The following is a 56,546-nucleotide window of genomic DNA, read 5'->3' on the forward strand; positions in this document are numbered from 1 at the left end:
CTTGTAGTCGATCGAGAAGTACGCCGACCACATGCTTTCGATGAAGCCGATCAACAGCCCACCCAACATGGCGCCGGGCAGCGAGCCGATGCCGCCGAGAACGGCTGCGGTGAACGCTTTGACGCCTGGCACGAAGCCGTCGGAGAAGGCGACGACGCCGTAGTACATCAGGAACAGCGTGCCGGCGACGGCGGCAAGGGCCGCGCCCATGATGAAGGTGATGGAGATCGTGCGGTCGACGTCGACGCCGAGCAGGGCGGCCATCTTGCGGTCCTGCTCACAGGCCCTTTGGGCCCGGCCGAGCGAGGTCTTGTTGACCAGGTACCAGAACAGCGCCAGCAGCGAGACGGTGACGATGACGATGATGATCTGCTTGAGCGAGATCGAGATGCCGCCGACATTGTAGACCGTCGAGACCATCGGCGGGATCGGCTTGTTGCGCGGACCTTGCGTCACCTGGACGAAGTTCGACAGCGCGATCGACATGCCGATTGCAGTGATCAGCGGCGCCAGCCGGAACGAACCACGCAGCGGCCGATAGGCGACCTTTTCGATGGTCCAGTTGTAGAGGCTGGTCATCAGCATCGCCACGACCATCATGACCAGCAAGGCGACGACCACGGGCACCGAATAGAACATGGCGGTGAGGGTCAGGAACACGATCAGGGCGACGAATGCCCCAAGCATGAAAATGTCGCCGTGGGCGAAATTGATCATCCCGATGATGCCGTAGACCATCGTGTAGCCGATAGCGATGAGGCCATAGATGGACCCCAGCGTCAGCCCGTTGACCATCTGCTGGACGAAGTACTGCATGTGAATGCGGCTCCCCTGGAATGTCGCGCTATGCACGCATTCCTTTTGATATTTCCCCTAGTCCTAAAGTTTCGAGCCTGGATTGCAACGTGATTCTTACACCCGTTGCCGCCTGCCGGACGGCACTTGAAGCCGCCTCTGTTTTTATGTTGTCCAGGCCCTGGACCATTGCGCAACCTATCATTGGCTCAACGCAATGTCTTTGCCGATTCCGGTGATTTTGCGCGCCAATTTCGAAGAATGTAGCGTCAAAATACACCCCGGCAATACTTCCTTGCGCCTTGCCGCCGATATCCTCCTTAAGATTGTCTAGACATATTTGCCGTTTCTGCCTCCCGCCATACGACTAAGTGACTACAAAGCCATGGGCGAACGGATCGCGGTCGTCGATGAAGATGGTGTTCAATCCGGTCATCCGCGCCCAACCACCGATCGAGGGGATGATAGCCGGTTTGCCGGCCACTTCGACCTCGCGCTCGACGCGTCCCTTGAACAGCGAACCGATGACCGATTCGTGCACGAAATCGTCACCGGCCTTGAGCCTGCCCTTGCCATGAAGCTGCGCCATGCGCGCCGACGTTCCGGTGCCGCAAGGCGAACGGTCGATCGCCTTGTCGCCGTAGAAGACGGCATTTCGGGCATGCGCCTCAGGGTGTTTTGCGACACCGGTCCACAACAAATGGGACAGCCTGTTGATGCCGGGATTCTCGGGATGGACGAACGAATACTTGTCGTTGAGACGCTGGCGCACGATCGGGCTCCAGGCGATGAAATCGCCGGCGCCGTAATCGGCCATGTCGCGATAGTTCTCTTGCGGTTCGACGATGGCGTAGAAATTGCCGCCATAGGCGACATCGACCTTGATCTCGCCGAGACCGGGGCACTCGACCGACAGCCCTGCTGCGTAGAGGAAGGACGGCACATTGGTGATGCGCACCTCCTCGACATAGTCGCCGACCTGCTTGTATTCGGCGATGACCAGGCCGGCCGGCGTGTCGAGACGAAGGATGCCCGGCGTCTTCGGTTTCACCAGCCCGTGCTCGATCGCCATGGTGACGGTGCCGATGGTGCCGTGTCCGCACATCGGCAGGCACCCCGACGTCTCAATGAACAGGATGGCGACGTCGCAATCCTCGCGTGTCGGCGGGTAGAGGATCGATCCGGACATGACGTCGTGGCCGCGCGGCTCGAACATCAGCCCGGTGCGGATCCAGTCAAATTCAGCGAGGAAATGCGCCCGCCGCTCCATCATCGTCGAGCCTTCGAGGCGTGGACCGCCGCCAGCCACCAACCGCACCGGATTGCCGCAGGTGTGGCCGTCGATACAGAAGAAGGAATGGCGCGCCATGATGGGAGATACCTTGCGTCAGAAACGTTGGGCCGAAAAGGGGGTGAGATCGAGCGCCGGCCTTTGGCCCAGCATATGGTCCCGCACCAGCCGGCCGGTGGCCGCCGCCTGGGTCAGGCCGAGGTGACCATGGCCGAAGGCGTAGTGCACGTTGGGGTGATTGCGGGAGCCGCCGATGACCGGCAGCGAGTCGGGCAGCGACGGACGGAACCCCATCCATTCGCGCCCGCCTGACGGATCCAGTCCCGGCAGGAACATTTTGGCCTTCTCCAGCATCGCTTTCGAGCGGGCATAGTTCGGCGCCCGCGAAAGGCCGCCGAGCTCGACCGCCCCGCCGACACGCAGGCCGGTGGCGAGCGGGGTGATGACGAAGCCGTGGCCTGGGAAGATGAGTTGCCGCTTCACGTCGAAGGCAGTGGTCGGAAGCGTGGTATTGTAGCCGCGCTCGGTTTCGAGCGGGATGACATCGCCAAGCTGGCGCGCGAGCAGATGCGACCAGGCCCCTGCAGCAATCAGCACCTTTTGCGCAAAAAGCGTGCGGCCCTGCTTGAGCTGGATCAGGACGCGGTCGCCGGCCGGACGAACCAGCCCGACATCGCCTTTGACGAAAATAGCACCATGGGCTTCGACATGACGCCACACCGCCTTGCCGAGATCCTTTGGATCGGAGACGGTCTTCCAGACTGGCACGAAAGTGCCGCGCGTGAAACGGTCGGCAAGGCCGGGCTGGTAGTCGGCGAGTTCGCCCCTGTCGAGATGGTGATGGGCGATGCCGAAACGGTCACGTGCTGCCCAGCTCGGTAGCGCCTCCTTGAACTCCGCCTCGCTCTCGTAAAGCTCGAGCGAGCCGTCTTCGCGCAGCAGCGAGCCGGTGCCGGAGCGCGCCATCAGCGACACCCATTCCTGCTCGGCGAGCTTCATCAACCCTGCTTGCGTCGCAAGGCTCGCCTCATAACCGGCCGGCGCGCCGGCACGCCAGAAGCGATAGAGCCAGGGCAGGAGCTTTGGCAGGTAGGAGGGCGGGATGCTGAGCGGGCCGAGCGGATCGGCCAGCCATTTCGGCACGTTGCGCATCATGCCCTTGTGGGCGAGCGGCAGCACGTCAGAGAAGGCGAAAGCCCCGGCATTGCCGGAGCTGGTTTCCTCGCAGATGCCGGTACGGTCGAACACCGTCACCTTGCGCCCGGCATTGACGAGATAGGCAGCTGCCGCGATGCCGACGATGCCGGCACCGATGATGGCGATGTCGATCTCCTCGACCGCTGCGTTCATGCTTTGCTCCTCCCCGGGGTCTCCCCTCCCCGATCAGAACGACGGCAGTTTGGGCCGGATCGCCAGCGCATCCTTGATGATCTTCTCGGCCGCGTTGCGACGCTCGCCGGAAAGCGGCTTGCGCGGCATGCGCACACGATCATTGGAGCCGATCGCCAGCACCTCCGCCAGCTTGATGTTCTGGACCAGATAGGTCGAGACGTCGAGATCGAGCAGCGGGCGGAACCAGCGGTAGATGGCGAGCGCCTCTTCGCGGCGGCCTTGCTTCATCAGCTGGTAGATGGCGACAGTCTCGCGCGGGAAGGCGACGACCAGGCCCGCGACCCAGCCGATGGCGCCGACCGACAGCGCTTCGAAGGCAAGATTGTCGACGCCGGTGAACAGGTCGTAGCGGTTGCCCAGGCGATTGATGATCTCGGTCGACCGGCGAATGTCGTCGGACGATTCCTTGACCGCGACGAAGCGCTTGTCAGACGCCAGCTCCTCCATCTGGTCGACGGTGACGTCGACCCGGTAGGCGAGACGATTGGAATAGATCATGACCGGCAGGTCGCCGGCCTCGGCCACGGCGCGAAGGGCCGCCACCGTCTCTTCCGGATTGGTGTGGTAGATCGGGCTCGGCACGACCATCAGGCCTGACGCGCCTTCCTTGGCGGCGCGCTTGGCGATCGCTGCAGCCTCTCGCGTGCCGGCCTCGTTGACGGTCAGCAGCACCGGCTTGCCGGCGGCGACCTTCTGGGCGGTCTTCAGCACTTCGATCTTTTCGTCATGCGACAGCATCGGGCCCTCGCCGAGCGAGCCGGCGACGATCAGGCCGTCGCATCCCGCCTCCATCTGCAGCGCAAAGCAGCGCTCCATCTCGGCGTGGTCGAGGCGGTCGTCCGCAGTGAACTTGGTGGTGACTGCTGGAATGACTCCGGCCCACATGGCGCTTCCTCCGTCTGATATATCAGTGATATATGACGAGAAAACCAGTGCTGTCAATCCGGATTCGGCTCTGATATATCAAAAATATATCATTGCGCTTTCAAACGATTCGATCATGCAAGTTGAGAAACTGGAACCGGCAGCGACACGCGCCTATCACGAGCTGGAACGGCTGATCGTGACGCTTGAACTCGCTCCCGGCAGCGTCGCCACCGAAGGCGGGCTGATCGACCGGCTCGGCCTTGGCCGCACGCCGGTGCGCGAGGCGATCCAACGACTGGCATGGGAAGGGCTTGTCGAGATCAGGCCGCGTGCCGGCCTGGCGATCGCCCCACTGCATCCCGGCGACTGGCTGCGCGTGCTCGACGCGCGGCGCGGCATCGAGGTGGTGCTGGCCCGATCGGCGGCGCGTTTCGTCACCCGCGACGCCGCCAACCAGTTCCATGCCGCAGCACTGGCCATGCAGAAGGCGGTGATATCAGCCGACGTGCTCGGCTTCCTTGAAGCCGACAAGGCGCTCGACGAGGCGCTGGCCCTCGCCGCCGACAATGATTTCGCGGCCCGGCTTGCGGCACCGTTGCAGACCCACAGCCGCCGCTTCTGGTTCCGCTACCAGCGCGACACCGGTCTTGCCGCATCGGCCGAGCACCATGTCGCATTGATCCGCTCGATCCTCGAGCATGACGAGGATGGCGCTGCCCAGGAAGCCGAGCGCCTGATGTCAATGCTGCGCGCCCACGCCGAGGCGGCGGCCACGCGCTAGATTGGTCAAAGATCACGCCTGCCCGCCATTGACGGCTACCGCGAGCGTGCTCTCCCAGCCGTCACCGGCAGCAACGATGCAGCTCCGGCCCCTGACGTCGGTCATCAGCATGGTCCAGGTACCGGTTGCCGAAACGAAAACCTCGATGACGGCCGAGTTTCCAACCACGCCATAGCCGATCTTCTTTTCTTGAAAGGCCTCGGCCAGCCGCAAGACCAGAGCATCGTGTGTGTCGCAGACGAACTGCGCCTGGGCAGGAACTGCCGTCAACGTCAATACCGCGCCAAGCGCGGCCACCTTGAACCATCGAAACAAACAATTGCGTGCCATGTGGCACCTCCTTTGCCATCGCATCCCGGCAAAGGGAGGCCATCGGTCGCCTCACGCCACCGGAACGATCCAGCCCGGCTCCGACGTCTTCATCGCGTCGCTCCTTTCTGTTTCCGGTCTGTCACAGGGGAGCATCATCGCGCTCCCTGGATTCGATATGGTGACCCTGGAAACAGACGGCAAGGCCCATACAAAACGGCCCGGAAGCGAGTTCCGGGCCGTCTCTCATTCTAACGTTTCAGCAGATCAGTTCATCGTCGGGATGACGAACTCCGCACCGTCCTTGACACCCGACGGCCAGCGCGACGTCACCGTCTTGGTCTTGGTGTAGAAGCGAAAGGCATCGGTGCCATGCTGGTTCAGGTCGCCGAAGGAAGACGCCTTCCAGCCGCCGAAGGTGTAGTAGGCAATCGGCACCGGGATCGGCACGTTGATACCGACCATGCCGACCTGGACGCGGGATGCGAAATCGCGCGCTGCGTCGCCGTCACGGGTGAAGATGGCAACGCCGTTGCCCATCTCGTGCTCGTTGGCGAGCTTGATCGCGTTCTCATAGGAGGGCGCGCGGACGACCGACAGCACCGGGCCGAAGATCTCTTCCTTGTAGATGCGCATGTCCGATGTGACATGGTCGAACAGGCAGCCGCCCATGTAGAAGCCGTTCTCGTAGCCCTGCATCTTGAAGCCGCGGCCGTCGACGACCAGCTTGGCGCCTTCGTTGACGCCGATGTCGACGTAACCCTTGATGCGCTCGAGCGCCTCGCGCGTCACCACCGGACCGAAATCGGCCGACGAGTCGGTCGAAGGCCCTACCTTCAGGCTTTCGACGCGCGGGACGAGCTTTTCCATCAGCCGCTCAGCCGTGTCGTGACCGACGGGCACGGCCACCGAGATCGCCATGCAGCGCTCGCCGGCCGAGCCGTAGCCGGCGCCGATCAGCGCGTCGACGGTCTGGTCCATGTCCGCATCGGGCATGATGATCATGTGGTTCTTGGCACCGCCGAAGCACTGCACGCGCTTGCCGTTGGCGCAGCCACGGCTGTAGATGTACTGCGCGATCGGCGTCGAGCCGACAAAGCCAACAGCCTTGATATCTGGATCGTCGAGGATGGCGTCGACAACCGTCTTGTCGCCGTTGACGACGTTGAGAATGCCGGCAGGAAGGCCTGCTTCGAGGAACAGTTCGGCGATGCGCATCGGCACGCCCGGATCGCGCTCGGAAGGCTTCAGGATGAAGGCGTTGCCGCAGGCGATCGCCGGGGCGATCTTCCACAGCGGGATCATCGCGGGGAAATTGAACGGGGTGATGCCAGCGACAACGCCAAGCGCCTGGCGCATCGAGTAGACGTCGATGCCGGGGCCCGCGCCATCGGTGAACTCGCCCTTCATCATGTGCGGGGCGCCGATGCAGACTTCGACCACTTCAAGGCCGCGCTGGATGTCGCCCTTGGCGTCGGCAATGGTCTTGCCATGCTCGCGAGCGAGCAGTTCGGCCAGCGAGTCGTATTCCTTGTTGACCAGTTCGAGGAAGCGCATCAGCACGCGCACGCGGCGCTGCGGATTGGTCGCCGCCCATGCCGGCTGCGCTGCCTTGGCGTTTTCGACAGCGGCGCGCAGTTCCTGCGCCGAGGCAAGTGCCACGGTGGCGCGCACCGAGCCGTCCATCGGCTGCAGCACGTCCTGCTTGCGTCCGCTGGTGCCGGCAACATGCTTGCCGCCGATGAAATGACCGTAGTCGACCATTGCTTCTCTCCCAATTCCTTGATGATGGCCCATTGTCCCGCTTAACACGCGCCTTTGCAACGCGAGGGCGAACGCAACCGTTGTGCATGGAATAAAGTACGCAGGGAGCTTGAATGCGATTTCACGCATAGTAGGGTGAACGGACTGCAGCCTTCCTCGCCTTCACCATGGGAACCGCCGATGAACTGGGACGACGTACGCATCTTCCTCGCTGTCGCCCGCTCCGGCCAGATCTTGGGTGCTGCGCGCCGCCTGGAGCTCAACCACGCAACGGTTTCGCGTCGCGTGGCGGCGCTCGAGGAGGCGTTGAAGACAAAGCTGTTCCGGCGGCTGACCACCGGCAGCGAACTGACGCCGGCGGGCGAACGCTTCCTCGAAGTCGCCGAGCGCATGGAAGCCGACATGCTGACCGCCCGCGCCGAGATTTCAGGCGAAGGCGACGAGGTGTCGGGCACCGTGCGTATCGGCGCCCCCGACGGCTTTGGCGTCGCCTTCCTGGCGCAGCGCCTGGGCGCGCTGACGGCCCAGCACGCCGACCTGCGCATCCAGCTGGTACCGGTTCCGAGGACCTTTTCGCTGTCGCGACGCGAAGCCGATATCGCCATCACCACCGAGCGGCCCAGCGAAGGCAGGCTGGTGGCAGCCAAACTCGTCGACTATTCGCTCGGCCTATTTGCCTCGCGCGCCTATGTCGAAGAACACGGCCTGCCCACCTCGCGCGAAGAGCTTTCAGCCCACCGCCTGATCGGCTACGTGCCGGATCTCGTGGTCAGCCCGTCGCTGGACTATGCCGCCGAGTTCAGCCCTTCGTGGGAGTCCGCCTTTTCGATTTCGTCCGCGCTCGGACAGGTCGAGGCCGTGCGTTCCGGCGCCGGCATCGGCATCCTGCACACCTTCATTGCCCGCACGATTGCCGAGATCGTACCGGTGACGGCCATCGCACCGATCCGCCGCGCCTACTGGCTGGTCTACCACGAGTCCGTGCGGCCGCTGCGCCGCATCCAGACGGTGGCGGGCTTCATCACCAAGGCGGTGGAGCGCGAACGGGCCCTTTTCATCTAGTCCCTTCCGACAATCTCGCACATCCGCTAACACTACAGCGCCGCGTCCAATTGGACGCGCAAAGGACGCTGTGGCATTTTTGAAATGTGCATGATCCTTTCCGAAAATCGGTTCCGATTTTCGGAAAGGATCATGCACGCATTCCATACGAGGAACCCGATTTGCTGCCCCGCCCCTACGCAGAATTGCTGCGCAAGGCCCGGCGCGCCACACGACGCGCCGACGAGGCTGAGGATCTGCTTCAAACGGTCCTTGTCGCGGCGCTCGAAGCGGGGCGCACCGACCTGTCGAAGATCGAGAACCGACGCTGGCTGGAAGGCGCGCTGCGGCGCCGCGCTGCCTTCGATGCGCGTTCGACCGTGCGGCGCCGAAAGCGCGAGGCGCCGTTTGCTGCCGGCAGTTGCGAACCGACCAGTCCCGAAACCGTGCCTGTGCGTTTCGTGGCAACCTTGCCGCCCAGCCTGCGCACGACGACGCTGCTGGCCCTGACCGGTCACACGCGGCAGGAAATCGCCTGGCTGCAGCGCCTTGCCGACCCGGCACTTCGCCAGCGCATCGCCGAAATCCGGCGGCGCTGGCTGGCCTTTGGTGGCGATCCCATTGCGGAAATCCCCGGCCTGGCCGGGGCGCTCGCCTTCGGAAGCATCCGGCGCTCCTTGCTGGCGATCACGAAGCAACCAGGCGCCCTGCTCGCAAGCCACGACCCCGACGGGCATCTTTTTGTGATCGGCACCTCACAAAACCCTATGCCACGGCAACTCAACAGACGTGCAACCGAAATCACGGAGTGACCAAAATGTTCGGCAAACGCAAACTCGGCAACATCTGCTACTACGTCTCGGATATCGACAGGACCGAGGCCTTCTACCGCGACGTCATGGGGCTGGATGTCCAGCGCATGGAGGGCGACGGAGAGGGCGAGGGCGACTGGCTCATCGCAAGCACCGTCAACGGCGTCGACCTCATCTTCTTCAAGATGGAATCGCACCCGGGCAACTCCCCCATCATCGTCTTCGAAATCGCCGACGGCGGCATCGACGACATCGTCTCGTCGCTGGCCGGCAAGGGCGTGACCATCGTCACCCCGGTGAGTCATGCGCCGGGCGGCTGGTCGTCCGAATTCGCCGATCCTGACGGCCACGTCATCTCGATGTACCAGACGACGGAAGTGCCGCGCTCGCTGAAGAAGGTCGCGTGAAAACTCAGGCCCAATAGCGCTCGGGGCCGAGGCCCCTGACGTCGATCTCCGGCTCGCGACCGGAGATCATGTCGGCCAGGATTTTCCCCGAGCCGCAGGCCATCGTCCAGCCAAGCATGCCGTGGCCGGAATTGATGTAGAGGTTCGTCAGCTTGGTCCGGCCGACAATGGGCGGCCCGTCAGGTGTCATCGGCCGCAAGCCGCACCAGAAATGCGCCTCGCGCAGATCGCCTGCGCCCGGAAACAGTTCGCGCAGCGACCGTTCGAGTGGGGCGCGACGCGATTCATACAAGGTCAGGTCGAAGCCCGACATCTCCACCGTGCCACCGATGCGGATGCGATCGCCGAGCCGGGTGATGGCAACCTTGTAAGTTTCGTCGATGACCGTTGAAACCGGAGCACTTTCCGCGTCCGCGACCGGAACGGTCAATGAGTAGCCCTTGAGCGGATAGATAGGCACACGCTGATGCAGCTTGCGCATGAAACGTTCCGTATAGCTGCCGGTGGCCAGCACCACGGCGTCGGCCCGAATGTGGCCGTCGGTACAGCCGATCTGCCGGACCCGGCCATCCCTATGGTCCAGCGAGTGGACGCCATTGCCGAACCGGAAGACGACACCGCGTTGCGCGCAAAGCTCCGCAAGGCGCTCTGTGAACAGCCGGCAATCGCCGGTCTCGTCATCAGCCAGCCGCAGGCCGCCGGCTATCTTCTGATGCCCTCCGGCCAGGCCCGGTTCGGCCGCGATGCAGCCCGCCGCATCGAGAATTTCGTAAGGCACTTCAAACTTGTCGAGCACCGCGACACCGGAGGCAATGGCGTCGAGCTGTTGCTGGGTGCGAAACAGCTGCAACGTGCCTTGGCTACGCTCGTCGTAGGAGATGTCGGTACCTTCGCGCAGCACCCGTAGCATGTCGCGGCTGTATTCGGCGAGCGGCATCATAATCGCCTTGTTGGCGGCATAGCGAGCCGCCGTGCAGTTGCGCAGCATCCTCGCCAGCCACAACCACATCTTGGGATCGAATTTCGGCCGGAAGGAGAATGGCCCATCCTTCATGGCGAGCCATTTGAGCGCCTTGAGCGGCACGCCGGGGGCAGCCAAAGGAGAGGCGTAGCCGGACGAAATCTCGCCCGAATTTGCAAAGCTGGTCTCCTGCGCCGGCGCCTTCTGTCGATCGCAGACGACCACTTCATGCCCCGCCTCGGCAAGATAATAGGCAGTCGTCACCCCGATGACGCCGCCGCCGACGACTATGACCTTCATTGCGCCCCCAGGTGCTTGTCCTTCCGATATCAGATTTTCGGAGGGGACCATGCACAAACACAAGATCCTACAGCGTTGTTGCGCAGCTTGGGGATGCGCAATGCGGTAGGGGGCGCCTCCTCAAGCCGCCGAAGGGCCTGGATCATCGCCATTGCTGGAGCTGTGCCGGATTTTTTTCTGCGCGCCAAGTGTTTGTGACGCATCGGCGCTGAACACCAGCACCGGGAAGCGACGGATGGATGTATCGGGGTCGACTTCCGGCGCCGTGATTGCCGGGCGGGCCGCTTCCGGCTGATAATGGATCTCGTCGACCCGGATGGTCTCGGTCGCGCCGCGGCCGCAATCGACCGAAATCGACTGGCCCTTGCGCAAGCCAAGCAGGGCCAGGCCGCGCGGCACGGTGATCGGAATGATCTGGCCGACCATGCCATCCATCGGCCCATGCGCCACGATGCGGGTGTGAGGCGCGCCACCGTCGACGCTGAAGGTGACTCGGCTGTTCAGCGTCACCACGTCGGCGTCCGCTTCGTTGGAGAACACCACCTGCGCCGAAGCGAGCTTGCGACGCAGCAGCGCAACGAGCGGGCCACCCGACCAGGCCAGGCGGTCGAGCATCGTTTTCACGATGGCGAAGTCCTTGGTCGTCAACTGACATTCGGTCATGGCGTGTCTCCGCAAGTGCTGCCATCGGCCCTGCACTCGCACAGTTCGGAACTGGGTTGGACGGGCGGTCAGTTGACGCCTTCGACTGGTGCTTCCACCGAAACGATCTCGATCTCGAGGCGGCGGCCGGCCCTGGAGGTCCAGGCAACCGACTGGCCCTCGCGCAGGCCGATCAATGCTGCACCGACCGGGGTCAGGATGGACACTTTGCCCTCGGCGATATCGGCCTTGCCAGGATAGACCAGCGTGACTGTCTTGACCTCGCCGTCGCCACTGCGGAACGTCACCTTCGAGCCCATGCGGATGACATTGGCCGGGATGCGGCTGAGCGGCTTGATCTTGGCCCGATCCATTTCCGAGAGCAGTTCCTCGGCAATTTCGGGCAGCCGGTCGAGGCTGGATTCGGCAAGCCCGGTCAGCTTGGCGTGGTCGCTTTCGCTCAGCACGATCTCGTGCTCGCGACGCTGCTTGATGTTCTGGCGCAATGGAAGCCTCATGGATACTCACCCGGCCAGCGCTTCGATACGAACGCGCGCAACCGGTCGTCCGCGGAACGGACTACCTAAATGTTCAAGCCGAACCGCAATGCGGTTCGTTGCTCATGATTTATGCGTTGAAGAATGTGCCCCAAGGGCTCGGAAGTCGCATGGCGACCGAGCCGGGGCTAGGATCCCGCGATGGGGCAGACCCGAAACAGGGCAAAACTGCCGATATGAGCGATGGTGCACATGCGTGAAGGGTCGCTGACCCGGCACGGCTTGTCAAGGGCAGCGGCCGCGGGGCTATGCCACGAGGTGCCTGAACGCCGCCACGACCTCGTCATAGACCCTGCGCTTGAACGGCACGATCAGCTCCGGCAACTCGACCATCGGCTTCCATGCCCAGCGGTCGAACTCGGCAGAATGCCCTCCCGGAGGTGGGTCGATGGCGATCTCGTTCTCATGGCCCTCGAAGCGGAAGGCAAACCATTTTTGCGTCTGGCCACGATATTTGCCCTTGAACGCAACGCCCAGGAGATGCGGCGGCAGGTCGTAGTTGATCCACTCAGGAGCCTCGGCGAGCAGCGTGACGCTGCGCATGCCGGTTTCCTCGTAGAGCTCGCGCGTGGCTGCCGGATAGGGCTCCTCGCCCTTGTCGATACCGCCTTGCGGCATCTGCCAGAGCTGGTTGGTATCGGACAGTTCGCTGTCGGGCTCGGCAATGCGGCGCCCTGCCCAGACCAGGCCCTTGGCATTCAACACCATGATGCCGACGCAAGGGCGGTAAGGCAGATCCTCCGGAGCGATCTTGTTCTTCGACATCACTTCCTATCCTCGTTCCGGATCGTTCGCGACCGCCGAGATCGGCACGATCTCGATGCCACGCTTGCGCGCCTCGCTAGCCCATGACGCCACCGCTTCGACGGTGACATCGAAAGCGTTGCCCGTGCCGATGGCAAAGCCCTTGGCGCGGGCTGTCCGCTCCAGTTCGTCGAGCTTGCTCAGGATCGCGCCGCGATCCTGAACGGCATCGATGACTGCGTCTCCTGCCGCGAACGGAACCCCGTTCTTCAACGCCTGCTCGGGCGCCAGGCTGCGCGCCGACGAGCCGTCGTCGACATAGCCGATGCCGCGCTTGCCGAGTTCCGCCATCAGCAGGCCCATTGCTTCGGGGCTCGTCGAAAAACGCGCGCCCATATAGCTCATCACGGCGGTATAATTGGTCGTCCGCGACAGCGTCCAGCGCAGGTTCTTGAGGTTTTCGTCGGCGCTCGCGTCGACGGTCAGCGTATTGCGACCGGGATTGACGTTAGGAAAATCGAACGGCTCGAGCGGCACCTGCATGACGATCTCGTGGCCCTCGCGCCGCGCCGTCTGCATCCAGCGTCCAAGGCTGTTGCCTTGCGGCGCAAACCCCAGCGTCACCTCGGGCGGCAGCTTGCCGATCGCTTCTTGCGTTCCGGTCTGCGACAGGCCGAGCCCGCCGATGACGATCGCCACCCGTGCGCCGCGCGCGCCAGACCACGCCCCCGCATAGACGTCGAACGCCCGCCGGCCGTCGGCCGCGCGGATGGGCAACGGCCCGGTCGCGCTGTCTTCGATCAGCGCCTTGTCGGGAAGGTGCGCCATCCGCGGGTTCTGCCCCACCGCCGACGGGTCGCGAATGACGATGGCGCCACCGCCTTCGGTTGGATTGACCTTGATGATCGCCGGGCCGCCGTTGGAGGCTGGGTTCGATGGCTTCGCCGCCAACGCCTCGACCGGGACTGAAACCGCCTCCGGCTTGGCCACGGCAACAACCTCGGGCGCCCGAAACGGCTTGTCGCGCAGCGCGATAGCCGCCGAAGCCGCGACGACCGCCAGCAGGCAAATCCCGGCGACAACCGGCCCCTTGCGCAGCCGGGGCGCACGCACACCTCCGGAACGACGCCCTGGCGTCTGTCCGAGCGGACGGTCGATTTCCTTGTCGTTCTTTACCACGCCGTGCCCTGCGGCTAGCCCCCGAATCAAACTGCCGGAACCTTGCGGTCCCGGCAGCATCGCATTGCCCAGCTACGCAGGCCAGCTTTTCGCTGGCCATTGCTTACTGGTTGTTCATCACGGCCTTGTCCGGATTCGGCGGGAATGCCGGATCGGTCTTCTGGCCGCGGAGCAGCTCGAGCGCATAGTTGAGCTGAAGATCGTCCTTCGGCTCCGGCGGCACATAGGCAGCCGAACCCGAACCGGTATCGCTCTCCTCGGCACCCTTGATGTGGCCCTTGAGCTCCGATTCGCCGCGGGTCACGTCGCGACCCTGCAGGTCGGCCGGCAGCGGCTGATCGACCTTGATGTCGGGCGTGATGCCCTTGCCCTGGATCGACTTGCCCGACGGCGTGTAATAGAGCGCCGTGGTAAGGCGGAGCGCACCGTTCTCGGCCAGCGGTATGATGGTCTGCACCGACCCCTTGCCGAAGGACTGCGTGCCCACCACGGTTGCCCGGCGGTGGTCCTGCAACGCGCCCGCCACGATTTCCGAAGCACTCGCCGAACCGCCGTTGACCAGAACGATCAGCGGCTTGCCGTCGATGTCGTCTCCGGCACGCGAATCGAAGCGCGTGATGTCCTTCGGATCGCGACCACGCGTCGAGACGATCTCGCCGCGGTCGAGGAATGTGTCGGAGACGCTGACCGCCTGGTCGAGCAGACCGCCCGGGTTGAGGCGGAGGTCGAGCACGTAGCCCTTGAGCTTGTCGCCCGGCACCTGCTTCTTGATCTGCTCGATGGCATTCTGCAGGTCGTCGAACGTCTTCTCGGTAAACGAGGTGATTTTCATGTAGCCGACATCATTGTCGACGCGGAACTTGACCGCCTTGACCTTGATGACGTCGCGCATGATCGAAATCTCGATCGGCTTGTCGGCGCCTTCGCGCAGGATCGTCAGCTTGATCGGCGTATTGACCAGTCCGCGCATCTTCTCGACCGCGTCGTTCAGCGTCAGGCCGCGAACTTCCTCGCCATCGATCTTGGAGATGAAGTCGCCGGCCAGCACGCCCGCCTTGGCGGCGGGGGTGTCGTCGATCGGGGTGATGACCTTGACGAGTTCGTTCTCCATCGTCACCTCGATGCCGAGGCCGCCGAATTCGCCCTTGGTCTGGACACGCATGTCCTTGGCCGCTTCGGCGTTGAGATACGATGAATGCGGGTCGAGCGACGTCAGCATGCCGTTGATGGCATTCTCGATCAGCGACTTCTCGTCCGGCGGGGTCACATACTGGCCGCGCACGCGTTCGAAGATGTCGCCGAAGATGGCGAGCTGGCGGTAGGTTTCCGAACCTGCCGCGTTTGCCGTCGAGCCTGGCGCACCATACACCAGGCCCATGGCCGTGGCTCCCATCAGCGCCCCGGCAAGCAGAAGCGACAGTTTACGCATCATTTCATGTCCTTCCAGAGGTGCGGTCCGCCCACCACGGGGTCGGATCGACGGGTTTTCCATCCTTGCGGAACTCGACATAGAGTTCCGGCGTCGCATTCGCATTGTCAGAGGCAGAGGTGCTCGCCACCCTCGCCTCTCCCATCGCACCGATCGGTTCGCCAGCTAGTACGGACTGACCCGGCGCAACGGTGATTCTGCTCATCCCCGCCAGGACGACATGATAGCCGTCGCCGGCATTGAGGATCAAGAGTTGACCATAGGAGCGGAAAGGCCCCGCATAAAGAACGCTTCCATCCGCCGGAGCGGTCACGATGGCGCCCGATTGTGTCGCAACCATGTCCCCAAGCATGGTTCCGCCGATGCCGTCGTCGGCGCCAAAGCGGCGCTTGATGCGTCCCGTGACCGGTAGCGAAACTTGCCCTTGAAGAACGGAAAATGGAGCGGAAGCAACAAGTTGGTTGGCTTCCGGCACTGCCGCGACGACCGGTTCGTTTGCAGCTTTTGCCGCCTCTTCGGCAGCCTTCCTCGCGGCCTCCGCATCGGCTGCTTTCTTGGCCGCCAGCTTGTCGAGCGAAGCGATCAAATCTTTGAGACTGTCGGCGCGCGCGGCCAGTTGGGCTGCATTTTTGGATTCTTCGGCAAGTGCAGTCTCGGTATTCGAGCGCAGCCGGCTCTTGGCTTCGAGCAGCAGATCGAGTCGCGCCTTTTCGCCGGCTTGCGCAGTCATCGCTGTGGTCAGGCGGTCGCGCTCGCCTTCGATCGAGGTCACGACCCGCGACAATTCCCTGAGGTCGGCCATCAGGATCTCGGTCTCGGATCGCAGTTCAGGCACCACCGCGCCGAGCAAGATGGCGCTGCGCACCGATGACAATGCATCCTCCGGCTTGACCAGGATCGCTGGCGGCGGATTGAGCCCCATGCGCTGCAACGCGCCGAGCACCTCGGCCAGCACGGATTTGCGCATGTTGAGCGAAGTGCGGATGCCTGCCTCCTGCTCCTTCAGCCCTTCGAACTTGCCGGCGATGTCCTCGATGTCCTGCGAAAGCTTGCGTTCGGTCTTGGCCGACTGGATGAGCACCGCGGTGATCGAGGCGTGGTCCTTTTTCACCTGGGCGATTTCGGCTGCCAGCTTCTCGCGACGTTCGGACGAAACCTGGATGTCGCGCGACAGGTTTTCGAGTTCCGATCGCGTCCTGTCCGGGTCGGGCAAGGGCGGCCCCATCTGGGCGGACGCGGCCCCGCAGGCGAGCGCAATCCAGCCCGCCGCGACGATGCCGCGGCATGGCTGAAGCCACGCCTTCAGGGGAAAATTCCGCGCCATGCGATGATCCGGTTCTATGTCTGCGACCTTAGCGGCGGCATCGTTAACGAACCATCAACCATGTTTGCCGGGCGCGACCGCATGTGGACTTTTGCCCCGCCATTTTGTCGAATTCCGGGCACTCAAGCGCGATGGTACGGATGCCCTGAAAGAATGGTCGCGGCGCGATAGAGCTGCTCGCCGAGCATGATGCGCACCATCTGGTGCGGCCAGGTGGCGGCACCGAACGAGATCAGCATTTGCGCCTCGTTGCGCAGCGCCTCGTCATGACCGTCTGGGCCACCGATGGCGATCATCAGCCCGCGCTGGCCGCCATCGCGCAGCGATGCGATCTTGTCGGCGAATTGTTGTGATGAGAGGTTCTTGCCGCGCTCGTCGAGCAGGATCAGTGCCGTTCCGGACACCATCTGGGCGCGCAGCCTGTCGGCTTCCTCACGCCGCCGTTCGTCGACATTCTGCGCCCGGCTTTCGGCAATCTCGGCGACCCCTGAAAAATCGAGGCCAAGCGGCCCGCCGCTTTTCGAGAACCGGTCGAGATAGCGGTCGGCAAGCTCCTTCTCGGGGCCGGCTTTCATCCGGCCCACGGCATGTATCGCGACCTTCATCCCTGTCGTCTAACGGTTCAATGAACCGTTTCTTCCTCGAGATCCGGTGCCTGCCACATCTTTTCGATGTTGTAGAACTCGCGGATCTCGGGCCGGAAGACGTGCACGATGACATCACCGGAATCGATGAGCACCCAGTCGGCGCCCGACATGCCCTCGACGCGGGGCGTGCCGAGACCGGCATCCTTCAGCGCCTTGAGGAGATGATCGGCTACCGCCGCGACATGACGGTGCGACCGGCCCGAGGCTACGACCATGTAGTCGCCCAGACTCGATTTCCCCTGAATGTCGATGGAGACGATGTCTTCGGCCTTGGAGTCTTCCAGACTGGCAAGGACTGTCTTGATGGCGCGGGCAACGGCGTCGATTTCGCCTATCCCGGCCGGCGAAGGCAGGATTTCCGCCCTCTTCCGAAGTGCTGTTCTCAGTGTCTTTCCTTTCCGACAGGAACAACCAAATCACCCTGAACTCGGGTAACACCAGTTAGATAGGCAGAGTTGGGGTACAGTTTCAAGACAAGGGCCAACAAGTTGATCTCCCAAGGCCGGCCGTGCACCACTTTCCCTACGGATCGACAGACGGCGGCAACTGCGCGGACATCGGCGAAAAGCTGCCCGCTTCACCCGCCGGTACGGCGCGGCTGATGCGGAGCCGCCACAGGACGAACGCCGTGAACAAGGCAGCTATCACGACCGCCACGTGCATGAAGGCCTGGGTGCCGTAGATCGCGGTCAGCACGGTGCCAAGGCCGGGCACGACGAAACCTGACAGCGACCAGGCGAACAGCATGCTGCTCGACAGCGCCACCAGGTCGTCCTTGTGGGCCCGGTCGCTGGCATGCGCGCTCGACAGCGAATAGATTGATTCGCTCGCTCCACTCCACACGACATAGATCGCAACCATGATCGGCAGGGCGCTACCGTCGAAACGGCTTGCGGCAAGGCCGCCGATCACCACCAGCAGTCCGGCTGCCACCAGAACATGACGCCGGTCGGTGCGGTCGGAAATCCAGCCGAACGGGATCTGGAACAACAGCGTGCCGAGCGGCATGGCAAACAACAGCGTCGCCACCTCCTGCTGGCTGAAGCCGCTGGCCGTCGCATGGATCGGTGCGAAACCGGTGACCAGCATCGACACGCCGCCGACGGCCAGCATGCCGGCGACGCCGACGGGCGAGATGCGCCAGGCACGGGCCAGGGCGACCGAAGCCGCCTGCGGCGCCGGCGGCTGGCGCAGGCGTGTGAGCCCCACCGGCAGGATGGAAATCGCATTGAAGGCGATGCCAAGCAGCGCCGCATCTGCGCCAGAGATGTCGACGAAGCGCAGCAGGAACGAACCGACGCCCAGGCCGACGACGTAGGCGACATAGAAGATCGCCATGACCCGGCCGCGAATGTTGTTGCCCACGGCATCGTTGAGCCAACTCTGCGCGACGATGAACAGTCCGCATATGGCAAAGCCGTAGAGCACCCGCGCCGCGATCCAAACGACAGGATATGTGCCCGCCCCTATCGCCACGTTGGACAGCACAATCAGCGCGGAAAACACCATGTAGGCCCTTGCATGGCCGACGCGGCGGACCAGCATGCCGGTGAGCAGGCAGCCGGCGAGACCGCCGGCCGACAGGCCGGTCAGGATCGAGCCTGCCCAGGTCGGCGCATAACCCGCCGCTCCGAGGCTGATGGGAATGTAACCGAACATCAGCCCGTTGCCGACGGCAACCAGCGCCATCGCCAGGATCACGCCGGCAACGGCTATGGCCGGCGTCTGTTCGCCCTCATCTACCGCAACCGCAACATCGTCCCGCTGATCCATGTACCAAGTCTCGCCTGCCTGTGGCATTTACGCAGCTGCAATTGCGACATGGACGGCGCTGGCTTGGCCGATATAGCGGGCTGGATCAAAGGCCGGCGGCCCGCGTTTTGCCATCGACATCGGCGCAAAAAGAGCGCTGGCAGCAAGCGCGATCAAATGGACCGCCCCGCAAGCGGGCATATCGGGGGCATCCTTGTGCCGGAAAGACCAATGACCCCTGTTCAGAAAGCCATCTGGTTCATCGAAAGCCACTATTCCAGCGACATCGGGCTCGACGAGATAGCCGCCATCGGGGGTGTCTCGCGCTTTCACATGTCCCGCGCCTTCGGGGCCGCCACCGGCCATTCGATCATGGGCTACATCAGGGCCCGCCGCCTGACCGACGCGGCGCTTTCGCTGGCCAAGGGAGCGCCCGACATATTGGCGGTCGCGCTCGACGCCGGTTACGGCTCGCACGAGGCGTTCACCCGGGCCTTCCGCGACCGCTTCGGGCAGACGCCCGAGGACGTGCGCGCCAATGGCACCGTTCCCCAACCCGAATATGTGGAGCATCTCAAGATGGACGAAACCTTTGTCGAAAACCTTGCCCCGTCGCGCTTTGTCGACGGCGGCGCCTTGCTCATCGCCGGCTTCAGTGAGCGCTACACCAGCGAAACGAGCCACGGCATACCTGCGCTGTGGCAGCGTTTCGGACCGCATTTCGGCAGCGTTCCCGGCCAGAAGGGCATGGTCGGCTACGGCGTCTGCTGCAATTTCGACGACGACAGTTTCGAATACATCGCCGGCGTCGAGGTCTCCGACTTCTCCGGCCTGACGTCGGAATACGGCCGCCTCCGCATCGCGCCGCAGCGCTATGCCGTGTTCGCCACCACCGACCACATCTCGATGATCCGGCGCATCACCCACACCGTCTGGAGCAAGTGGCTACCAAGTTCCGGACATCAGGCCGCCGACGGCCCGAACTTCGAGCTCTACCCCGAGAGCTTCGACCCGGAGACGGGTCATGGCGGCTACGAGCTCTGGATCCCGATCAAGACTTAGTTGACAACGCCGTCTATTGTGATCACATATCGAGATCACTTAACTGGCCGACCTGACGGAAATTCATGTCTCCTTGCTGGGAGAAAGCATGACTTGTGCTGTCTGGCTGCGCGAACGTGAGGGAGTGGGGGAGAAATGTTGTTACCGGAACTGCGAAAACTGCTGGGCATTCTTTTGTTCGGTGCGGCACTTGCCGCCGGAACGGCGAATGCACAGATCAACTCGGATATCCGTGTCATCAAGGTGACGGACTACATGTTGGCGTTCTACGATGGCAGACCGTCGACGCCACCCAAAACTGGAGGAACTGAGAATTGGGCTGACAGCGGGTCCATGGATCTCGGCGTAGCGACCTATGCGATCTATCGCGGTGACGAAGCCCTGGTGTGGGATACGTTTCCGACCATGCAGCAGTCGAAATGGGTTCGCGACCATCTTGAGCAGATGGGAATCAAGCGGATCACCGTCGTGAACAGCCACTACCATCTCGATCATATCGGCGGTAACGGCACATATGCGAATGCCCCCATCATCGCGAGCAAGGGGACGCTGGAGAGCCTCCTTGAAAAGCGGGCGGCCATCGAAAGCGGAAATCTCTGGGGGCCGCCCGCTATCCTGCCCCTCGTTCTTCCCAACAAGGTGTTCGAAGGAAAGATGGAAGTCATGGTCGGCGACGTGAAGGTCGAACTTCACAATGTCGACATACATACGCCGGACAGCCTGGTGGCCTTCCTTCCTGCCGACAAGATCCTACTTGCCGGAGATACTATGGAGGACACGCTGGTGTATATTTCTACGCCAGCTAGCGTGCCCGCTCAGATCGACAATCTCGAAGCATTGAAGCAATTCGGGATCGCCCGCATCTACCCCAACCATGGGAACATCGACGTAATCGAGAAGGGCGGTTACGACGACACTCTGATCGACGCCACGAAAATCTACCTGCGGAATATGACTCTGAGAGCCAAGGACGCCGATTTTCTAACGATGCCGCTGGAGACGGCTGTCGAGGAGTCCCTTACGAAGGGATGGATAAGCGTGTGGGAGCCTTATAGGCACGTCCACCAGTCCAATCTGGAGAGTCTCCAAGAGTACTACAAGGATCGGCCGCTGCCGACCCTCCGGGACTAGGGTCAAGACCTAGGCTTGTCCTTGGCCGTGCCGTTCCGCAGCGCCGTCGACGACAGCAGCGAACGCGGCCCGTGGATGAAGGTCCAGGCCGGGGCCTTCATTCGCGCCAGGCGTGGCGCGTCGCCCTCGTCCACGCGCGCATAGTCGAAGGTCTTGGCGACCGCCGACGACAGGAACGACAGCGTCGCCCCCGGCCGGTCGATGACCGCGATCGGAAAGGTCATGACGATCTGCCGCCAGCGCTGCCAGCGGTGGAAATCGCGCAGATTGTCGGCCCCCATGATCCAGACGAAATCGACGCCCGGATTTCGCGCCTTGATCAGCGCCAGCGTGTCGGCGGTGTAGCGCACATTGTGCCTCGCCTCGAAGGCGGTGACCTTGATGCGCGGGTCTTTGGCGATCTGCTCCGACAGTTCGATCCGCCTTGCCAGCGGCGCAAGTTCGCGCGTGCTTTTCAGCGGATTGCCCGGGGTGACGATCCACCACAGCTGGTCGAGCTGCAGGCGGCGCATGGCGATTTCGGCGACGAGGCCATGGCCGGCATGCGGCGGATTGAACGAGCCGCCGAACAGCCCGACCTGCATGCCCTTCATCGCATGCGGCATGCGCAGGTATTTTTGGGGAACTGGCGGCTCCAGGGGGGAGAGCATGATGCTAGGCGCCCCCCTTGAGGGGGAGATGCCCGGCAGGGCAGAGGGGGGTGATTGCGCGCAAAGCCGTCACACCAGCCCGATGCTTTCCGTCACGGCCTGAGCTGGCCGGTGCCGCGCACGCGGTACTTGAACGAGGTCAGCTGCTCGACGCCGACCGGCCCTCGCGCATGCATCTTGCCGGTGGCGATGCCGATCTCGGCACCCATGCCGAACTCGCCGCCGTCGGCGAACTGCGTCGAGGCGTTGTGCAGCAGGATCGCCGAGTCGATTTCGTTGAAGAAGCGCTCCACGGCCTTGGCATCCTCGGCGACGAGCGCCTCGGTGTGGTGCGAGGAAAACGTCTCGATATGCTCGATGGCGCCGGCAACGCCGTCGACAAGCTTCACCGAGATGATGGCGTCGAGATACTCGGTCACCCAATCTGCATCGGTCGCCGGCTTGGCATCATTGAAAGCAGCCAGGACCTCCTCGTCGGCATGGATTTCGCAACCCGCCTTGCGCAGCGCTTCCAGCACCGGCACCAGATGGGTCGCGGCAACCGCGCGATCGACAAGCAGGGTCTCGGCCGCGCCGCAAATGCCGGTGCGCCGCATCTTGGCGTTGACGGCAATGCCCACCGCCATGTCGAGCTTGGCCGACTTGTCGATGTAGAGATGGCAGATGCCTTCGAGATGGGCGAACACCGGCACCCGCGCCTCGTTCTGGACGCGCTCGACAAGGCTCTTGCCGCCGCGCGGGATGATGACGTCGAGATTGCCCGACAGGCCCTTCAGTATCTCGCCGACCGCGGCACGGTCTGCCACCGGCACCAACTGGATCGCATCCTCGGGCAGCTTGGCCGCCTTCAGCCCCTCGACCAGGCAGGCATGGATCGCCAGCGACGAATTGAGCGAATCCGAGCCGCCGCGCAGGATTACCGCATTGCCGGCCTTGAGGCAGAGCGCGCCGGCATCGGCAGTCACGTTGGGACGGCTCTCGTAGATCACGCCGATGACGCCGAGCGGCGTGCGCACGCGCTCGATATGCAGCCCGTTGGGGCGGTCCCATTCAGCAATCACTTCGCCGACGGGATCCCTGAGGTCGGCAATGGCGCGGATGCCGTCGGCCATGTCGCGAATACGGCCCGGCGTCAGCTTCAGCCGGTCCATGAACGAGCCGCTCAGCCCGGCCTCCTCGCCATTCTTCACGTCGATGGCGTTGGCGTCGAGGATGTCCTCCTGACGGCGCAGGATAGCGTCGGCCATGCCGATCAGGGCGGCATGCTTGCGTTCGGCACTGGCGATGGCGAGTGGGCGGGCGGCAGCACGGGCCTTGCGCCCGATCTCAGTCATCAGCCGCGTCGTATCTCCGCTCTCATGCGCCTTCAGCATGTCCTACCCTTCCGCTTGCACCACAACCGCATCCGCGTGGCTGACAACGAGATCGTCGCGATGGACCATCGCAGAACGCGCCTCGTAGCCAAGCACGGTTTCGATTTCCGCCGTTTTCAGTCCAGCGATCCTTACGGCATCCGCTGCGTCATAGGCAACCAGCCCGCGCGCGATCTCGCGCCCCTCGGGCGCCAGGATGGCCACCGTATCGCCGCGCGAGAAATTACCGCTGACCAGCTTCACGCCCGCCGGCAGCAGCGACTTTCCGGACAATAGCGCACCAACAGCACCGGCATCGACCGTCAGTCGGCCTGCCGGCTCGAGCTGGCCTGCGATCCAGGTCTTGTAACCCTTCACCGGATTGCCGCTCGGGCGGAAATAGGTGGCGCGCTCGCCGCGCTCGATCGCCATCAGCGGCGACAGCCGCGTGCCGGCGGTGATGATCATCGCCGTGCCTGCGGCGGTGGCGATCTTGCCGGCGTCGAGCTTGGTGCGCATGCCGCCGCGCGACAGCTCGGAGGCTGCGGCACCGGCCATCGCCTCGATGTCGGGCGTGATGCGATCGACGACCGGAATGAACCTGGCGTTCGGATCATGCGCCGGCGGCGCGGTGTAGAGCCCGTCGATGTCGGACAAAAGCACCAGCAGGTCGGCGCCCATCATGGTCGCCATGCGTGCAGCCAGCCGGTCGTTGTCGCCGTAGCGGATCTCGGTGGTGGCGACCGTGTCGTTCTCGTTGATGACGGGCACGGCCTTCATCTTGAGCAGCGTCGAGATGGTGGCGCGTGCATTGAGATAGCGCCGGCGTTCCTCGGTGTCGCCGAGCGTCACCAGGATCTGGCCCGACTTCAGCCCCTTGCGCCCGAGCTCTTCCGCCCATGCGCTGGACAGTGCGATCTGGCCGACGGCCGCCGCCGCCTGGCTCTCCTCGAGCTTCAGCGCCCGCTTGCCGAGGCCCAGTATGGTACGGCCTAGCGCGATGGCGCCCGAGGACACCACCAGCACGTCGGCGCCTCGTTCTGCAAGCGTCGCAATGTCATCAGCCATCGAGGCCAGCCATTCGCGTTTGAGGCCGGTCGAACGGTCAACCAGCAGCGCTGAGCCGATCTTGACGGTGATGCGCTTGTAGGTCCGCAGCGAAGGGATCGTCATGTCGGTCGGCCTATTTCGTCCAGCGCGCATCAGAAGGTGCGACATCGCCGCTTGCCAGGCGGGCTTCCTCGACGACGCTCATCAGCGCCCGCAGCGTCTCCTCGACGCCCTCGCGCGTGACCGCCGACAGCAGGATCGGTGCGCGGCCGGCAGCGCGCTTCAGCGAAGCGATCTTCTTCTTGCGCTCGTCCGGGTCGAGCGTGTCGACCTGGGAAAGCGCCACGATCTCGATCTTGTCGGTCAGCCCATGGCCATAGGCCTCAAGCTCGCCGCGCACCACCTTGTAGGCCTTGCCCGGGTTTTCTTCCTGCGCCGAAACCAGATGCAGCAGCACGCGCGTGCGCTCGACATGGCCGAGGAAGCGGTCGCCGATGCCGACACCCTCATGGGCGCCCTCGATCAGGCCGGGAATGTCGGCGATGACGAACTCGCGCGCGTCGATGCGCGCGACTCCGAGGCCCGGATGCAGCGTGGTGAACGGATAGTCGGCGATCTTGGGCTTGGCCGCGGTGACGGAAGCGAGGAAGGTCGACTTGCCGGCATTGGGCAGGCCGACGAGGCCTGCATCGGCGATCAGCTTGAGCCTGAGCCAGACCCACATCTCCTGGCCTTCAAGGCCGGGATTGGCACGCCGCGGCGCCTGGTTGGTCGAGGTCTTGAAGTGCTGGTTGCCGAAGCCGCCATTGCCGCCCTTGGCCAGCAGGTAGCGCTGGCCGACCTGGGTCAGGTCGCAGATCAGCGTCTCATTGTCTTCTTCATAGACCTGCGTGCCGACGGGCACCTTCAGGATGATGTCGGAGCCCTTGGCGCCGGTCATGTTGCGGCCCATGCCGTGCACGCCGGTCTGCGCCTTGAAATGCTGCTGGTAGCGATAGTCGATCAGCGTGTTCAGACCGTCCACCACCTCCAGCCAGACATCGCCACCACGGCCGCCGTCGCCGCCGTCCGGGCCACCGAATTCGATGAATTTTTCGCGCCGGAACGACACTGCGCCCGCGCCGCCATTGCCGGAGCGGATGTAAACCTTGGCCTGATCGAGAAATTTCATCGGACTCTTCGTCTTCTGCTGCTATTTCGTTGTTTCAGCGCACTTGCCATAGCGCAAGGCGCGGCGAAGGGCGAGAGCGGATTGGGCGCGGAGCCGCGCACGGAAAGGAAGTAGATGAAACTGGTCACCTACAACACCCAATATGGTGTCGGTCGCGACGGACGCTACGACCTCGGGCGCATTGCCGCCGTGGTCGAAGGTGCCGACATCGTCGCGCTGCAGGAGGTGACCCGCAATTTCATGCGCAACAATGGCGCCGACATGGTCGAAGGGTTGGCAAGGCTGCTGCCCGACTACTTTCATGTTTACGGCGTCGCCATGGACATCGACTTCGGCATGGTCGGCGACGACGGCAAGCCGGCAAACAAACGGCTGCAGTTCGGCAACATGGTGCTGTCGCGCTGGCCGATCGTGGCGTCGCGCAACCTGCTTCTGCCGCGCAGCCGGCGCTTGAGCCGCGGCAACCTGCAGCGCGCGGCGCTGGAAGCGCTCGTCATGGCGCCGTCCGGTCCGTTGCGCGTCTATTCGGTGCATCTCGACCACGTCAATCTCGAAGAGAGGGTTGCGCAGATCCGCCACCTCAAGGAGCGGGTCTACGCCTATCCAATGGAAGGCGGCGCCATCTCGGGCGCTGTCGAATATGGCTTCCCCGAGCTCCCCTGCCCGGAAGAATTCATATTGATGGGCGACTTCAACATGGTCCCCAGCTCACCCGAGCATGTCGTCATGGCCGGCGCGCCCGACCCGGTGGAGGGCGCCCAGATCGTCGCCCACCACCCTGTCGACGCCTATGCGCTGGCAGGCGGCGTTCCGGACGGATCGGTCTCCTGGACCGACACGACCCATCCGGAAAAATCCCGCCTCATCGACTACGCCTTCGTCCAGGCCGGGCTCGCCGCCAGGGTCAAATCCATCCGCATCGACAAAGATGCGCAAGGCTCCGACCACCAGCCGGTGTGGCTCGAACTGGCCTAGCGCTCACCTCAGCTGCGCGCCCACGACCTGAGGCTCGCCCAGGTCTTGCGGTCGAGGCGGTAGCGCTCGACCGGCACCTGGCCGGCGACGATCGAGTTCAGCATGCCCTGCCCGGCATACTGGAAGCCGCACTTGTGGATGACGCGGCGCGACGCCGGATTGATGACCCGGCACGAGACGTTGAGCACGTTGACGCCGGTCGCACGGAAGGCGAGATCGACCAGCGCGTGCGCCGCCTCGGTGGCGTAGCCATGCTTCCAGTAGGGTTCGCCGATCCAGTAGCCGAGTTCGAGGCCGCGGTCGGTGTAGTTGAGCCCGGCCGAACCGACGAAGGCACCGGTGTCGGCAAGCGTGATCGCATAGACCACGCCACCGCGCTGGCCGCGCGCCATCGACAGGAAGGCACGCGCTTCGGCTTCACCATAGGGGTGCGGCATGCGCGACAGCATTTCGGCGACATGCCGGTTGTCGGCAAGCTGCACCAGCTCGGGGACGTCGTCCTCGTGCGGCGGCCGCAGCACCAGCCGTTCGGTCAGCAGTATCGGGCAGTCGATCGACAGTCTTTCGTCTTCGACGTCGTCCTTCTCGGCAACCATGTCAAATATCCTCCAGGAAATGAAAAAGGGGAGATGGCGACCCATCTCCCCTGATCCTTTTCCTGGCTTGGCCAGACACCGGTTCCCGAGATGGGGCGCCGGTGTTGTAGTGCGGAACCGGCTACTCCGCGGCCTTGAGAATCGGATTAACCGATACGTAGGTTCGGCCATTGGCTTTTTTATTGAAGGTCACGGCGCCGGCTTCGAGCGCAAAAAGGGTGTGATCCTTGCCCATGCCGACGTTGACGCCGGGATGCCAGGTGGTGCCGCGTTGACGAACGATAATGTTGCCGGGAATCACGGCTTCGCTGCCGAACTTCTTGACGCCAAGGCGCTTGGATTCTGAATCGCGACCGTTGCGCGACGAACCGCCAGCTTTTTTATGTGCCATGGATGTTCTCCTTCAGTCGCTCTGATTACTCTGATTCCGCGACGGCTGCAGCCTTTTTCGGCGCTGCCTTCTTCGCGGGCTTCTCTGCGGCGTCTTCGGCCACGGCATCGATCTTGGCTGCCGCCTTCTTCGAAGGCTTCGCACCGCCCGTCAGGATCTCGGCGATCCGGACAGTGGTCAGGTGCTGGCGATGGCCGCGCGAACGGCGCGAGTTCTGGCGACGACGCTTCTTGAAGGCGATGACGGTCTTGGCGCGGCCCTGCTCGACCACTTCCGCCGTCACCACGGCGCCGGCCACGAAGGGCGCGCCGATCTCTGCGTTGTCGCCTTCGCCGACGGCGAGCACTTCGACGAATTCAACGGTATCGCCAGCGACGCCGACGAGCTTCTCGATCTTGATCACATCATTGGCGGCAACGCGATACTGCTTGCCGCCCGTTTTGATGACTGCGAACATTTTATGCCTTTCGCTGTTCGGTCGACCTTGTTGAACCACTTGAAGCGGTCCCGGCCGTCTTTTTGTCAGTCGTTACGGGTTCAAAACAAACGGCGCAGAGAATCCTCCACGCCGAATGCAGGGCGTCCCGTAACCGAAGGTTGCTATCGAGTCAAGGCAAACAGGCCGGAAAATGGCCCTCCGGCGGCATAGCACGGCTGATCCCGATATGGCATCACCGAGAATGCCACCTTTTGGATACGCGCTCGAACCGCAAGGAACAAGCCAACCGGGCACCCCTGGAACCGGTGCGGGCGAGACTTTAGACCGACTTACGCCGCCACTGTCGCCAGATTGCCCGGACATCTGACGCAGCGTCTTGCGGGCCAATTCGGAGCCACCGGAAAAGACGCGCGACGACAGTCATATTTGGCCTTGTGCGACAGGCGATGAGCCGCTATCTAGTGCGCCGCGCCGGCAACGGCCGATCACGACCGCGGAGAGGTGGCAGAGTGGTCGAATGCACCGCACTCGAAATGCGGCATGGGTGCAAGCCCATCGGGGGTTCGAATCCCTCCCTCTCCGCCATCGCCTCAAAACGCCTGATAAATCTGCACAATCAGTAACTTAGTGGAACGGCCGATTTGGATTGTGTCCCAGCGCTGTGTCCCAAAATTTATTCCACTCCCGCCTTTAGTGTCGCCGCAGCCCTTCCGGCCTTCTTGTCGAGCAGCGTGCGCATGCTTGCCGTGAATGACTTCGCAGCGCCCTTAGTTATCGCGACCTGCGTAGCGAGAAAGATCAATATTGCACGGACCTCCATCGACAACTCTAGGCAGCGCTCATCGGTCTCAGCATGGAGACCTTCACTTAGCGTTTCGTGGAGAGTCTTTAGTGGGTTCATACCATCCGGTCGGAGGATCGGTGGAAGCAGGTCTTTCACAAGCTCTATTTTCTCCGCAGTAATGCGCGTCTTTGCAGCTTGCTCCAGCACCTCAAGGTAATGAGTGCGCTCGTCGACCGCGATCAGGTCGGCAATCTCGCTCAAAAGTTCATCTATGATTTCTTCCACTATTCGCCGGTAGTATGCGAAGGCTCCTATCCCGTACCCCTGCGACTCCGAAATCAGTGCTCGCCTAAGATATTGCTTGTGATCCCCCAGGAGCTTTTCTACTGCGGCATCGCCGGAGACATCCCAGGGCGGGTACTGACCGATCTTAATTACTGCCGCGCCGTCATCAACGAACATTACGATGAAGTAGACCTCAAATTCCTGACAACCAACGCATCGGTACATAAGTCTATAAGGTCGACTGTGAACTTCCATTGTAGAGTTTTGGCCAACAATGTCCCAATAGTTATTTGTCATAACAAAGGTTTGCTCTGAAGCGCACTCAGGGCAATGCCGCTTTATTGTCGGCTTTTTGATCTGACCCATGGAATAGGGTTTTTCGACCCTTTTCTTCCTAAACAACGGAAAGGTCTCTAGAAGCTCGCGGTCCGGCATCGCTTGTCACTTTTCTTCCAGCTAAGATACGGCCCCTGTAGCCACTCTGCCCAATACCCTCATTACCTGAGTAGCAGACCACTTGCCACCGCGTGAAGTCTTGGCCCCCATGTCATTCATCGTGTCGGCTATGGCGGTGAGGGTCTGTCCGGCCTGTCGCAATGGGCCGATGATCTTCATGGCCTTCTCTGCTTCGGCCTTCGCCTTCCTCTGTATCGCCTCATTGCGCTTCATGGTCTTGTCCCGGAGGCCGCCCAATTGGACCCCCCGCTCCTTGGCCGCCTTCAAAGCCGCCTTGGTGCGCTCCGATATAAACTTGCGTTCCTGCTCCGCGAGGGCCGCATAGAGATGGAGTTGGAAGGGGTCCGCGTTCGGCATCTGGGCCACCCGGAGCCGGACCTTCTTGTCCTTGATGAGGGTGGCTATGAAGGCCACGTCGCGGCTGAGGCGGTCCAATTTGGCGACTAGTAGCTCCGCCCCCGTCGCCCGCACTAGCTTGATGGCCTCCGCCAATTGGGGCCTGTCGTCGCTGCCCCCGGAGAGCAGGTCCTGGAAGCGCCCTATGACCTCCCACGGGACCTCCGAGAACGTCTCCAGGTAAATGCCGATGTCCCGCTCCTGGGCCTCCAGGCCTAGCCCGCTGCGGCCCTGCTCCTCAGTGCTGACCCGTGTGTAGACTACGTACTGCTTCATGGCCTTGGCCCTTGGTTTGCGGCATCAAGGGGAGTCTAGGCGGCGATATTACAAATGTCAACGAAGGTTGTGACTGTAAAAAGCAATTGATGGAGGGGTGCCGCGTCTCGGTAGGCAGGGCATGGGGCCGCAGCCCCAGCAAGATCGTAACGTCCAAACCTAGAGGGGTGGCACGGGGGGAAGCGCATCCACTGTCACGTATATTGGAGCATTCGCGTGGCGGACCCATTGCGACGATCCGGCAGAGGCAGCTAGTAGCTTCCAGCGGCAACATAAGAGCGGCGGTCGGGATGCGGGACAACAAGCTTGCGGCATTTGGTGGCGGGACCATCATCGGTATGCTCGGGGGGATGATCGGCTTGGGCGGGGCGGAGTTCCGATTGCCCTTACTCATTGGGGCCTTTCGATTCGGAGCGCTTGAGGCCGTCATCCTCAATAAGGCCATGAGCCTCGTGGTGGTTGCTACGGCGTTGCCTTTTAGGGCGCGTTCTGTGCCTCTCATTGAGGTAGCCGCACAATGGCCTGTGATCTTGAACCTGCTTGCAGGTAGCCTCCTGGGCGCATGGTTCGGCGCGGGGTGGGCGACAAGGCTCAAGTCGGGGACGCTCTACCGCATCATCGCTATTTTGCTGATCGTCATCGCGGTGGTCCTTGTATTCGGCCACGATCCCTCCTCAGCCGGGAGCCCGCTCCTCCAGGGCGTGCCCCTCTTGGTCGCGGGGGCACTTGCGGGGTTCTGCATTGGCGTCGTGGCGTCTCTCCTCGGGGTCGCAGGTGGGGAGTTGCTTATTCCCACGCTAGTCCTGCTGTTCGGGGCCGACATCAAGCTGGCTGGAAGCTTGTCCCTGGCTGTCAGCTTGCCGACAATGCTGGTTGGGTTTGCCCGCTACAGCCGAGACCAAAGCTTTACCGTGCTAGGCCGGAACCGTGAGTTTGTCCTCGTGATGGCTTTGGGCTCAATCCTCGGGACGTTCTTGGGTGGGCAACTTCTAGGGCTTGTATCGTCCAGTCTCCTCCTCCCTGTCCTAGCGCTAATCCTCGTGGTCTCGGCCTTCAAGGTGTGGCAGCACCGCTAGTCGGACCGGTCGTCCTCGCCTCCCTCAACACCTGGAGCCACACCTACGGGCCTTGCGGGACATCCCGTGTTGAGACCCCAAGCTTCCCCGGCACAAGATGGCCTGAGGTGGGCTTGATGGGGGCCTGTGGCGGGAGACCCCTGGTAGGCGTGAGGGGGTGGCCTGAGGAGACGTGGCGGGGTCGGGCGGGACTTCCGTTTGGGGAGTGACTGGGAGGAGCCTCCTGGTTGGGGCAGCTTCGCCCCCTTCCTCCCCTACATAATGCCGGTACACATGGCAGTCACTTTGAGCACTAGACCCAGCGAAGAGGCCGGGGGTCTTGCCCCAGGTCCTGGCCTATGGGCGCCATCTGGTAGCAGGGCCGATGATGGCGAGGATCGCGGCCCGCTCCCTTCCCCTTAAGCCACACCTCAGGCCTTTAGCAGCGACTTAATGCAGCCAAGGCCTTAAGCCACACCATAAGCCTTTAGCAGCGAGTTATTTGGTCTAGGCCGCCAGCGCCTTCTCCTCGACGGGCAGCACAAAGCCTACAATCCTGGCCGACTCCTCGTGCATGGCGGCAAGGGCGGCGGCCTTGTGGCGCTGGGAAACCAAGAGGCAGTCATGAAGGGGTAACGCGGCCACGCCCTCGCGGATCAGACGTAGGAGCACGGCCACCAGAATGCTGCTCTCGGTGTGCGCCAATGTCGCCCCGATGCCGGAGCCAAACAGTGGTGCAATGGCAGGATGATGGGCCGCAACTGCCTCCTCCACGCGGCGGGCCGTCCAGCCTACCGGCAGCAAGTCCCGAAGCTCCCCAGAGAGGCGCTCCATAGGGCCGCTGCGGAAGAACAGGGACGCCATGGCCTTCTTGACGCCCGCGCGATGCTCCTCAAGCCCCGCGACCGCGTAGGGGTCTCCTTGTGGCAGTGGGACCCCGTTTAGCGCGTAGGCAAGCTGCACATAGGCCGCCTTGTAGTCCAACTCGGCAAGGCGCTCCCCGTCGATGGTGAGGCCCGCCCGCTTCTCGCGCCGAACATGCTGCCAGTGCCCCCGAAACAAGCGCCCATGCCGGTGGAACGTGTGGGGAGCATCCCCGGTCTCGATGAGGAAGATGCGGACTAGGTGGATGGGCTCCTGCCTCTCCCCGTCCAGCCTAATGTCCGCTGCATTAAGCGCCGCGTTGATGGTCGCCATCTCGGCCCGCAGTCGGTCGGCCTCGGGGTTATCCCGGTAGTTGATAAGAAGCTTAGGCCGTCTCCTCCCCACGTCCGCCTTGAGGATGATCGTCTCGCCTCCCGGTGCTCGGTCGATCTGCTCTAGGGACGCCCCCGCGTAGGCTAGCATCGACCGGAGCCCCTCGGTCGGCGTGATCGTCGTCCTGAGCTTCCTGGAGACCCCCGGATAAAGGAGGACAAGGCCATGCGACTCCATCTCGCGAACGGCCTGGAGGAGCGGCTCACGGGGGAGGTCCGGCCTGTCGTATCGCGTCATGGCCTGCTTATCGGCGGAGATGGCCAGCCGGTGGTCCTTGGGGTGGCGGAGGGTGAGGAGCGTGAGGTTGGCAAGAAGATTCCGAACGATGGCCTTGCGGCGCTCGGCGGCGTCTCCTCTGGGCTTCCTGGAGGTAGGGCCTCGTGCGGCCTCAAGCTGCTGCCAGATGTCTACTGCGAGGACGGCGAGAGGTGATCCCGAGTGGGTGGTGATCCAGGGGTCATGTTGGCTGGCTGGGCTCGGTGCCTGTTCTGAGTCGTCCTCCTGGCCATCGTCTTTCAGGCCCTTTCTCCCTCCACCGGATGACTCGTCAACGTGCCTCAAGCACGTTTCCCGGCGTGAGCGATGGCCCCGACCTCCGCCACCGCTCCGCTGTCCAGGAGGGGCCGCACGGTATCCTCCAGCTTCTCCCCAAGCATACGCATGTAAGCCCCCTGCGCTCGGGGGTAACGTGAGGATGGGGGCCACACGGTGTTCCCTGGGAAGTGCGTACCGCTAGCGCCTGTGAGCCTCTTGGCGAGCTTGGCAGTCTGCATGAAGCGGAAGGCAGGGGAGCCCGGAGGCCCTTTCTCGGCCACGGCGGCAAGGGAGGTGAGGACTATCTCTAGTAGCTGCCCCCCGGTCTTGCCCGCGTCTCGTATCTTGGCGAGCTGGATGCGGCACTTCTCCTTAGGCGGTCGGCTCCGCATGTAGGTGGCCGACTCCGCCCTCCCGGAGATTGCCAGAAGCCAATCCAGCTCCACCACGGCCTGCCGAACGTCGCGCCTGTCGGCATGGACTTGAAGCCACCTTCTGGCTGCCCTGCGGTAAGGTAACAGGGCGGCTCGGTCGAAGGATTTGGCGGTGGAGTGGCCATGCGCCCGTATATGCTCGGTGTGGGTTCGGCAGTAGTTGATGGAGAGGCCTCGCTGGTCGGCCCGCTGTGTCAGACGCCTGCACGATGGCACGAGGCAGAACTCGCCGGGGTCTTGCGGTGCCTCCTTAGCGCGGCGCTTTACATCGACGGCTTGGGTTCGGCGGCGGGCTCTAGAGGTCATAGAAGTCTGGCCCCCGTAGGTCGTTCCTCATGGCTTCCATGGGGTCATACTCCTCGTCCAACCAGTCGGACACGTAGCGGACGGTCTCCCGGTGCCCGGCTTCCGGGACCTCGGAGTAGTCGTCTTTGAGCGGATCGGGGTCGTAGTGCTCGGCGGCTGCCAACTCCTCGGCCTCCTTAACCTCCGCCTCCTCCTCCAACGCCACGATGAAATCCTCCGTGACGCTGGAGGTTAGGGCTTGTGGAGCAATCCGAATGAGGACTGTGAGGATGTCGGTGACGCTGCTCGCGCCCTGGGTCTCTCGGCGCAACTGTCGCAGTTCGGCATCGGTGAGTCGTCCTAGTGGCACGGAGCGCAGCTCGTCTGCGGAGATGGTCCATCCAAGGCTCCTAGCTATGAAGCACGGTCGGCAACGCCCCGTCCGGCATACCATCCGCCCGCAGTCAGCCTCGCGGCACGTTTGCACGGCGGTCATTTGGTTGCTCCTAATGCGTCCAGGAGTTCACGCGCTCCAGGCTGGCCCTCGCCCCGCTTCGCGCGGTTCACCAGGAAGGCTCCACGGGCGTCCCTCTGGCGGGCTTTGACCATCGGTTGTAGCTCCTTGTTCTCCTGGAGGAAGGCTCTTTTGGCGGCCTCGCGATACTCCTGGACCGCCCTAGCAAGGACAAAGAGGCGCGTTCCCTTCACGTCGCTGTCACCATCCGCACGGTCCTGGTAGCCCGCCGATTTGATGATCTTGGTGAGTGTGGCCTTGAGGCTCGGGCGGGCGAAGGGACCATGCGGCGGCAACTTCGCGGAAAGCTCCTGGAGCCGGTCGTAGGCATTCCGCCCCGCATTGGGTCCCTCCGTGAAGGTGACGTCCCTGAGGTCTAGACCTTCAAAGGCGAAGCTCGGCTTTCCGATGCCCTTGCCGGTCTCAAGGATGATGCGGTTGTGCTCGGCCTCCACGATGTCCGACTCCTCGTCTGATGTGAGCCCAATCCTCCGCGCCACCGGCTCCCCGAACACGTCCCGCACTGGAGGCAGCGTCTCCGAGTATCCGGGCATGGACTTGAGGAGGGTCTCAATGAAGCCGTTGGCCTCCCTGAGGTATGGGTCCTGGTTGGCGTATCCCCGGACGGCCGATGAGAACGGGATAAGGTTGCTCGCCGTGTTCGCTAACCACTTCTCGCCCCGCCTCCCCGGCTCGCTGAGGGCCTGGACTGCCTGATTGAGGTTGGCGAGGAATGTCCTGTCGGTGAAGTTCTTGGCGAGCGCGTATCCAAGGGCGGCTATGCCGAGTTCCTGGTCCTCATCCGTATCGTCAGGGTCGTTCCGCATGGCCTCCACTAGGGTTGCGGTCATGGCGAACACCATGCCAACCGGGTCGGCTCGGCCCATCGGGATAAACCGCTTGCCGCCATCCTCATCCTCCAGGACGTAGCTGAAGGGCTGCCATCCGGTTGCGGTGAGTTGCTGCTTGAGGTCTGGCCTGGAGGGTCCCGGTCCAGTGATCTTGCCGTCCAGCGCCATCGTCGCGGCGAGACCCATGAAGATGCCGCCTAGGGCCATCTGCCCCACGGCCTGCGCCTGGGCTTCCGTTCCGTTGGCTCCCATGAGGGCGTCCCGGAACTCGCGCTGGAGGAGATTGAGGCCGGGCGTCATCTTCTGCCCGTAGCGCAAGACGTTGATCGGGGTCTTGACGAATGGAAGCACGAAATGGAGGAGCGGATGGCGGGAGCGGACTTGTTGGATGGTGGCTCCCACGCTGCCGGGGAATAGCTCTTGTTGGAATGTGGCTGTCTGGGCCTCCAGGAGCGCTCGCTGGTTCAACGCTTGCCCGGTGGCAGGGTCTATCGCCTTCTCCATCGCCTCGGCCACGTAGTCCCTGAACGGTTGCCCGGTGAGGCCCCGCGTCTCGGCCTGCATGGCAGCTTCAGCCTGGACCACGGCGCGATAGCGAAGCGTCTTGAAGAACTCGTCGGCAGCTCCAAGACTCCTGGTGGGGAGGCCGATAAGGTTGCGGTAGTTGGCAGCGGCGAAACCGTTCTCAACGAGGTCCATGAGGTTCCGGGTAGGCTTCCACTTGATGGGCTTCTGAGTGACGGTCGCGGCCCCGGCCTGGAAGAACTCGGTATTGTGGGGGCTTAGGATGGAGTCACCCCGCATGAAGGCGTCCACCATGACCGTCCACCCGTCGCCTAAGGCCCCGACCGTGTAGGCGTACTCCTTGATGGCCTGCTTACGGATGAAGTTCCCGGACTGCCCTCCAACGGCGAAGGACCCTAGGAGCTTCTCGGTAGGTCTACCTGCGATCATGAGGGCGCTGCTGGTCAGGTTCATGATGTGGGTTGGGTGGAGCCACAGGAGGTTATTCTGAAGGAGGAAGGTCCCCTCATTGATGGCGCGGCGGAAGAAACCTGGGTTGACGGTCTTGGCGAGGAGCTTGGGGTCGCCCCTGGTGGCATAGAGGAGGTCGGCAAGCTGAGTGGCGTCCAGGCTGTCCACCTTGGCGAGGTCCTCGGGGGTGAGCTTGAAGCCGCCCCGCATGCGTCGCAAGGCCCGCCCGCTGTTGGAGGAGATGGCCTTGGCGTTGGCCATTAGGTTCATGGCCGCCTTGACCTGAGCCCGGAGCGCTTCGGCGGCTTTGGCAGCATCCCCGCCCCAATCGTCCAGGAGGCCGTTCCGAATCCTTGTGGCGGTGCCGTAAGCGTCCTGCCCCATCGCGTTGGATAGCAGATAGGCGGCGTCCATCTTGGAGACCATGGAGGCGGCCCCTGCCCCGGCCTCGCTGATCTGTCCAAGGACTAGCAGGGGGTCATCGCCAAAGTGTTTGGCAATTTCCTGGACGCGGGCGCTGACGGCGGCGTCGGTAAGGATCGCTCCGCCCTTGGCCTCATCCATCTGGCCCTTGAGCGCGGCAGCGGCGTTGTCGAGAAAGGTCTGGACCTCCTCCGGGCCGGTTAGCTTCTGCCACGGGAGGCGGCCCTTAGCGAGCACTGCGCCCGCCTCGTTGGCGGCTTCCCTAGAGCCGTACTGCGCGATGGCCTTCAGGTCGTCATCGGTGCCTTTAAGGGCCGCCGCGACGGTCTCCGGTGTGACCTCAAACGGTGGCGGTGTGGTCGACTTCGCGCCTGGGGACTCCGGGCTGGCCTGGGAAGGGTGGGCGGCTGCCTCGCTATCCACGCCTTTGACTCCAGGAGCAGCGCTAGGAGTCCTCTCAGGGTTGATCGGTACGGCGGTGCCATCTGGGGCCGTTGCTGCTGGAGGGGTCTCTACGGCTCCGCCTGGGGCTGTGCGCTGGTCGGTCAAGCTCAAGGTTCCGCTGCGGCTAGTGGCGCGGTACTGCTCCAAATCGGCAAACTGCTCGGCGGCCTTCTCGGTCTCGCCCATGCGGAGGAGCTTGAGGCCCTTTGCTGCGGCTCCCAAGATCCCGGCAACGGCGAAATCCAAGCCAATGCCCTCCAGAGCGTTCTTGAGCCTTCCCTCCGCGTCGGTGTCTCTGGAGTCGGACTTGAGGTAGGCCGTCACGGGGTTCCTGAGGCTAGGGTATGTCTCGATGAGGTCGCTGAGCCGCTCCTCGTGCGGGTCGATCACAACGCCCCCAGCTAGCGCTCCTCGTGCAATCTCAAAGCCGGCCTTTGCCTTGGCTCCACCTTGGAGGAGCTTCACGGGGGCGAGGACCTTCCCGGCTCCGATGAGACCAACGGCAAACTGGTTGATGCTGGAGGTGATGGCGTTGATGGGTGACTCGTTGTTGAGGTCCTTGGTCATCCCCTCGATGGACTTGCGAATGCCACTTTTGTCGGCCTCAGCTGGCTCTCCCACTAGGAAGTCCTTGGTCTCGAACACGGCGGCGGCCATGCCTCCAAACTCGGACTTCTTCACGTCCACGTATTTCGCGAGGAGGCCTTTCTCTGAGCGGCGGTCGGCCCCGGCTGCGAGATCACGGGCGGCCTGCTCGTTTGCGGCTTGCCTGGCTGCAAGCTTGGCGTCGGCCCGGATGTAGGCCTGGCGGATGCGCTGCTTCTCGGCTTCGGCGGCTGCATCGGGTGGCGTGTTGGCGGTCGGCGTGATGGGGTCCACTTGGTGGCTCCTGCGGGTGAGGGTGAGGTGAGAGCCCCGGCCATGCGGAAGCGCCTCCAAGGTCACAGAGGACAAGGAGGGTTGGGCAGGCGTGGGGATGTGGGGGTGGCAGCGATCAAGAGCGGCGGCTCGCGCTTGGCGCTATCTAGTACGAGGGTAATTCAGTCAGCTTGGGACGGTGTGGCGCGGCGGCTGGCTTATCAAGTACGCGCCTAACTCGGTCGCAACGAAGGCAGCAAAAACGCTTGGCTGCTTATCAAGTACAAGGCTAATTCCTCGAAAAGACCCATTATTGAACAATAACATGGTCTTAGGGGATGGTTCGCCAGCCTAAAGAAATCATGTCCAAAAGCTGGACCGGGAGGCTGGCGAAACGTGGGTTTGCGGTCAGCTCCTGCCAAAAATAGTGCGGAGATCGGCCATCAGGTTCGACCCCTTTGTGGTGAGCCCAAAGACCTTCTTCCGGTGGTTATCGGCATTCTCCCAGGTGTTCACTAGGTCCAACCCCGGCAGGCCACCCCTCTTCACCATTCCAAGGTCTCTCATGCCTTGCGACACAGTTGTGGGTGCTACGCCTAGGTTTGCGGCAAGCTCCTCCAAGGCCATAGGGTCGTGACGGTCGCCTTTGACGTAGCCCCACCGCTCTACCCCTAAGAGGACGTTGAGCAGGCCTACGGTGATGTGGGGTGTCTCTTCCAGGACGCGCTGGTTGGCTCGGTAGTATGCTGAAATGACATCTATCATGGTGGAAACTCACTGTTGCACAACAGGGTACGCTTGAAGGAGCGGCCTGAGCCGCCCCTTCTGAATGTCACTCCGGTTCACCTGCGACTTGGCGGCGGTCCTGCTCAATAGCGTCCAGCCAGGGCTTGAGCGACTTGTGGTCCCGCCAGTCTCTCAGGAACGAGGCGGTCTCGTAGTCCGGGAGCTTGGAGAGGGCGAAAGCGATGGCGAAGTTGGGGTTCTCTAGATAACCAAGTAGCTCCCCTGTTGACGGCTCGGGGAAAGGCCACTCGGGGACAAAGCGTGTCGGGGCTTGGGTGGTCATGTGGTCGGTCCTTCGGGTTGGGGTGACGGTGGACGTGCGGGGAGCTTAACGGCCTCCACCAAGGCCCGCTTTGCATCGCCGGAGCTTGGTCCGGGGTAATGCTTCATGGTCAGCTTGAGGAAGTCCTTGACCCCCTCGTCATCGTGTCCGACCACATCCGCTATGGTCCATGGGGAGTAACCGGCCTCCCCGGTGTCCAGGCGGTCACGGGCCACCTTGATGAACCAACGGCGGAAACTATGGAAATCGACATTGGACTTGGCCTTACCGTTCGGCCTCTCGTCCACCTTCACCTTGCGGCGATACCGGGTGAAGGCCTTGGAGGCGGGGTCTGACCGGGTGTCCCGCGACTCTGGGGTCTTGGGGAGACCGTCCAGGAGGAAAGCGTCAGGCTTCCGTCCCTCGGTGCGCTGCTTCACGATGGCCGCAAGCTGGCTATGGATCGGGACCTCCCTGCTGGCATTATCTGTCTTGCCATGGCGAATGCGAAACTCGCCCCCCTCGCAGTCGGCAACGCGAAGCTGGCATATCTCCTCCAGCCTCATGCCGCTCAAGGCGGCGATGTGCATGAGGTCGCGCATGTAGGTTTTTGGCGGGGCCTGGAGCAGGCTCTCCACGGGACCATAAACTAAGGCGGCAATCTCGGCGGCTACATAAGGCCGCTTCCCCTTGTCCGGCGCTGAGTCTCGGCTGGCTCGGGCTGAGGGAGGAAGCTCCTGGTCTAGCCATGGGTTCTCCTCGACGTGCCCCCGCATCTTGAGCCACTTCCAATATTCGCGCAGGAACCCAAGGTAGGCGGCCACCTTGTCCCGGCTCCGCCCGATGCTGAGGGCCTCGTCTATGAAGCTGCCTGCCTTCTTGCGGTCCACAAAGTCGATGAAGGCGGAATGATGATTAGCTTTCATCCACCCCTCAAGCCATCCAAGGACCCGGTAGAAGTCCCCGCTCGACTTCTTGCGGTAGGTGGCCTTGTAGGCGAGGAATGCGTCTGCGTGGTGTGCTAGCGGCGTGAAAATCCCACGGGCTACCTCTGCGAACTCGGCTTGGGCTCTGCCTCCGTGAAGTTCGCCTATGGCTTCGGCTCGGGCTTCTATGCGGGCGATAGTGTCCGGGTCGTGCTCCCGGTGGCGGAGCCGCAACTGGAGGGCCTCGGCTGAATGGGGGTTGGCGTTGCCAAGGGCGCTACGGGCCAGCTTTATCTCCGCCTTCATGCGGCCCACGATGGCGTGTTTCCGCTCGTTGGCTTCTTGGAGGTTGTCAGTGTGAAGGGGCTCGATGAGCTGAGCGGTTCCGAGGAGCGGGCGCAACTTGGCTGGGACCCGAAGGCGGACCCGGTATTGCTGCCCGTGCCACTGGAGATAGTCCGTAAGCTTCGCCAGTTGAAATGCCCCTGTGTCCCAACTCTGTGTCCCAGCGAGACGCCTGAACGCCTTGTAAGTCAAGGGCTGCAAGGGGTCTAAATAGCTGGGGGAGAGTTTCCCTCCCTCTCCGCCATCGCCTTCTGAGGCCATTAAGCGACATCAAATCAATCGTTTAAGGGCGAGGCTAAATGCCTTGTGTCCCTAAGATTGACGCAATTAACTTGATCTGCGCCTTTTTCAGCGCCGTTTCATCCTTTTCCCGCTCTGTGCCGCTTGCCGGGCGTCGGCAGCTCCCGACTCGATCCTCTCGATGAACGCCTCCCACCACTTCAAGGCAGCAGAGACGGCTTCGGCCGGATCATATAGTTCGGTCCCGACGAGGATATTGGTTACGGCCATCTCTGACTTGCTATCCTCCGATGGCATCGGGAGCAGCGGTATCGGTTCCTGGATCGATTATTACAATCGGCGACGCCCACACTCATCCTTCAACGGCAGGACACCCGATGAGGACTATGCTACCACCACCACCACGGACCAATTGGCGGCGTAGAAACACCCCAGATTCACCTTAGCCAAGCCGCCAAACGGTCTCACCGGCGGACCGCCGCAAACTGCCTGGCTAGTTGTTCGGTCAAGGGCTCGGTCTAGCACCGCACCTGCACAAAATGGTCTTTGCTGACTTCCTTGTAGACGCTCTCAGGCGGCACAAATCCGGGTATCCGGAAAGGGCTTTTGATCTCCTCGACTTCGGCATTGCGGCGCATGCGGCGGCGGGAGGGGTCTGGGACGGGAACGGCGGCCATCAGCTTCTTGGTGTAAGGGTGCTGCGGCGCCTCGAAGACCGCGCAGCGCGGCCCGATCTCGACGATCTCGCCGAGATACATCACCGCGACGCGATGGCTGACGCGCTCCACTACCGCCATGTCGTGGCTGATGAAGAGGTAGGCGAGCCCGAGGCTTTCCTGAAGCTCCATCAAAAGGTTGCACACTTGCGCCTTGATCGACACATCAAGCGCGGAGACAGCCTCATCGGCAATGATCACCTTGGGATCCAACATCAGAGCACGGGCTATGCAGATACGCTGACGCTGGCCGCCGGAGAATTCGTGCGGCAAACGGCTCATCATGGCCGGCGAAAGGCCCACTCGGTGCATGAGTGCGGCCGTCTTGTCCCGCGCCTCGGCCTTGCCGCCGAGCTTCTGTTCGAGGAAGGGTTCGGCGATGGAGGCGCCGATCGGAATGCGCGGGTTGAGGCTGGCGAAGGGATCCTGAAACACCATTTGCACGGCCCGCCTCGCCGACTTCAGCCCTTCTCTGTCGGTGGCCCCGATCTCTTGTCCATTGACCAGCACCGTGCCGGAAAACGGTTTCGTCAACCGTAGGATGGTGCGACCGGTCGTGGACTTGCCGCAGCCGGATTCGCCGACCAGCGACAGCGTTTCGCCCGGCTGGAGAGAGAAGGAAACATTCTCGACGGCATGAACCGCCCCCGTGACCTTCGAGAACAGTCCGCTGCGCACGGCGAAACGCGTGGTCAGGTTCTTCACCTCCAGCACCGCCGGTTTGTCCGCAACCGGCGGCGCCGCTTCTCGCTCCGCACCGCGCGAACCCGTCGCGGTGTCGATCAGGCCAAAAATGGAGGGCAGAGCACGGCCCGCCATGGACCCGAGCCTCGGTACGGCCGCGAGAAGCGCGCGCGTGTAGGGGTGGCGACCATTGCCGAATATCTCTGCGGTCGGTCCGTCCTCCACCACGTCGCCACGCAGCATGACGAGCGTGCGGTCAGCGACTTCCGCCACCACGCCCATGTCGTGGGTGATGAAAAGAACCGCCATGCCGGTTTCTTCCTGCAGTTCCTTGATGAGGTCGAGGATCTGGCCCTGGATCGTCACGTCGAGAGCCGTCGTCGGCTCGTCGGCGATGAGCAGCTTCGGCCGCGTCGCAAGCGCCATGGCGATCATCACGCGCTGCCGCTGGCCGCCGGAAAGCTTGTGCGGATAGGCGTCGTAACGCTCCTTCGCATTGGGAAGGCGCACCTTCTCGAACAGGCGGATCGTTTCCTGCCGGGCCTCGGCAGAGCCGATGGAAAGATGACAGCGAATGGCTTCGGCGATCTGCTCGCCCACTGTCATCATCGGGTTGAGCGATGTCATCGGCTCCTGGAAGATCATGGCAATGTCACCCCCGCGGACCTTTCGCATCTCCTGCTCCGGCAGCGCCAGCAAATCACGACCCGCGAGTCGGATTTCACCCTCGATGCGGCTGCCGCGCGGTGGCAGGAGCCGCATGACGGACAGTGAGGTCACGCTCTTGCCCGATCCGCTTTCCCCGACGATGGCGAGCGTCTCGCCCGCCGCGACGTCGAAACCGACATTGCGGACGACCGGCGTCCACGGCGAATAGATGTCGGGCCGGAACGATGTGGTGAGATCGCGGACGGATAGAACAGGCTTCGTCATTCGGGTGACCTATCTTCGGTGGGTTGCCATACGGTCCGGAGAACCAATCACATCCGGCGTGACATGCGTGGATCGAGAAGATCGCGCAGTCCGTCGCCCAGCATGTTGACGCTGAGCACGACGAGGGCGAGCGCGAAACCCGGCGCGAACACCGTCCAGGGCGCGCGCGGCAGATACAAGCGCGACTGGGCGATCATGCTTCCCCAGGTCGGAGTTTCAGGTGGCACGCCTGCGCCGAGGAAAGAAAGGGTCGATTCCACGATGATCGCTGAGGCGCAAATGTAGGTTGCCTGCACGATGAGCGGCGGCACTGTCGAAGGCAGGATGTGCCGCACGAGGATGACAGGGAGCCGCGTTCCACCAACCTGCGCCGCCTCGACATAGGGCGCCTCGCGCACCGAAAGCACTACGGAGCGCACGAGGCGCACGACCCTGGGTATCTCCGGAATGACGATGGCGAGCATGACAACGCCGACCGAGGCGCGCAGGACGGCCACCAGCGCGATAGCGAGCAGGATGGCGGGAATTGCCATCAGCGCGTCCATAACCCGCATGATGACCGGGTCGGCCTTGCGGAAATAACCCGCGATCATGCCGATCACCACGCCAATGGCGATAGAGGAGACTGCAACGACGATGCCTACCGCAAGCGAGACTCGCGCGCCGTGAACAACCCGTGCAAAGACGTCGCGTCCGAGATGGTCGGTGCCGAGCCAGTAGCGCGCCGAGGGTGACTGGAGCCGCTCGGACGGCATCATCGTTGCAGGATCGCCAGCGAAAAAGGGTGCCAGCAGCGCGGCAAGCGCGATGGCGGCGAGAACCGCACCGCCGGCAATCATCGTGGGATGGCGGCGCAGGAACCGTGGGATTCCCGCCCGGACGGGGGAGCCAACTGAGCGGCATTCGTCATTCTTGGCGACCTTTCGTCAGTAGCGGATGCGGGGGTCGATCAGCGTGTAGGACAGATCGGTGGCGAGGTTCACGAACACGTAGATGCCGGAGAAGACCAGGATGACGCCCTGGATCACTGGGTAGTCGCGGCGGGCAATGGCATCGACGACGAGGCGGCCGACGCCCGGAATGTTGAACACTGTTTCCGTCACCACCACGCCGCCGATAAGCAGCGCGATGCCGATACCGATCACGGTGGCGATGGGCACCCCGGCATTGCGCAGCGCGTGCTTGACGAGAATGCGCGGCACGGCCACGCCCTTGGCGCGTGCAGTACGGATGAAGTCCTCCGACAGGACCTCGAGCATGCTCGTGCGGGTGATGCGGGCGATCAGCGCGGTGTAGGTCATGCCGAGCGTCACCGAAGGCAATATGAGGTTGCGCGCCCAAGGCCAGATCCCCTCGCTGATCGGCGTGAAGCCCTGCACCGGCAACAGTTTCCACTCGATGGCGAAAAGCCAGATCAACATGTAGCCGAGGACGAAGGCCGGTAGCGAAAAGCCCATGACCGAAAACAGCATGAGAAGCCTATCGACCGTCGTGCCGGCCCGGTGCGCGGCAATGACGCCAAAAGCGATGGCGATCGGCACCGCGAACGCTAGGGTCGCGATCGCCAGCGATACCGTGGCCTCCATGCGCTGCATGATCAGCTGAGCCACCGGTTCGTTGGAATAGATCGACACGCCGAGGTCGCCTTCCACGACATCGCCCATCCAGCGGAGGAATTGCACCGGCAGGGGATCGTCAAGTCCGAGCATCTGTCTCAGCTGCGCGATCTGTTCGGGCGTAGCATTGTCGCCGGCAATCACCGCCGCGGGATCGCCGGGCGCGAGATGCAGCAGCATGAAGACCATGAGGCCGACCAACCCCATCACAATCAGCGTCGCGCCCAGCCGGCGCAGAATATAGATGATCATGCGCGCGTCCTTTTCGATTGAAAATCAGACCAGCTGTCGCCCTTCGACTTCGCCGTCCAGCGGCCAGATCGGCCGGATCACCTTTCTCCAGGGGTGGCGGCGGTAGTCGGTCGGCAGCAGGCCGTCGCCGGTCGCGTAGATCACCTCCTCCGAGATCGGGGCGAAGGCGGCGTGGAAATGCTGGTTGGACTTGACCACCAGCAACCGTTCGCCACGCGGGTCGATGCCGAGATTGGCGAAGAGGTCGATCCCCATCGCCTGACAGCGGTTGGACACCAGCACCGCGCCTACTCCTTCCAGGGTACGAATGCCGACCGCGTCGCCGAGATCCACCGGAGAGCCTGCGAAGGTCTGCTGCGCGCCGGGCACGCAGGCGAGCACCTCCACCTCCGCATCGATGGGCTGGGCGGAGGCCCAGCAGGCCTTGCCACCGAAGCGCAGCTTGATCCGCGCGCCCGGACCGGCGTCGAAGGCAAGGCGTACGGCCATCGGATCCCAGATAGGTCCGACCGAGGCGGAGGAAACGCCGCCCGTGATAAGCAGCCTCAGGAAAGTGGTGTTGTCGGACGGCGCACCGCCACCGGCATTGTCGGAAGTGTCGGCAATCGTCACCGGCTTGGAGGCGCTGGCCGCGATCTCCAGAGCGCGGGCGACCGCCGCCGACGGTTCGAGGAAGCGTTGCGCGGAGATTTCCTTGATCGCCGCCATTTCCTCGCCGAATTCGCGGGCAAGCCGGTCGCCCAGCGGCTTGTTGCCATCGGTGATGACGAGAACGCGCGCACCGTTGTCCGGCACGTCACCGGAGGGAAAACCGTGTCCAAGCGAAATTGAAAGGACGCCGTCCTTGCCTTCCAGCGCCATTGCCTTGTCGACGATACCGCGCATGGGCTGCGTCGTCGTCGGATAGGAGGCGATGACGCGGGTGTCCCACAGTGATTTCACCGGGCGGATCTGCTTGCGGATCGTCGCGAGAACGAGGCTGACGACCTCCTCGCCGCGTTCGACGAAGTCGGTATGCGGATACTCCTTGTAGAGGACGATGATGTCGGCGAGTTCGCAGCGCTTCACCGTGAAATGGCAGTGGGGGTCGAGTTCAACGCCGATCACCGCGTCCGGCCCGGCTATGCGGCGGACATGTTCGAGAAGGTCGCCCTCGCAATCGTCGTAGCCGTCGGCGACCATCGCGCCGTGCAGCGTGAGGATCACGCCGTCCAGGGGCAAAGCGGCGGACAGTTGCTCGAGGATTTCGGCGCGGATGCGCTCATACGCATCCCGCGTCGCCTTGCCGTTCGGCGTGGACCAGAAACAGGACCCTGGAATGAATGTGTAGCCCTCGGCTTCGGCGCGGCGGCGGGCCACCCAGAAGGCGGCGGTCTGCATGGTGGGTTCGGCGGGATGCTCGCCGGGCCGCCAGGCCTGCTCGTCGAGAAAGGTCTGGTAGCTGGTCGCCATCGGCGAGAATGTGTTGGCTTCGAGTGACAGACAGGCGGAGAAGATGCGCATAGGCCTAAAACCTTGACTGGAAAAACTCGGATTCGCTGACAGAATCCGCAGACGCTTTTGGTTAAACAGAGGGCTTGTCGGCGGCATGGAGCCGGGCGCGGTTCCGCGCCCGGCCATGTCGAGGGCGTCAGCCGCGCGAGACGTTCCAGAAGGGCACGAGATCGGGCAGCCCGATCATGCCGTTGACGTCGCTGCGCATGGCCGCCGTATCAAACCACTGGCCGAGATAGACGTGCGGCACGAAATTCCAGGCGTTCTCCTGCATCTCGTGGGCGATCTTCTGGCGCGCGGCGAGATCGGGAGCAGCAGCCCAGGCGTCGCGAAGCTGTTCATGCTTCGCATCCTCCGGCCATCCGAACCAGCCCTTCTCGCCCGTGGCGGCATGACCCGCCAGCGCGATCGGGTTGTTGTAGGCGCTGCCGGAAGCATAGGTCATGAAAATGTTCCAGCCGCCTTCGGATGCCTTGCCCTTGTTGGAGCGGCGGGCGACGATACCGGCCCAGTCTAGGGGCACGAGTTCGACGTTGACGCCAGCCTGGCGAAGCCATTGGGCGAGGAGCAGCGAAGCATTGCTGAGCACCGGCAAGGTGGTCTGCTGCATGATGACGAGAGGCGTCCCGTCATAGCCCGCTTCCTTGAAGAGGGCCGCGGCCTTCTCGATGTTCTGCCCGCCCTTGAACCAACCGGTATTGGCATCGCTTTCCATCGTCGTGCCGCAGGCGAAGAGCGAGGCGCAACCCTTGTAATGTTTCGGGTCGCCGAAGGTCGCCTGCATGACGGCTGCCTGATCGATGAGGTACAGCATCGCCTGGCGCGCCTTGACGTTGTTGAAGGGCGGCTGGAGCGTGTTCATGCGCAGCCAGCCCATAGCGCCGGTCTTGTTCAGCACTTCGAGCTTCACCGAACTGTCGCCCTCGAGCTGGCTCAGCAACTCCGGGGAAATCTTCTCGATGAAGTCGATCTCGCCAGCCTGGAGGGCGGAAACCGCCGTTTGCTCGTCGGGCATGTTCTGGAGGATGATGCGTTCGAATTTGGCGACCTTGCCGCCGGCGAAACCCGAGGCGGGCTCGGCAACGGCAACGTAATCCGGGTTACGGTCATAGACATACTGCGAGCCGGTACGGGTCTCGGCGCGGTTGAACATGTAGGGACCGGAACCGACAGCTTCGGTGATCGGTTTGCCCGGATCGGTCGAGGCGTCGGCCTCGCGCATGATGAAGCAAATCGACGGCGAGGACTTGCCGAGCCATTCGAGGATCAGCGGATAAGGCTCATTGAGGACGATGGAGAAGGAGTTGTCATCCTTGGCGGAAACGTCGGCCACGCGCTTGAAGAGATGCTGTCCGGCGCCGTCGCGGGCGCCCCAGCGCTTGATGGAAGCGACCGCGTCGCGGGCCGTGACCGGCTGGCCATCGTGAAATTTCAGGCCTTTGCGCAGGATGAAGACATAGGTCAGGCCATCGTCGGAAACAGTGTAGTCCGAAACCAACTGCGGCCGGGTGATCGAATCCGCGTCGTGACCGAACAGCGTGTCGTAGATCAGCGCGCCGTGATAGGCGGTGATGCTGGCGGTGGTCGCGATCGGGTCGAGCGATGCCAGGTCGGCGTGCATGACGCAACGCAACGTTGTCGACCGGGCAGTGGCAAAAGAGAAACGTGGAGCGGCGATCAGGATGCCGGCAAAAGCGGCGCCCTGCAGAAGCGTGCGGCGAGTAGTTTTCATTTTTATCCCCCTGGTGATTTGCCGGGGTCCACGGACGCGCCTCCGCAAACCTTGATGAAAAGATGACAGCAGACCGGGATCGAGAATTTTATTTTTCAGCCATGTTGTTTTACTTTTCGACGTTTTTTCATCCGCCGGTTGCGGAGAGCGCCAGCTGAAAGCCGAGCAGCGACAATTCTTCAAAGAGAATGGCTTTTTTTCAAAATTCAATCGCCGACTCTCCTGCCACAGTCCGGGGCTCCAGATGTAACGAACGCGGGAAAGTGGGCCGTTCCCTAGCCGCGTCATTGCCCCGAAAGCACCCCGGTATGAACGAACGCCTTTTGCGCAAAGACGACATGAAAGCCGCCGCAATCCAGGGGCCCCTCATTCTGATATCGCCCGACATCACAGACAGCGCCGAGCCGGAATATGCCGTCCGCGCAAATTATGCCGAGGCTATCGCCGAGGCGGGGGGCGCCCCCTTGATCCTGCCCTGCGAAATCGCCTTTCTGGAAACGGCACTCGCCGTCGCCGACGGCATCCTGATCGCAGGTGCGAACCCGGGCGCCGATGTGACCAACAAGCGGACCGAATTCGAGAAGGCACTGGTCCAGGGTGCGCTGGCGCGGCAGATTCCGCTGCTGGGCATTTGCCACGGCATGCAACTCATCGGCGAGCATCTGGGCGGACATGTGGTGCGCGACGATCCCGCACTTCTTGCCGAAGTGACGCCGCATATTCCGCAGGCTGTGCCGAACGCGGTCGCGCACGAAATCCTGATCGAACCCGGCAGCCATCTCGCCCGCTTGAGCGGGGCAACCCGCGCAGACGTCAACAGCTTGCACCGCCACGCACTGGCGGATACCGGTCGCTTCAGGGTCGCGGCGCGCGCTCCGGACGGCGTGGTGGAGGCGATCGAGGCGGACGGTCAAGGCTTCTGCATGGGCGTGCAGTGGCACCCGGAATACCGGCTGACAGAACTCGACCGCCGCATGCTGGCAGGCTTCGTCGGGGAATGTTCGGCGAGAGCGCGGACGGTGGCGGAAGGCGGCGTCGCCTCGCGGCTTGCCGCGCTCGGGCTTGCCCTTCCCGATGCACCGGTACCGCCCGGCGCTTTCGTCGGCGCTGTGCGCCAAGGCAATGTCGTCACGGTCTCCGGCCAGGTGCCGCTGAAGAATGGAACCGTGATGAAGATCGGCAGGCTCGGCCAGGACGTGTCCCTCGAAGAGGGGCAGGACTGCGCACGCTACGCGCTCCTTAACGCTCTCGCCCAACTCGGCAAGGTGGCCGGCGGACTGGAGCGCGTCGCCGGCTTCGTCCGCCTCGCGGGCTATGTCGCCGCTGCCCCGGATTTTACCCGCCACGGGGCTGTGATCGACGGTGCCTCAGAACTCTTGCGAACGCTTTTCCCGGAAAACTGGGCCCATGCCCGCGTCGCGCTCGGTGTTTCCTCGCTGCCGCGCGGCGTTCCGGTCGAGATTGAACTCTCCGCAGTGCTGAAGGAGGGGGAGTGAAATGGCGAAGGTTGCCATCATCGGGGCGGGCGTCGTCGGAACCGCCTCCGCCTATATGCTGTGCAAGGCTGGCCTGGACGTCACGCTGATCGACCGCAACCCCGGTCCGGCGCAGGGCGCAAGCCGCGCCAACGGCGCGCAGCTCTCCTACGCCTATGGCGATGCGCTAGCCTCGCCCTCCTTCCTCGCCCACATGCCGGAAATCCTTCTGAGGCGCGATCCCGCCTATCGCGTGCGGCTTCAGGCCGATCCCGAATTCCTGATCTGGGGTCTCCGCTTCCTCTTCAACAGCCTGCAATCACGCTTCATCGCCAACACACGATATCTGCTGCAAATGGCGGCTGAAACAAGCGATCTGCTCGGGGATGTGCTGAGGGAATTCGACCTGTCCTTCGACTACCAATCCTCCGGCAAGATGATCCTCTATTCGACCGCCGCTGCTTGCCAGGCGACTGCCGGCACGCGTCGGCTCAAGCAGTCGATGGGTATCCGGCAGGAAGTGCTCGACCGCTCCGGGGCAACCGCCATCGAACCCGCGCTCGCCCATTACCCGGACGAGATCGCGCGGGTGATCTACAGCGAAGGCGACGCCACCGGCAGGCCGGATGTCTTCTGCACCACATTCATCGAACGACTTCGCGAGCGCTACGGCCTCAAGACCATTTTCGGTGAGGAGGTCGAGAAAATCCTCAGCCATGCCGGCCGCGTGAGCGGGCTTGCATTCCGCTCCCGCGAACCGCTGGCCTGCGATCTCGCTGTCGTCGCCTCCGGGTACTCCATGGAACTGCTACCCTGGCGCGACCGCCTGCCAGGCGCGCTTTGGCCGGTACAGGGATATTCCATCAGCGCGCCAGCCACCGAGAAGGCGATGCGCGTATCGATCACCGACCTCCAGCGCAAGATCGTCTTCGCGCGGCTCGGAAATACCGTACGGGCGGCAGGGCTGGCCGACATAGGGGCGCGACCTCACCACTTCAATGGCGAACGATTCGAGAGCTTCCGCTCCGCTGCCGTGGAAGCCTTCGGGCAGAGTTTCGCCCATTCCAGCAACGCCGACCTCAACGCCTGGTCGGGCGTACGCCCGTGCACACCCTCCTCGCGACCGCTCATCCGGCCCGGCAGCCTGAAGGGTCTCTATCTCAATCTCGGCCACGGCACACTTGGCTGGACACTCTGCCTCGGCTCGGCCAAGCGGCTGGCCACCGTCATCAAGGAAACCAAATAAAGCCGTTAAGTATAGAACGTTTCAAAATTCGCCATCTTCTATAAAAACTCCGTAGACATAGTAATCAGGAGATCGGCGGGATGACGGAAGACGGAGTTGCGGTGGGGCCGGCTGGGACGGAGTATGTCCGATGGCTGGACGGGCTCTGGGCGGAAAGGCTTCTTTCCGTGCAAGACCGCAAACCGGATATTTCGGTCGGCATCCTGCTGTGGCCCACCTTTCCGATGATGTCGCTGGCGGGCATCATCGAGCCACTCCGTCACGCAGCGGATTTCGGCGACAATTCCCGTCCTCTCCACTGCCGCTGGTCGATCATGGGCAAGCCGGATTATGCGGCCGTCGCCAGTTGCGGCATTCGCGTGCAGGCGGACTCGCCCTACATCAATCCGACGGATTTTGACTACGTCATCGTTGTCGGAGGCCTTTTGCCACGCCTGAGAACCGCCCCTTCCACCCACCGCGATTACATCCGCGTCGCTGCTTCGGCCGGCGTAACGATCGTCGGCGTCTGCACCGGCGCGTTCATCCTCGCACAAGAGGGACTGCTGGTTGGAAGGAAGGCCGCCATCCACCCCTATCACCGGGACGATTTTCAGGTCGCCTTCCCACGCCAGCCCCTGTCGACCCGCGACGATTACCTGATCGAGAACGGCCGGGTGACCGTGCCCGGCGGCATTTCCATTTTTTCGCTGATGACCGAACTCATCCGCAACCATTGCGGACCGGATCGCGCCGCCAAAGCCGTCTACCAGCTGTCGCTGACGGATCAGAAAAGCATGAGCGCCTTCGATCAGGAACGGGCATCATCGTTCCGCCATGTCGGAGATGCCCGTGTCCAGCGGGCTGTCGTTTTCATTGAGAGCCGCAAGGGCCGCGACGTCTCCCCGGAAATGGTGGCCGCCTCCGTCGGTCTCTCTCCCCGACAGTTCGCACGGTTGTTTCAGGATCATATCGGCATGACGCCGAAACACTTCATCCTGGAAACACGTCTCCGGTACGTGCATTTTTTGCTTGAGAACAGCGTCCTTCCCATTACCGCCATTGCCTTCGAGACGGGCTTTGCCGACTCGGCGCATCTGGCGACCGCTTTTCGTAAGAAGTACAACACCTCGCCGAGCGAGTTCCGTCACCGCCGAAGTTGAGCGGAGACCGTGACGGTGGGGTGGGATCACACACCCCCTCATGCGTGCTCGGCGATCACCGCGAGGAAGGCGGGGCCGTAGCGGTCGAGCTTGGCTTCGCCGACACCGGGCACGCTCGCCATCTCGGCGCGCGACGCGGGTCGCACCGCTGCCAGCTCGATCAGGGTCTTGTCGTGGAAAATCACATAGGGTGGCACGTTCTGCGTGCGCGCAATGTCGGTGCGCTTGCGCCGCAGGGCCTGGAACAGATCATGGTCCGCATCGGGGACAGAGGACTGTGCCGTGCTGCGCGCAACCTTGTCGCGTTTGGCGTGCGTTGGCGCCGGTACGCGCAGCATCAGCGCCGGCTTGTCGCGCAAGAAGTCGCGGCCGGCGGGTGCGATCGACAGGCCGCCATGACCTGTGAGGTCGACGTCGATGAGGCGCAGCGCGATCAGTTGGCGCAGTATCGCCCGCCACGTGCGGTTGTCGTGCTCGGTGCCGATGCCGAAGGTGGAGATGCGGTCATGGCCGAACTGGGCGATGCGCTCGTTGTCGACGCCCAAGAGCACGTCGACAACATAGGCTTGCCCGAAACGCTCGCCGGTGCGGTAGATGCACGACAGCGCCTTTTGCGCCGCAATGGCGCCGTCGAACAATTTTGGCGGCTCCGCGCAGGTGTCGCAATTGCCGCATGGTTCGCTATGGTCACCGAAATAAGACAGCAGGACCTGTCGGCGGCAGCTTGCCGTCTCGGCCAGCCCCAGCAGCGCATCGAGTTTCTGCCGCTCCATGCGCTTGCGCTGGTCGGGCGCCTCCGACTCCTCGATGAAGCGGCTGCGCAGCGCGATGTCGTCGTAGCCGTAAAGCATCAGCGTATCGGACGGCAGGCCGTCGCGCCCGGCGCGACCGGTCTCCTGATAATAGGCCTCGATGCTGCCCGGCAGGTCGATATGGGCGACGAAGCGCACGTCCGGCTTGTCGATGCCCATGCCGAAGGCGACGGTGGCGACCATGATGACCGCCTCGCCATGCTGGAAGCGCATCTGGTTGGCTTCGCGCGCCGCCTTGTCCATGCCGGCGTGATAGGCCAGCGCATCGTAGCCGAGGCCCTGAAGCCAGGCGGCGGTTTCCTCGGTCCGGCGTTTCGACAGGCAGTAGACGATCCCGCTCTCGCCTTCATAGCGCTTGAGGAACTCCTTGAGCTGGGCGCGCGGATTGTCCTTTTCCTCGATGGCGTAGCGAATGTTGGGCCGGTCGAAACCGGCGATGAAGGCGTCGGTCTCGTCGATTTCGAGGTGCGACAGGATTTCCGCGCGAGTCGGCTCGTCCGCAGTGGCCGTCAGCGCCATGCGCGGGGTGCCGGCAAAGCGCGAAACGACAGCGTCGAGCTGGCGATAGGAAGGACGGAAATCGTGCCCCCACTGCGACAGGCAATGCGCCTCGTCGATGGCGATCAGCGACAGTTTCACGCCGTCCAGCAGCTCCAGCACATCAGGCCGCAGCAAGGTTTCAGGTGCGACATAGAGGAGGTCGAGCGCACCAGTGCGGATATCGTGCCACAGGCTGCGGCGCCCGTCGGGTGAAAGGTCGGAGTTGAGCCCCGCCGCCCGCACCCCAGCTTGGCGCAGTGCCGACACCTGATCGGCCATCAGCGCCAGCAGCGGCGAAACGATGAGCCCCATGCCGGGACGGACGATTGCGGGGATCTGGTAGCACAACGACTTACCGCCGCCGGTCGGCATCAGCACGAAGGCGTTGTTGCCGGCGATGACATGCTCGACGATCCGCGCCTGCGGTCCCCTGAACGCATCATAGCCATAAATGGTCTTGAGAATTTCGAGGGCGGTGGCGGTCATCGGTGGCTGCAACGGAGAATCATGGAAACGTCCTTCATAGCAGCTTCGCCGTGTCAGCGATCGTTGATGCGCCTTTCTGTCGGGCTCCTTGCAACAGTTCGTCGGTTTGCTCCTCAGGCCGAGTGAACGTCGTGGTCGGGGCTTGGCCTGGTAAAGCCCAGCCTGGCCAAGCCCAGGCGAACCTCCGGTGCGCTCATGAACAGTTTCCACAAAAGCCCAGTCCGATAGTTCTCGATCATCGCAACAATCGGCCCCTGATTGATGGCGAGGCAGGTTCGCGCGTACCAGTTCCGGTTCTCGCAGAACGCGTCGACAAAACCGAAGCGGCCCCAGATGCGTTTACCCGGCTTGGCCAGGAAACCGCGCAAGGCGGACATCGCCTGATCGGGCATGTAGGGAAAGCTCGACAGGGCGGCACTCGGCGTGATGACGCCAATGTCCCTATCCGGCGCATGCGCGACATAGCCCGTAGGGCCATGCGATGCGGTCAGTCCCCAGCAATCGGCACCATAACCTTGATGGCCATGGGGGTTGAGTACGCAATGCCGATGATTGATCCGCGCGTGGCGAACGTTCTGCTCCCAATAGTCGGCATGGCGGTCTCTCAGCGCTCGCGGATCGAGGCCGCAGAAGGAATAGTGCGCGAAAAACAGCGGGCCGCCAAAATCCGTTCCGAGCGGCAATTCGATGCCGTGATGTTCCCGCCTGTTATGAAAGGCTGGTCCGGCCGCAAAACCGTTGTGGTAGCAGCCGGGATCGATTGCGTGATGCTGCGATCCCGCCGCCAGCACGAAAGCAAGCAGGCACTCGTTCCAGCCTTCGATCGGGTTGTTCATCGCCCATCCGTGCTTCGGGCTCCAGTGCCAATAGAGCTTGCCCTTCCGCTGAAACCAGTCCCATTCGGCCTGCGCCAGCAGCGCATTCACACGTCCGCGAAAACGCTGTTCCCCGCCTGCGCTCCGGTCGAGATATTCGCGGGCGCAAATCAATCCCTGGAACAGAAACGTCGTCTCGACAACGTCAGCACCGTCGTCCTTGCGTCGGAAGGGAATGGTGGCACCGGTGCGGCCGTCGATGAAATGCGGGAACATGCCGTGGTAGCGCGGCGAGCCCTCCAGCAAATCGAGCATGCGATGCAGGCGGCCCAGCGCTTCAACGCGATCAACCCAGCCGCGCTCGACCGCGACGATGATCGCCATGATGCCGAAGCCGGAGCCCCCGATCGCAACGAGATCGTTTGGTTTGTTGCCTGTCGTCTTCAGGCGATCCCGCGCAAGGCCGCTGACGGGATGGCCGCCTTCCCAGAAATAGCGCACGGTCTGCCGCTGCACGAGGTCAAGCAATGCGTCATCGGCAAGCATTGACGGATCGGGCGCAAGGTCGGGCATGCGAGGCAAGGAGCTGCGTGGGCTTGGCAAACTTAAAGGAACCCCACCTAACGAAACCAGGCGTCGGCAGCCGCGCGTCGCGGCCTCGCATGGGCCAAGGGCCGCCCGCAACAGATCAGCCTATTGGCCTCACCGGAAATCGGCGGCGGTCAGGGTATAGTAGGTGCGCCGACCGTGGGAATAGGCCTCGCGTGCGACATCGTAGATTGATTTGCGCGCTGCGTCGAAGGCCGTCAGGCATTCTGATTCGGACAGCTGCGTCCTGCCTGCCCTGGCCCCTGCTTTCGCCAATGCGCCGGCTTCGACGAAGAAACGCACTTCGAACATGCCGTCATGACCGATGAAGCGGACAGCTTTTTTGGCTTCGTCGAAGCTGCGGCTCGGATTGAGAAAAGCGAGCGTCATGAGTTGCCTGCCGTGGTGCTGTTAGGTCCAAGTGCCTCCAACCTGATCCGTTCCCTGCGGCGCCCGGCGTTGCGACGATTGAGCGACATCATCCCGCTCGTTGCGTCCGACCGGGTCATGCCCGTCATTGCCTGGCCGTCGACATGTACCGGTATGCCGGTGAAGACATGGTAGACGGTCCACGAACGATCCACCTCGATGCGCCGCCCGACCTGGTGCTCGATGGAGCACGGCGCCCCGCCTTCATTGTCCCAGATGGCGATCGCGGCCGCATCGCGTCTGCGTTGGCTTTGGTTGATGCGGTCATTCATGGTCGTGACCTTCCTTCATGGAGTGCGTCGGTATCGATAGCCCCGGACTGGCCATGATGCCTTCACCGGGGCCGGGGATACCGCAACGTTCCGGTCCGAACCGGAATGACACCGATGCTGCCAGTACATCCGTGGTCAGCGTCAGGTTTCATTCCAGGATTCGAACCGAGCGACAGGCGCGCCGGATCGGCGTCCTGTATTCGCTATCGAAAATTCGGTGGTGAATGGCGGGTCGAAGGTCTCTGACACCGCGAAAAGCCAAGTCGGCCAAATCAACGAAATCCATATATACGCCGATTTATGATATTTATCAAGGATACATCCGGAAATTATAATTCTTAAATAAATCTTTTGGTGCTAGTTTTAAACATCAAAAAACAGAATGGATCTTTCTATTTTAAAAAAGCATCCAGATTATACTAAAAAATCCGATCAATATTATCCCGAAATTTCGGGCCAATCTGGAATTATTTTTGGCACTCCTATCATTCGAGTGCCAAGGGCGCTATATATGTGCGGTGGTCGCCCTATGCGCCGGCCGCAGAAAGAATCTCATGAAATTCCGGCCGCTTCACGATCGCGTCGTTATTCGACGCGCCGAAGGCGATATCAAATCCAAAGGCGGCATCATCATTCCCGACAATGCCAAGGAAAAACCCCAGCAAGGCGAAGTCATAGCCGTCGGCCCCGGCCCACGCGACGACGGCGGCAAGCTGATCCCGCTCGACGTCAAGACCGGCGACACGGTGCTGTTCGGCAAATGGTCGGGCACCGAGGTCAAGATCGACGGCACCGATCTCCTGATCATGAAGGAGGCCGACATCATGGGCATCGTCGACACAAGCGAAGCGGCCAAGAAGGCCGCCTGAACCGGCTGCGGCCTCAAGAACGAACTGGACGAAAAATCATGTCTGCCAAGGAAATCAAATTCTCGACCGATGCCCGCGACCGCATGTTGCGCGGCGTCGAACTGCTCAACAACGCCGTCAAGGTGACGCTCGGCCCGAAAGGCCGCAATGTCATCATCGACCGCGCCTTTGGTGCGCCGCGTATCACCAAGGACGGCGTCACCGTCGCCAAGGAGATCGAGCTTTCCGACAAGTTCGAGAACATGGGC

The 56,546-nt window shown here is 62.9% G+C and carries 55 protein-coding genes and 1 tRNA gene (2 of these 56 cut by a window edge); 15 read left to right on the plus strand and 41 right to left on the minus strand.

Annotated elements, in window-relative coordinates:
- The 4 genes from WHT83_RS02400 to WHT83_RS02415 all read right to left on the minus strand — a co-directional run.
- Positions 1–816 carry the 5' portion of a branched-chain amino acid ABC transporter permease gene (locus tag WHT83_RS02400; protein WP_108606466.1) on the minus strand. 87 nt of this gene lie to the left of the window's left edge, so only the first 816 of its 903 coding nucleotides appear in the window; it begins with the start codon at positions 814–816; its stop codon lies beyond the left edge, outside the window.
- 346 nt (positions 817–1,162) lie between these two features.
- Positions 1,163–2,164: a 4-hydroxyproline epimerase gene (locus tag WHT83_RS02405; RefSeq protein ID WP_406872858.1), complete on the minus strand. Its 1,002-nt coding sequence runs from the start codon at positions 2,162–2,164 to the stop codon at positions 1,163–1,165.
- A gap of 18 nt (positions 2,165–2,182) precedes the next feature.
- Positions 2,183–3,436: an NAD(P)/FAD-dependent oxidoreductase gene (locus WHT83_RS02410; RefSeq protein WP_406872859.1), complete on the minus strand. Its 1,254-nt coding sequence runs from the start codon at positions 3,434–3,436 to the stop codon at positions 2,183–2,185.
- 33 nt (positions 3,437–3,469) lie between these two features.
- Positions 3,470–4,363 carry a dihydrodipicolinate synthase family protein gene (locus tag WHT83_RS02415; protein WP_108606463.1) on the minus strand — a complete coding sequence of 298 codons (894 nt, stop codon included), beginning with the start codon at positions 4,361–4,363 and terminating at the stop codon, positions 3,470–3,472.
- Positions 4,364–4,478: 115 nt separating this feature from the next.
- Here WHT83_RS02415 and WHT83_RS02420 point away from each other — a divergent pair, with 115 nt between their 5' ends.
- Positions 4,479–5,126 (plus strand): GntR family transcriptional regulator, encoded by a 648-nt coding sequence (locus tag WHT83_RS02420; RefSeq protein ID WP_108609668.1) that lies wholly within the window; start codon positions 4,479–4,481, stop codon positions 5,124–5,126.
- A 12-nt stretch (positions 5,127–5,138) separates the two neighbouring features.
- On the opposite strand, the gene WHT83_RS02425 is transcribed toward WHT83_RS02420, so the two are convergent.
- Together WHT83_RS02425 and WHT83_RS02430 are read right to left on the minus strand one after the other, a co-directional pair.
- Complete coding sequence (locus tag WHT83_RS02425; RefSeq protein WP_406872860.1) at positions 5,139–5,456, minus strand: hypothetical protein; 318 nt, start codon at positions 5,454–5,456, stop codon at positions 5,139–5,141.
- Between the two features lie 246 nt (positions 5,457–5,702).
- Positions 5,703–7,199: a CoA-acylating methylmalonate-semialdehyde dehydrogenase gene (locus tag WHT83_RS02430; protein WP_406872861.1), complete on the minus strand. Its 1,497-nt coding sequence runs from the start codon at positions 7,197–7,199 to the stop codon at positions 5,703–5,705.
- A 180-nt stretch (positions 7,200–7,379) separates the two neighbouring features.
- On the opposite strand from WHT83_RS02430, the gene WHT83_RS02435 reads away from it, so the two are divergent.
- The 3 genes from WHT83_RS02435 (at position 7,380) to WHT83_RS02445 (ending at position 9,459) form a co-directional block, all read left to right on the plus strand.
- On the plus strand, positions 7,380–8,261 hold the full coding sequence (locus WHT83_RS02435) for a LysR family transcriptional regulator (protein WP_108606461.1): 882 nt from the start codon (positions 7,380–7,382) through the stop codon (positions 8,259–8,261).
- 185 nt (positions 8,262–8,446) lie between these two features.
- A complete protein-coding gene (locus WHT83_RS02440; RefSeq protein ID WP_406872862.1) occupies positions 8,447–9,052 on the plus strand; it encodes a transcriptional regulator in 606 nt (201 codons plus the stop codon).
- A 5-nt stretch (positions 9,053–9,057) separates the two neighbouring features.
- On the plus strand, positions 9,058–9,459 hold the full coding sequence (locus WHT83_RS02445) for a VOC family protein (RefSeq protein ID WP_318763455.1): 402 nt from the start codon (positions 9,058–9,060) through the stop codon (positions 9,457–9,459).
- Between the two features lie 4 nt (positions 9,460–9,463).
- Here the strand turns inward: WHT83_RS02445 and WHT83_RS02450 are convergent, their stop codons facing one another.
- The 10 genes from WHT83_RS02450 to WHT83_RS02495 all read right to left on the minus strand — a co-directional run bounded on the left by WHT83_RS02450 (position 9,464) and on the right by WHT83_RS02495 (position 19,015).
- Positions 9,464–10,720: a D-amino acid dehydrogenase gene (locus tag WHT83_RS02450; RefSeq protein WP_406872863.1), complete on the minus strand. Its 1,257-nt coding sequence runs from the start codon at positions 10,718–10,720 to the stop codon at positions 9,464–9,466.
- A 120-nt stretch (positions 10,721–10,840) separates the two neighbouring features.
- Positions 10,841–11,383, minus strand: a complete 543-nt coding sequence (locus WHT83_RS02455; RefSeq protein WP_406872864.1) for a nucleoside-diphosphate kinase — start codon at positions 11,381–11,383, stop codon at positions 10,841–10,843.
- A gap of 68 nt (positions 11,384–11,451) precedes the next feature.
- On the minus strand, positions 11,452–11,880 hold the full coding sequence (gene rnk, locus WHT83_RS02460) for a nucleoside diphosphate kinase regulator (protein ID WP_055974756.1): 429 nt from the start codon (positions 11,878–11,880) through the stop codon (positions 11,452–11,454).
- Positions 11,881–12,165: 285 nt separating this feature from the next.
- Positions 12,166–12,684 carry an RNA pyrophosphohydrolase gene (locus WHT83_RS02465; RefSeq protein ID WP_406872865.1) on the minus strand — a complete coding sequence of 173 codons (519 nt, stop codon included), beginning with the start codon at positions 12,682–12,684 and terminating at the stop codon, positions 12,166–12,168.
- 6 nt (positions 12,685–12,690) lie between these two features.
- A complete protein-coding gene (locus WHT83_RS02470; protein ID WP_406872866.1) occupies positions 12,691–13,842 on the minus strand; it encodes a divergent polysaccharide deacetylase family protein in 1,152 nt (383 codons plus the stop codon).
- Between the two features lie 103 nt (positions 13,843–13,945).
- Positions 13,946–15,274, minus strand: a complete 1,329-nt coding sequence (locus WHT83_RS02475; RefSeq protein WP_406872867.1) for a S41 family peptidase — start codon at positions 15,272–15,274, stop codon at positions 13,946–13,948.
- A 1-nt stretch (position 15,275) separates the two neighbouring features.
- A complete protein-coding gene (locus WHT83_RS02480; RefSeq protein WP_406872868.1) occupies positions 15,276–16,595 on the minus strand; it encodes a murein hydrolase activator EnvC family protein in 1,320 nt (439 codons plus the stop codon).
- A 122-nt stretch (positions 16,596–16,717) separates the two neighbouring features.
- Entirely contained in the window at positions 16,718–17,200 is a 483-nt protein-coding gene (gene rlmH / locus WHT83_RS02485; RefSeq protein ID WP_108606452.1) for a 23S rRNA (pseudouridine(1915)-N(3))-methyltransferase RlmH, read from the minus strand.
- A 17-nt stretch (positions 17,201–17,217) separates the two neighbouring features.
- Positions 17,218–17,595 carry a ribosome silencing factor gene (rsfS, locus tag WHT83_RS02490; RefSeq protein WP_108606451.1) on the minus strand — a complete coding sequence of 126 codons (378 nt, stop codon included), beginning with the start codon at positions 17,593–17,595 and terminating at the stop codon, positions 17,218–17,220.
- Between the two features lie 169 nt (positions 17,596–17,764).
- Positions 17,765–19,015: an MFS transporter gene (locus WHT83_RS02495; RefSeq protein ID WP_406872869.1), complete on the minus strand. Its 1,251-nt coding sequence runs from the start codon at positions 19,013–19,015 to the stop codon at positions 17,765–17,767.
- A gap of 210 nt (positions 19,016–19,225) precedes the next feature.
- Between WHT83_RS02495 and WHT83_RS02500 the strand changes: the two genes are divergently transcribed.
- Positions 19,226–20,056 (plus strand): effector binding domain-containing protein, encoded by an 831-nt coding sequence (locus WHT83_RS02500; protein ID WP_406872870.1) that lies wholly within the window; start codon positions 19,226–19,228, stop codon positions 20,054–20,056.
- A 135-nt stretch (positions 20,057–20,191) separates the two neighbouring features.
- The gene (locus WHT83_RS02505; protein ID WP_406872871.1) at positions 20,192–21,187 is read left to right on the plus strand and encodes an MBL fold metallo-hydrolase; all 996 of its coding nucleotides are present in this window, start codon (positions 20,192–20,194) and stop codon (positions 21,185–21,187) included.
- A gap of 2 nt (positions 21,188–21,189) precedes the next feature.
- Here WHT83_RS02505 and WHT83_RS02510 read toward each other — a convergent pair whose 3' ends face one another.
- The 4 genes from WHT83_RS02510 to obgE all read right to left on the minus strand — a co-directional run bounded on the left by WHT83_RS02510 (position 21,190) and on the right by obgE (position 25,410).
- Positions 21,190–21,837: a nicotinate-nucleotide adenylyltransferase gene (locus tag WHT83_RS02510; RefSeq protein ID WP_406872872.1), complete on the minus strand. Its 648-nt coding sequence runs from the start codon at positions 21,835–21,837 to the stop codon at positions 21,190–21,192.
- Between the two features lie 92 nt (positions 21,838–21,929).
- The gene (locus tag WHT83_RS02515) at positions 21,930–23,210 is read right to left on the minus strand and encodes a glutamate-5-semialdehyde dehydrogenase (protein ID WP_406872873.1); all 1,281 of its coding nucleotides are present in this window, start codon (positions 23,208–23,210) and stop codon (positions 21,930–21,932) included.
- A gap of 3 nt (positions 23,211–23,213) precedes the next feature.
- On the minus strand, positions 23,214–24,356 hold the full coding sequence (gene proB / locus WHT83_RS02520; RefSeq protein WP_406873912.1) for a glutamate 5-kinase: 1,143 nt from the start codon (positions 24,354–24,356) through the stop codon (positions 23,214–23,216).
- A 16-nt stretch (positions 24,357–24,372) separates the two neighbouring features.
- Complete coding sequence (gene obgE, locus WHT83_RS02525) at positions 24,373–25,410, minus strand: GTPase ObgE (protein ID WP_108606445.1); 1,038 nt, start codon at positions 25,408–25,410, stop codon at positions 24,373–24,375.
- Positions 25,411–25,524: 114 nt separating this feature from the next.
- Here obgE and WHT83_RS02530 point away from each other — a divergent pair, with 114 nt between their 5' ends.
- Positions 25,525–26,385 (plus strand): endonuclease/exonuclease/phosphatase family protein, encoded by an 861-nt coding sequence (locus WHT83_RS02530; RefSeq protein WP_406872874.1) that lies wholly within the window; start codon positions 25,525–25,527, stop codon positions 26,383–26,385.
- 8 nt (positions 26,386–26,393) lie between these two features.
- On the opposite strand, the gene WHT83_RS02535 is transcribed toward WHT83_RS02530, so the two are convergent.
- The 3 genes from WHT83_RS02535 to rplU all read right to left on the minus strand — a co-directional run bounded on the left by WHT83_RS02535 (position 26,394) and on the right by rplU (position 27,829).
- Positions 26,394–26,981, minus strand: a complete 588-nt coding sequence (locus tag WHT83_RS02535) for a GNAT family N-acetyltransferase (RefSeq protein ID WP_406872875.1) — start codon at positions 26,979–26,981, stop codon at positions 26,394–26,396.
- A gap of 121 nt (positions 26,982–27,102) precedes the next feature.
- Entirely contained in the window at positions 27,103–27,372 is a 270-nt protein-coding gene (gene rpmA / locus WHT83_RS02540; protein ID WP_108606442.1) for a 50S ribosomal protein L27, read from the minus strand.
- Positions 27,373–27,397: 25 nt separating this feature from the next.
- Positions 27,398–27,829 (minus strand): 50S ribosomal protein L21, encoded by a 432-nt coding sequence (rplU, locus tag WHT83_RS02545; RefSeq protein WP_108606441.1) that lies wholly within the window; start codon positions 27,827–27,829, stop codon positions 27,398–27,400.
- 477 nt (positions 27,830–28,306) lie between these two features.
- Here rplU and WHT83_RS02550 point away from each other — a divergent pair.
- Positions 28,307–28,396: transfer RNA gene (locus WHT83_RS02550), tRNA-Ser, on the plus strand.
- Between the two features lie 88 nt (positions 28,397–28,484).
- On the opposite strand, the gene WHT83_RS02555 is transcribed toward WHT83_RS02550, so the two are convergent.
- On the minus strand, positions 28,485–29,315 hold the full coding sequence (locus WHT83_RS02555; protein ID WP_406872876.1) for a hypothetical protein: 831 nt from the start codon (positions 29,313–29,315) through the stop codon (positions 28,485–28,487).
- 21 nt (positions 29,316–29,336) lie between these two features.
- On the minus strand, positions 29,337–30,008 hold the full coding sequence (locus WHT83_RS02560) for a recombinase family protein (protein WP_406872877.1): 672 nt from the start codon (positions 30,006–30,008) through the stop codon (positions 29,337–29,339).
- A 290-nt stretch (positions 30,009–30,298) separates the two neighbouring features.
- Here WHT83_RS02560 and WHT83_RS02565 point away from each other — a divergent pair, with 290 nt between their 5' ends.
- Complete coding sequence (locus WHT83_RS02565; protein ID WP_406872878.1) at positions 30,299–31,084, plus strand: TSUP family transporter; 786 nt, start codon at positions 30,299–30,301, stop codon at positions 31,082–31,084.
- Positions 31,085–31,570: 486 nt separating this feature from the next.
- Here the strand turns inward: WHT83_RS02565 and WHT83_RS02570 are convergent, their stop codons facing one another.
- From WHT83_RS02570 to WHT83_RS02600, 7 genes are all read right to left on the minus strand, one after another.
- Positions 31,571–32,881 (minus strand): hypothetical protein, encoded by a 1,311-nt coding sequence (locus WHT83_RS02570; protein ID WP_406872879.1) that lies wholly within the window; start codon positions 32,879–32,881, stop codon positions 31,571–31,573.
- A gap of 702 nt (positions 32,882–33,583) precedes the next feature.
- Positions 33,584–34,069 (minus strand): hypothetical protein, encoded by a 486-nt coding sequence (locus tag WHT83_RS02575; RefSeq protein WP_406872880.1) that lies wholly within the window; start codon positions 34,067–34,069, stop codon positions 33,584–33,586.
- The gene (locus WHT83_RS02580) at positions 34,066–37,659 is read right to left on the minus strand and encodes a hypothetical protein (protein WP_406872881.1); all 3,594 of its coding nucleotides are present in this window, start codon (positions 37,657–37,659) and stop codon (positions 34,066–34,068) included. Before WHT83_RS02580 ends, WHT83_RS02575 begins: the two co-directional genes overlap by 4 nt.
- A 387-nt stretch (positions 37,660–38,046) precedes the next feature.
- A complete protein-coding gene (locus WHT83_RS02585) occupies positions 38,047–38,403 on the minus strand; it encodes a hypothetical protein (RefSeq protein WP_406872882.1) in 357 nt (118 codons plus the stop codon).
- A 67-nt stretch (positions 38,404–38,470) separates the two neighbouring features.
- Entirely contained in the window at positions 38,471–38,707 is a 237-nt protein-coding gene (locus WHT83_RS02590) for a hypothetical protein (RefSeq protein WP_406872883.1), read from the minus strand.
- Positions 38,704–40,218, minus strand: a complete 1,515-nt coding sequence (locus tag WHT83_RS02595) for a tyrosine-type recombinase/integrase (RefSeq protein ID WP_406872884.1) — start codon at positions 40,216–40,218, stop codon at positions 38,704–38,706. The genes WHT83_RS02590 and WHT83_RS02595 overlap by 4 nt, the downstream gene beginning before the upstream one ends.
- A gap of 87 nt (positions 40,219–40,305) precedes the next feature.
- Positions 40,306–40,467 (minus strand): hypothetical protein, encoded by a 162-nt coding sequence (locus WHT83_RS02600; RefSeq protein WP_246389559.1) that lies wholly within the window; start codon positions 40,465–40,467, stop codon positions 40,306–40,308.
- A 7-nt stretch (positions 40,468–40,474) separates the two neighbouring features.
- Between WHT83_RS02600 and WHT83_RS02605 the strand changes: the two genes are divergently transcribed.
- Positions 40,475–40,621: an integrase core domain-containing protein gene (locus tag WHT83_RS02605; RefSeq protein ID WP_406873913.1), complete on the plus strand. Its 147-nt coding sequence runs from the start codon at positions 40,475–40,477 to the stop codon at positions 40,619–40,621.
- A 94-nt stretch (positions 40,622–40,715) separates the two neighbouring features.
- Here WHT83_RS02605 and WHT83_RS02610 read toward each other — a convergent pair whose 3' ends face one another.
- From WHT83_RS02610 to WHT83_RS02630, 5 genes are read right to left on the minus strand one after another with little or no spacing between them, the layout of a single operon-like run.
- On the minus strand, positions 40,716–42,530 hold the full coding sequence (locus WHT83_RS02610) for an ABC transporter ATP-binding protein (RefSeq protein WP_406872885.1): 1,815 nt from the start codon (positions 42,528–42,530) through the stop codon (positions 40,716–40,718).
- Between the two features lie 47 nt (positions 42,531–42,577).
- A complete protein-coding gene (locus WHT83_RS02615) occupies positions 42,578–43,399 on the minus strand; it encodes an ABC transporter permease (protein WP_406873914.1) in 822 nt (273 codons plus the stop codon).
- 57 nt (positions 43,400–43,456) lie between these two features.
- Positions 43,457–44,398, minus strand: a complete 942-nt coding sequence (locus WHT83_RS02620; RefSeq protein WP_406872886.1) for an ABC transporter permease — start codon at positions 44,396–44,398, stop codon at positions 43,457–43,459.
- A 24-nt stretch (positions 44,399–44,422) separates the two neighbouring features.
- Positions 44,423–46,018, minus strand: coding sequence for a M81 family metallopeptidase (locus WHT83_RS02625; protein ID WP_406872887.1), 1,596 nt, complete (start codon positions 46,016–46,018; stop codon positions 44,423–44,425).
- Between the two features lie 10 nt (positions 46,019–46,028).
- On the minus strand, positions 46,029–47,624 hold the full coding sequence (locus WHT83_RS02630; protein ID WP_406872888.1) for an ABC transporter substrate-binding protein: 1,596 nt from the start codon (positions 47,622–47,624) through the stop codon (positions 46,029–46,031).
- Positions 47,625–47,962: 338 nt separating this feature from the next.
- Here WHT83_RS02630 and WHT83_RS02635 point away from each other — a divergent pair, with 338 nt between their 5' ends.
- From WHT83_RS02635 to WHT83_RS02645, 3 genes are all read left to right on the plus strand, one after another.
- The gene (locus WHT83_RS02635; RefSeq protein ID WP_406872889.1) at positions 47,963–49,120 is read left to right on the plus strand and encodes an Atu1372/SO_1960 family protein; all 1,158 of its coding nucleotides are present in this window, start codon (positions 47,963–47,965) and stop codon (positions 49,118–49,120) included.
- Position 49,121: 1 nt separating this feature from the next.
- Positions 49,122–50,345, plus strand: a complete 1,224-nt coding sequence (locus tag WHT83_RS02640; protein ID WP_406872890.1) for an FAD-dependent oxidoreductase — start codon at positions 49,122–49,124, stop codon at positions 50,343–50,345.
- Positions 50,346–50,425: 80 nt separating this feature from the next.
- Positions 50,426–51,487 carry a GlxA family transcriptional regulator gene (locus WHT83_RS02645; protein ID WP_406872891.1) on the plus strand — a complete coding sequence of 354 codons (1,062 nt, stop codon included), beginning with the start codon at positions 50,426–50,428 and terminating at the stop codon, positions 51,485–51,487.
- A 38-nt stretch (positions 51,488–51,525) separates the two neighbouring features.
- Here WHT83_RS02645 and recQ read toward each other — a convergent pair whose 3' ends face one another.
- The 4 genes from recQ to WHT83_RS02665 all read right to left on the minus strand — a co-directional run bounded on the left by recQ (position 51,526) and on the right by WHT83_RS02665 (position 55,429).
- The gene (gene recQ / locus WHT83_RS02650) at positions 51,526–53,325 is read right to left on the minus strand and encodes a DNA helicase RecQ (protein WP_406872892.1); all 1,800 of its coding nucleotides are present in this window, start codon (positions 53,323–53,325) and stop codon (positions 51,526–51,528) included.
- Positions 53,326–53,438: 113 nt separating this feature from the next.
- Complete coding sequence (locus WHT83_RS02655; RefSeq protein WP_406872893.1) at positions 53,439–54,824, minus strand: glucoamylase family protein; 1,386 nt, start codon at positions 54,822–54,824, stop codon at positions 53,439–53,441.
- 18 nt (positions 54,825–54,842) lie between these two features.
- A complete protein-coding gene (locus tag WHT83_RS02660) occupies positions 54,843–55,118 on the minus strand; it encodes a DUF1488 domain-containing protein (RefSeq protein ID WP_108606421.1) in 276 nt (91 codons plus the stop codon).
- The gene (locus WHT83_RS02665; RefSeq protein WP_108606420.1) at positions 55,115–55,429 is read right to left on the minus strand and encodes a hypothetical protein; all 315 of its coding nucleotides are present in this window, start codon (positions 55,427–55,429) and stop codon (positions 55,115–55,117) included. The genes WHT83_RS02660 and WHT83_RS02665 overlap by 4 nt, the downstream gene beginning before the upstream one ends.
- 554 nt (positions 55,430–55,983) lie before the next feature.
- Between WHT83_RS02665 and WHT83_RS02670 the strand changes: the two genes are divergently transcribed.
- Positions 55,984–56,298 carry a co-chaperone GroES gene (locus WHT83_RS02670; protein ID WP_108606419.1) on the plus strand — a complete coding sequence of 105 codons (315 nt, stop codon included), beginning with the start codon at positions 55,984–55,986 and terminating at the stop codon, positions 56,296–56,298.
- A gap of 38 nt (positions 56,299–56,336) precedes the next feature.
- Positions 56,337–56,546, plus strand: the 5' end (the start) of a protein-coding gene (gene groL / locus WHT83_RS02675; RefSeq protein WP_406872894.1) for a chaperonin GroEL. It continues 1,419 nt past the right edge of the window; only the first 210 of its 1,629 coding nucleotides appear in the window; it begins with the start codon at positions 56,337–56,339; the stop codon falls past the right edge of the window.

This window comes from Aminobacter sp. P9b, assembly GCF_045345995.1.
Taxonomy (GTDB): Bacteria; Pseudomonadota; Alphaproteobacteria; order Rhizobiales; family Rhizobiaceae; genus Aminobacter; species Aminobacter niigataensis.

Bases quoted from the DNA above. Each gene is read 5' to 3' on its own strand.
- WHT83_RS02405 (WP_406872858.1), bottom strand. From the start codon at position 2,164: ATGGCGCGCCATTCCTTCTTCTGTATCGACGGCCACACCTGCGGCAAT.
- WHT83_RS02410 (WP_406872859.1), bottom strand. From the start codon at position 3,436: ATGAACGCAGCGGTCGAGGAGATCGACATCGCCATCATCGGTGCCGGC.
- WHT83_RS02415 (WP_108606463.1), bottom strand. From the start codon at position 4,363: ATGTGGGCCGGAGTCATTCCAGCAGTCACCACCAAGTTCACTGCGGAC.
- WHT83_RS02420 (WP_108609668.1), top strand. From the start codon at position 4,479: ATGCAAGTTGAGAAACTGGAACCGGCAGCGACACGCGCCTATCACGAG.
- WHT83_RS02425 (WP_406872860.1), bottom strand. From the start codon at position 5,456: ATGGCACGCAATTGTTTGTTTCGATGGTTCAAGGTGGCCGCGCTTGGC.
- WHT83_RS02430 (WP_406872861.1), bottom strand. From the start codon at position 7,199: ATGGTCGACTACGGTCATTTCATCGGCGGCAAGCATGTTGCCGGCACC.
- WHT83_RS02435 (WP_108606461.1), top strand. From the start codon at position 7,380: ATGAACTGGGACGACGTACGCATCTTCCTCGCTGTCGCCCGCTCCGGC.
- WHT83_RS02445 (WP_318763455.1), top strand. From the start codon at position 9,058: ATGTTCGGCAAACGCAAACTCGGCAACATCTGCTACTACGTCTCGGAT.
- WHT83_RS02450 (WP_406872863.1), bottom strand. From the start codon at position 10,720: ATGAAGGTCATAGTCGTCGGCGGCGGCGTCATCGGGGTGACGACTGCC.
- WHT83_RS02455 (WP_406872864.1), bottom strand. From the start codon at position 11,383: ATGACCGAATGTCAGTTGACGACCAAGGACTTCGCCATCGTGAAAACG.
- rnk (WP_055974756.1), bottom strand. From the start codon at position 11,880: ATGAGGCTTCCATTGCGCCAGAACATCAAGCAGCGTCGCGAGCACGAG.
- WHT83_RS02465 (WP_406872865.1), bottom strand. From the start codon at position 12,684: ATGTCGAAGAACAAGATCGCTCCGGAGGATCTGCCTTACCGCCCTTGC.
- WHT83_RS02475 (WP_406872867.1), bottom strand. From the start codon at position 15,274: ATGATGCGTAAACTGTCGCTTCTGCTTGCCGGGGCGCTGATGGGAGCC.
- WHT83_RS02480 (WP_406872868.1), bottom strand. From the start codon at position 16,595: ATGGCGCGGAATTTTCCCCTGAAGGCGTGGCTTCAGCCATGCCGCGGC.
- rlmH (WP_108606452.1), bottom strand. From the start codon at position 17,200: ATGAAGGTCGCGATACATGCCGTGGGCCGGATGAAAGCCGGCCCCGAG.
- WHT83_RS02495 (WP_406872869.1), bottom strand. From the start codon at position 19,015: ATGGATCAGCGGGACGATGTTGCGGTTGCGGTAGATGAGGGCGAACAG.
- WHT83_RS02500 (WP_406872870.1), top strand. From the start codon at position 19,226: ATGACCCCTGTTCAGAAAGCCATCTGGTTCATCGAAAGCCACTATTCC.
- WHT83_RS02505 (WP_406872871.1), top strand. From the start codon at position 20,192: ATGTTGTTACCGGAACTGCGAAAACTGCTGGGCATTCTTTTGTTCGGT.
- WHT83_RS02510 (WP_406872872.1), bottom strand. From the start codon at position 21,837: ATGCTCTCCCCCCTGGAGCCGCCAGTTCCCCAAAAATACCTGCGCATG.
- WHT83_RS02515 (WP_406872873.1), bottom strand. From the start codon at position 23,210: ATGCTGAAGGCGCATGAGAGCGGAGATACGACGCGGCTGATGACTGAG.
- obgE (WP_108606445.1), bottom strand. From the start codon at position 25,410: ATGAAATTTCTCGATCAGGCCAAGGTTTACATCCGCTCCGGCAATGGC.
- WHT83_RS02530 (WP_406872874.1), top strand. From the start codon at position 25,525: ATGAAACTGGTCACCTACAACACCCAATATGGTGTCGGTCGCGACGGA.
- WHT83_RS02535 (WP_406872875.1), bottom strand. From the start codon at position 26,981: ATGGTTGCCGAGAAGGACGACGTCGAAGACGAAAGACTGTCGATCGAC.
- rpmA (WP_108606442.1), bottom strand. From the start codon at position 27,372: ATGGCACATAAAAAAGCTGGCGGTTCGTCGCGCAACGGTCGCGATTCA.
- rplU (WP_108606441.1), bottom strand. From the start codon at position 27,829: ATGTTCGCAGTCATCAAAACGGGCGGCAAGCAGTATCGCGTTGCCGCC.
- WHT83_RS02555 (WP_406872876.1), bottom strand. From the start codon at position 29,315: ATGCCGGACCGCGAGCTTCTAGAGACCTTTCCGTTGTTTAGGAAGAAA.
- WHT83_RS02560 (WP_406872877.1), bottom strand. From the start codon at position 30,008: ATGAAGCAGTACGTAGTCTACACACGGGTCAGCACTGAGGAGCAGGGC.
- WHT83_RS02565 (WP_406872878.1), top strand. From the start codon at position 30,299: ATGCGGGACAACAAGCTTGCGGCATTTGGTGGCGGGACCATCATCGGT.
- WHT83_RS02575 (WP_406872880.1), bottom strand. From the start codon at position 34,069: ATGACCGCCGTGCAAACGTGCCGCGAGGCTGACTGCGGGCGGATGGTA.
- WHT83_RS02585 (WP_406872882.1), bottom strand. From the start codon at position 38,403: ATGATAGATGTCATTTCAGCATACTACCGAGCCAACCAGCGCGTCCTG.
- WHT83_RS02590 (WP_406872883.1), bottom strand. From the start codon at position 38,707: ATGACCACCCAAGCCCCGACACGCTTTGTCCCCGAGTGGCCTTTCCCC.
- WHT83_RS02595 (WP_406872884.1), bottom strand. From the start codon at position 40,218: ATGGCCTCAGAAGGCGATGGCGGAGAGGGAGGGAAACTCTCCCCCAGC.
- WHT83_RS02600 (WP_246389559.1), bottom strand. From the start codon at position 40,467: ATGGCCGTAACCAATATCCTCGTCGGGACCGAACTATATGATCCGGCC.
- WHT83_RS02610 (WP_406872885.1), bottom strand. From the start codon at position 42,530: ATGACGAAGCCTGTTCTATCCGTCCGCGATCTCACCACATCGTTCCGG.
- WHT83_RS02620 (WP_406872886.1), bottom strand. From the start codon at position 44,398: ATGATCATCTATATTCTGCGCCGGCTGGGCGCGACGCTGATTGTGATG.
- WHT83_RS02625 (WP_406872887.1), bottom strand. From the start codon at position 46,018: ATGGCCGGGCGCGGAACCGCGCCCGGCTCCATGCCGCCGACAAGCCCT.
- WHT83_RS02630 (WP_406872888.1), bottom strand. From the start codon at position 47,624: ATGAAAACTACTCGCCGCACGCTTCTGCAGGGCGCCGCTTTTGCCGGC.
- WHT83_RS02635 (WP_406872889.1), top strand. From the start codon at position 47,963: ATGAAAGCCGCCGCAATCCAGGGGCCCCTCATTCTGATATCGCCCGAC.
- WHT83_RS02640 (WP_406872890.1), top strand. From the start codon at position 49,122: ATGGCGAAGGTTGCCATCATCGGGGCGGGCGTCGTCGGAACCGCCTCC.
- WHT83_RS02645 (WP_406872891.1), top strand. From the start codon at position 50,426: ATGACGGAAGACGGAGTTGCGGTGGGGCCGGCTGGGACGGAGTATGTC.
- recQ (WP_406872892.1), bottom strand. From the start codon at position 53,325: ATGACCGCCACCGCCCTCGAAATTCTCAAGACCATTTATGGCTATGAT.
- WHT83_RS02660 (WP_108606421.1), bottom strand. From the start codon at position 55,118: ATGACGCTCGCTTTTCTCAATCCGAGCCGCAGCTTCGACGAAGCCAAA.
- WHT83_RS02665 (WP_108606420.1), bottom strand. From the start codon at position 55,429: ATGAATGACCGCATCAACCAAAGCCAACGCAGACGCGATGCGGCCGCG.
- WHT83_RS02670 (WP_108606419.1), top strand. From the start codon at position 55,984: ATGAAATTCCGGCCGCTTCACGATCGCGTCGTTATTCGACGCGCCGAA.